This is a genomic window from Salinispirillum marinum, assembly GCF_042650105.1.
In the GTDB taxonomy this organism is placed as follows: Bacteria; Pseudomonadota; Gammaproteobacteria; order Pseudomonadales; family Natronospirillaceae; genus Salinispirillum; species Salinispirillum marinum.
This window is the reverse complement of sequence record NZ_JBHSAL010000001.1, coordinates 1,144,398-1,201,595: the sequence shown is the minus strand read 5'-3', so window position 1 is coordinate 1,201,595 and position 57,198 is coordinate 1,144,398. Positions and strand designations below refer to the sequence as shown.

The 57,198-nt window shown below is 53.5% G+C and carries 57 protein-coding genes and 1 tRNA gene (2 of these 58 running past the window's edge); 15 read left to right on the top strand and 43 right to left on the bottom strand.

What is annotated here, in order from left to right; genetic code table 11:
* From ACFOSD_RS05615 to ACFOSD_RS05545, 15 genes are all read right to left on the bottom strand, one after another.
* Window positions 1-212 carry the start of a F0F1 ATP synthase subunit B gene (locus ACFOSD_RS05615; RefSeq protein ID WP_380692695.1) on the bottom strand. It extends 259 nt beyond the left edge of the window, so the window shows 212 of its 471 coding nt (coding positions 1-212); the start codon lies at window positions 210-212; its stop codon lies off the left edge, out of view.
* A 73-nt stretch (window positions 213-285) separates the two neighbouring features.
* The gene (gene atpE, locus ACFOSD_RS05610; RefSeq protein ID WP_380692697.1) at window positions 286-507 is read right to left on the bottom strand and encodes a F0F1 ATP synthase subunit C; all 222 of its coding nucleotides are present in this window, start codon (window positions 505-507) and stop codon (window positions 286-288) included.
* Window positions 508-600: 93 nt separating this feature from the next.
* Window positions 601-1,434 (bottom strand): F0F1 ATP synthase subunit A, encoded by an 834-nt coding sequence (gene atpB, locus ACFOSD_RS05605; RefSeq protein WP_380692699.1) that lies wholly within the window; start codon window positions 1,432-1,434, stop codon window positions 601-603.
* A 35-nt stretch (window positions 1,435-1,469) separates the two neighbouring features.
* On the bottom strand, window positions 1,470-1,877 hold the full coding sequence (locus tag ACFOSD_RS05600; RefSeq protein WP_380692700.1) for an ATP synthase subunit I: 408 nt from the start codon (window positions 1,875-1,877) through the stop codon (window positions 1,470-1,472).
* Window positions 1,878-2,019: 142 nt separating this feature from the next.
* On the bottom strand, window positions 2,020-2,934 hold the full coding sequence (locus ACFOSD_RS05595) for a ParB/RepB/Spo0J family partition protein (protein ID WP_380692701.1): 915 nt from the start codon (window positions 2,932-2,934) through the stop codon (window positions 2,020-2,022).
* 8 nt (window positions 2,935-2,942) lie between these two features.
* A complete protein-coding gene (locus ACFOSD_RS05590) occupies window positions 2,943-3,731 on the bottom strand; it encodes a ParA family protein (protein ID WP_380692702.1) in 789 nt (262 codons plus the stop codon).
* Window positions 3,732-3,808: 77 nt separating this feature from the next.
* Entirely contained in the window at window positions 3,809-4,441 is a 633-nt protein-coding gene (gene rsmG, locus ACFOSD_RS05585; RefSeq protein WP_380692703.1) for a 16S rRNA (guanine(527)-N(7))-methyltransferase RsmG, read from the bottom strand.
* A 2-nt stretch (window positions 4,442-4,443) separates the two neighbouring features.
* Window positions 4,444-6,330 (bottom strand): tRNA uridine-5-carboxymethylaminomethyl(34) synthesis enzyme MnmG, encoded by a 1,887-nt coding sequence (gene mnmG, locus ACFOSD_RS05580; protein ID WP_380692705.1) that lies wholly within the window; start codon window positions 6,328-6,330, stop codon window positions 4,444-4,446.
* Window positions 6,331-6,430: 100 nt separating this feature from the next.
* Window positions 6,431-7,009 (bottom strand): hypothetical protein, encoded by a 579-nt coding sequence (locus ACFOSD_RS05575; RefSeq protein ID WP_380692706.1) that lies wholly within the window; start codon window positions 7,007-7,009, stop codon window positions 6,431-6,433.
* A gap of 5 nt (window positions 7,010-7,014) precedes the next feature.
* Entirely contained in the window at window positions 7,015-8,112 is a 1,098-nt protein-coding gene (locus ACFOSD_RS05570) for a 5-(carboxyamino)imidazole ribonucleotide synthase (RefSeq protein ID WP_380692707.1), read from the bottom strand.
* 13 nt (window positions 8,113-8,125) lie between these two features.
* A complete protein-coding gene (purE, locus tag ACFOSD_RS05565) occupies window positions 8,126-8,617 on the bottom strand; it encodes a 5-(carboxyamino)imidazole ribonucleotide mutase (protein WP_380692708.1) in 492 nt (163 codons plus the stop codon).
* 29 nt (window positions 8,618-8,646) lie between these two features.
* Window positions 8,647-8,901, bottom strand: a complete 255-nt coding sequence (locus ACFOSD_RS05560) for a YheV family putative metal-binding protein (RefSeq protein ID WP_380692709.1) — start codon at window positions 8,899-8,901, stop codon at window positions 8,647-8,649.
* Between the two features lie 50 nt (window positions 8,902-8,951).
* Entirely contained in the window at window positions 8,952-9,803 is an 852-nt protein-coding gene (locus ACFOSD_RS05555) for a helix-turn-helix transcriptional regulator (protein ID WP_380692711.1), read from the bottom strand.
* 72 nt (window positions 9,804-9,875) lie between these two features.
* Entirely contained in the window at window positions 9,876-12,497 is a 2,622-nt protein-coding gene (gene ppc, locus ACFOSD_RS05550; protein WP_380692712.1) for a phosphoenolpyruvate carboxylase, read from the bottom strand.
* Between the two features lie 20 nt (window positions 12,498-12,517).
* Window positions 12,518-13,084: a YqgE/AlgH family protein gene (locus ACFOSD_RS05545; RefSeq protein ID WP_380692713.1), complete on the bottom strand. Its 567-nt coding sequence runs from the start codon at window positions 13,082-13,084 to the stop codon at window positions 12,518-12,520.
* Window positions 13,085-13,240: 156 nt separating this feature from the next.
* Between ACFOSD_RS05545 and ACFOSD_RS05540 the strand changes: the two genes are divergently transcribed.
* On the top strand, window positions 13,241-15,118 hold the full coding sequence (locus tag ACFOSD_RS05540) for a methyl-accepting chemotaxis protein (protein WP_380692715.1): 1,878 nt from the start codon (window positions 13,241-13,243) through the stop codon (window positions 15,116-15,118).
* On the opposite strand, the gene prlC is transcribed toward ACFOSD_RS05540, so the two are convergent.
* Window positions 15,115-17,184 (bottom strand): oligopeptidase A, encoded by a 2,070-nt coding sequence (gene prlC, locus ACFOSD_RS05535; protein WP_380692716.1) that lies wholly within the window; start codon window positions 17,182-17,184, stop codon window positions 15,115-15,117. The genes ACFOSD_RS05540 and prlC overlap by 4 nt on opposite strands.
* Window positions 17,185-17,477: 293 nt before the next feature.
* Here prlC and ACFOSD_RS05530 point away from each other — a divergent pair, with 293 nt between their 5' ends.
* Window positions 17,478-18,032 (top strand): gamma carbonic anhydrase family protein, encoded by a 555-nt coding sequence (locus ACFOSD_RS05530; protein ID WP_380692717.1) that lies wholly within the window; start codon window positions 17,478-17,480, stop codon window positions 18,030-18,032.
* A 29-nt stretch (window positions 18,033-18,061) separates the two neighbouring features.
* The gene (locus tag ACFOSD_RS05525; RefSeq protein ID WP_380692718.1) at window positions 18,062-18,859 is read left to right on the top strand and encodes a response regulator transcription factor; all 798 of its coding nucleotides are present in this window, start codon (window positions 18,062-18,064) and stop codon (window positions 18,857-18,859) included.
* 199 nt (window positions 18,860-19,058) lie between these two features.
* Here the strand turns inward: ACFOSD_RS05525 and ACFOSD_RS05520 are convergent, their stop codons facing one another.
* Window positions 19,059-19,814, bottom strand: coding sequence for a glucose 1-dehydrogenase (locus ACFOSD_RS05520; protein WP_380692719.1), 756 nt, complete (start codon window positions 19,812-19,814; stop codon window positions 19,059-19,061).
* A gap of 112 nt (window positions 19,815-19,926) precedes the next feature.
* Here ACFOSD_RS05520 and ACFOSD_RS05515 point away from each other — a divergent pair, with 112 nt between their 5' ends.
* The gene (locus ACFOSD_RS05515) at window positions 19,927-20,520 is read left to right on the top strand and encodes a TetR/AcrR family transcriptional regulator (protein WP_380692720.1); all 594 of its coding nucleotides are present in this window, start codon (window positions 19,927-19,929) and stop codon (window positions 20,518-20,520) included.
* A 101-nt stretch (window positions 20,521-20,621) separates the two neighbouring features.
* Window positions 20,622-21,221, top strand: coding sequence for a pentapeptide repeat-containing protein (locus tag ACFOSD_RS05510; protein WP_380692721.1), 600 nt, complete (start codon window positions 20,622-20,624; stop codon window positions 21,219-21,221).
* A 212-nt stretch (window positions 21,222-21,433) separates the two neighbouring features.
* Here ACFOSD_RS05510 and ppnN read toward each other — a convergent pair whose 3' ends face one another.
* The gene (ppnN, locus tag ACFOSD_RS05505) at window positions 21,434-22,807 is read right to left on the bottom strand and encodes a nucleotide 5'-monophosphate nucleosidase PpnN (RefSeq protein ID WP_380692722.1); all 1,374 of its coding nucleotides are present in this window, start codon (window positions 22,805-22,807) and stop codon (window positions 21,434-21,436) included.
* 132 nt (window positions 22,808-22,939) lie between these two features.
* Between ppnN and ACFOSD_RS05500 the strand changes: the two genes are divergently transcribed.
* Window positions 22,940-23,353: a response regulator gene (locus ACFOSD_RS05500; protein ID WP_380692723.1), complete on the top strand. Its 414-nt coding sequence runs from the start codon at window positions 22,940-22,942 to the stop codon at window positions 23,351-23,353.
* Here the strand turns inward: ACFOSD_RS05500 and ACFOSD_RS05495 are convergent.
* The gene (locus ACFOSD_RS05495) at window positions 23,333-24,886 is read right to left on the bottom strand and encodes a diguanylate cyclase (RefSeq protein ID WP_380692724.1); all 1,554 of its coding nucleotides are present in this window, start codon (window positions 24,884-24,886) and stop codon (window positions 23,333-23,335) included. The two genes, ACFOSD_RS05500 and ACFOSD_RS05495, sit on opposite strands and share 21 nt — an antisense overlap.
* A 9-nt stretch (window positions 24,887-24,895) precedes the next feature.
* A complete protein-coding gene (locus ACFOSD_RS05490; RefSeq protein WP_380692726.1) occupies window positions 24,896-25,813 on the bottom strand; it encodes a homoserine kinase in 918 nt (305 codons plus the stop codon).
* A 57-nt stretch (window positions 25,814-25,870) separates the two neighbouring features.
* Between ACFOSD_RS05490 and polA the strand changes: the two genes are divergently transcribed.
* The gene (polA, locus tag ACFOSD_RS05485; RefSeq protein WP_380692728.1) at window positions 25,871-28,723 is read left to right on the top strand and encodes a DNA polymerase I; all 2,853 of its coding nucleotides are present in this window, start codon (window positions 25,871-25,873) and stop codon (window positions 28,721-28,723) included.
* A gap of 13 nt (window positions 28,724-28,736) precedes the next feature.
* On the opposite strand, the gene ACFOSD_RS05480 is transcribed toward polA, so the two are convergent.
* The 5 genes from ACFOSD_RS05480 to ACFOSD_RS05460 all read right to left on the bottom strand — a co-directional run bounded on the left by ACFOSD_RS05480 (window position 28,737) and on the right by ACFOSD_RS05460 (window position 34,395).
* Window positions 28,737-29,927, bottom strand: a complete 1,191-nt coding sequence (locus ACFOSD_RS05480) for a hypothetical protein (RefSeq protein WP_380692729.1) — start codon at window positions 29,925-29,927, stop codon at window positions 28,737-28,739.
* On the bottom strand, window positions 29,908-31,293 hold the full coding sequence (locus ACFOSD_RS05475; protein ID WP_380692731.1) for an aminoacyl-tRNA deacylase and HDOD domain-containing protein: 1,386 nt from the start codon (window positions 31,291-31,293) through the stop codon (window positions 29,908-29,910). Before ACFOSD_RS05475 ends, ACFOSD_RS05480 begins: the two co-directional genes overlap by 20 nt.
* Before the next feature lie 177 nt (window positions 31,294-31,470).
* Window positions 31,471-33,561 carry an ATP-dependent DNA helicase RecG gene (gene recG / locus ACFOSD_RS05470; protein WP_380692733.1) on the bottom strand — a complete coding sequence of 697 codons (2,091 nt, stop codon included), beginning with the start codon at window positions 33,559-33,561 and terminating at the stop codon, window positions 31,471-31,473.
* A 1-nt stretch (window position 33,562) separates the two neighbouring features.
* Window positions 33,563-33,994, bottom strand: coding sequence for a hypothetical protein (locus tag ACFOSD_RS05465; RefSeq protein ID WP_380692735.1), 432 nt, complete (start codon window positions 33,992-33,994; stop codon window positions 33,563-33,565).
* A gap of 128 nt (window positions 33,995-34,122) precedes the next feature.
* The gene (locus ACFOSD_RS05460) at window positions 34,123-34,395 is read right to left on the bottom strand and encodes an HU family DNA-binding protein (RefSeq protein ID WP_380692736.1); all 273 of its coding nucleotides are present in this window, start codon (window positions 34,393-34,395) and stop codon (window positions 34,123-34,125) included.
* Between the two features lie 261 nt (window positions 34,396-34,656).
* Here ACFOSD_RS05460 and ACFOSD_RS05455 point away from each other — a divergent pair, with 261 nt between their 5' ends.
* The 4 genes from ACFOSD_RS05455 to phoR all read left to right on the top strand — a co-directional run bounded on the left by ACFOSD_RS05455 (window position 34,657) and on the right by phoR (window position 38,165).
* Window positions 34,657-35,169: a chorismate--pyruvate lyase family protein gene (locus ACFOSD_RS05455; protein WP_380692737.1), complete on the top strand. Its 513-nt coding sequence runs from the start codon at window positions 34,657-34,659 to the stop codon at window positions 35,167-35,169.
* Entirely contained in the window at window positions 35,166-36,044 is an 879-nt protein-coding gene (gene ubiA / locus ACFOSD_RS05450; protein ID WP_380692739.1) for a 4-hydroxybenzoate octaprenyltransferase, read from the top strand. The genes ACFOSD_RS05455 and ubiA overlap by 4 nt, the downstream gene beginning before the upstream one ends.
* A 109-nt stretch (window positions 36,045-36,153) precedes the next feature.
* Entirely contained in the window at window positions 36,154-36,855 is a 702-nt protein-coding gene (phoB, locus tag ACFOSD_RS05445; RefSeq protein ID WP_380692740.1) for a phosphate regulon transcriptional regulator PhoB, read from the top strand.
* The gene (gene phoR / locus ACFOSD_RS05440) at window positions 36,852-38,165 is read left to right on the top strand and encodes a phosphate regulon sensor histidine kinase PhoR (RefSeq protein ID WP_380692742.1); all 1,314 of its coding nucleotides are present in this window, start codon (window positions 36,852-36,854) and stop codon (window positions 38,163-38,165) included. The genes phoB and phoR overlap by 4 nt, the downstream gene beginning before the upstream one ends.
* Here phoR and ACFOSD_RS05435 read toward each other — a convergent pair.
* From ACFOSD_RS05435 to uvrD, 7 genes are all read right to left on the bottom strand, one after another.
* Window positions 38,162-39,097, bottom strand: a complete 936-nt coding sequence (locus ACFOSD_RS05435; protein WP_380692744.1) for a response regulator — start codon at window positions 39,095-39,097, stop codon at window positions 38,162-38,164. The genes phoR and ACFOSD_RS05435 overlap by 4 nt on opposite strands.
* Before the next feature lie 105 nt (window positions 39,098-39,202).
* Window positions 39,203-40,012, bottom strand: a complete 810-nt coding sequence (locus ACFOSD_RS05430) for a hypothetical protein (protein WP_380692745.1) — start codon at window positions 40,010-40,012, stop codon at window positions 39,203-39,205.
* Window positions 40,009-40,812: a S1/P1 nuclease gene (locus ACFOSD_RS05425; protein WP_380692746.1), complete on the bottom strand. Its 804-nt coding sequence runs from the start codon at window positions 40,810-40,812 to the stop codon at window positions 40,009-40,011. The genes ACFOSD_RS05430 and ACFOSD_RS05425 overlap by 4 nt, the downstream gene beginning before the upstream one ends.
* Complete coding sequence (locus ACFOSD_RS05420; protein ID WP_380692747.1) at window positions 40,809-41,132, bottom strand: DUF3392 family protein; 324 nt, start codon at window positions 41,130-41,132, stop codon at window positions 40,809-40,811. Before ACFOSD_RS05420 ends, ACFOSD_RS05425 begins: the two co-directional genes overlap by 4 nt.
* A gap of 151 nt (window positions 41,133-41,283) precedes the next feature.
* Window positions 41,284-41,359: transfer RNA gene (locus ACFOSD_RS05415), tRNA-Thr, on the bottom strand.
* A gap of 104 nt (window positions 41,360-41,463) precedes the next feature.
* On the bottom strand, window positions 41,464-41,871 hold the full coding sequence (locus tag ACFOSD_RS05410) for an acyl-CoA thioesterase (protein WP_380692748.1): 408 nt from the start codon (window positions 41,869-41,871) through the stop codon (window positions 41,464-41,466).
* A gap of 68 nt (window positions 41,872-41,939) precedes the next feature.
* Window positions 41,940-44,093 carry a DNA helicase II gene (gene uvrD, locus ACFOSD_RS05405; RefSeq protein WP_380692749.1) on the bottom strand — a complete coding sequence of 718 codons (2,154 nt, stop codon included), beginning with the start codon at window positions 44,091-44,093 and terminating at the stop codon, window positions 41,940-41,942.
* A 176-nt stretch (window positions 44,094-44,269) separates the two neighbouring features.
* On the opposite strand from uvrD, the gene ACFOSD_RS05400 reads away from it, so the two are divergent.
* Window positions 44,270-46,702: a diguanylate cyclase domain-containing protein gene (locus tag ACFOSD_RS05400; protein WP_380692751.1), complete on the top strand. Its 2,433-nt coding sequence runs from the start codon at window positions 44,270-44,272 to the stop codon at window positions 46,700-46,702.
* A 276-nt stretch (window positions 46,703-46,978) separates the two neighbouring features.
* Window positions 46,979-47,173, top strand: coding sequence for a PA3496 family putative envelope integrity protein (locus tag ACFOSD_RS05395; protein WP_380692752.1), 195 nt, complete (start codon window positions 46,979-46,981; stop codon window positions 47,171-47,173).
* Between the two features lie 59 nt (window positions 47,174-47,232).
* Here the strand turns inward: ACFOSD_RS05395 and ACFOSD_RS05390 are convergent, their stop codons facing one another.
* From ACFOSD_RS05390 to ACFOSD_RS05380, 3 genes are all read right to left on the bottom strand, one after another.
* Window positions 47,233-47,877: a thiol:disulfide interchange protein DsbA/DsbL gene (locus ACFOSD_RS05390; RefSeq protein ID WP_380692753.1), complete on the bottom strand. Its 645-nt coding sequence runs from the start codon at window positions 47,875-47,877 to the stop codon at window positions 47,233-47,235.
* Between the two features lie 102 nt (window positions 47,878-47,979).
* On the bottom strand, window positions 47,980-48,612 hold the full coding sequence (locus ACFOSD_RS05385) for a c-type cytochrome (protein WP_380692754.1): 633 nt from the start codon (window positions 48,610-48,612) through the stop codon (window positions 47,980-47,982).
* A 59-nt stretch (window positions 48,613-48,671) separates the two neighbouring features.
* The gene (locus ACFOSD_RS05380) at window positions 48,672-49,001 is read right to left on the bottom strand and encodes a c-type cytochrome (protein WP_380694942.1); all 330 of its coding nucleotides are present in this window, start codon (window positions 48,999-49,001) and stop codon (window positions 48,672-48,674) included.
* Between the two features lie 60 nt (window positions 49,002-49,061).
* Between ACFOSD_RS05380 and yihA the strand changes: the two genes are divergently transcribed.
* Window positions 49,062-49,808 carry a ribosome biogenesis GTP-binding protein YihA/YsxC gene (yihA, locus tag ACFOSD_RS05375; RefSeq protein WP_380692755.1) on the top strand — a complete coding sequence of 249 codons (747 nt, stop codon included), beginning with the start codon at window positions 49,062-49,064 and terminating at the stop codon, window positions 49,806-49,808.
* A 7-nt stretch (window positions 49,809-49,815) separates the two neighbouring features.
* Here the strand turns inward: yihA and cyoE are convergent, their stop codons facing one another.
* The 4 genes from cyoE to ACFOSD_RS05355 are packed head-to-tail and all read right to left on the bottom strand — an operon-like array spanning window position 49,816 to window position 52,969.
* Window positions 49,816-50,715, bottom strand: coding sequence for a heme o synthase (cyoE, locus tag ACFOSD_RS05370; RefSeq protein ID WP_380692756.1), 900 nt, complete (start codon window positions 50,713-50,715; stop codon window positions 49,816-49,818).
* Complete coding sequence (locus ACFOSD_RS05365; RefSeq protein ID WP_380692757.1) at window positions 50,705-51,718, bottom strand: COX15/CtaA family protein; 1,014 nt, start codon at window positions 51,716-51,718, stop codon at window positions 50,705-50,707. Before ACFOSD_RS05365 ends, cyoE begins: the two co-directional genes overlap by 11 nt.
* Before the next feature lie 5 nt (window positions 51,719-51,723).
* Window positions 51,724-52,269 carry a hypothetical protein gene (locus ACFOSD_RS05360; RefSeq protein WP_380692758.1) on the bottom strand — a complete coding sequence of 182 codons (546 nt, stop codon included), beginning with the start codon at window positions 52,267-52,269 and terminating at the stop codon, window positions 51,724-51,726.
* Complete coding sequence (locus ACFOSD_RS05355; protein WP_380692759.1) at window positions 52,247-52,969, bottom strand: SURF1 family protein; 723 nt, start codon at window positions 52,967-52,969, stop codon at window positions 52,247-52,249. Before ACFOSD_RS05355 ends, ACFOSD_RS05360 begins: the two co-directional genes overlap by 23 nt.
* Before the next feature lie 14 nt (window positions 52,970-52,983).
* Between ACFOSD_RS05355 and ACFOSD_RS05350 the strand changes: the two genes are divergently transcribed.
* Window positions 52,984-53,196 (top strand): DUF2909 family protein, encoded by a 213-nt coding sequence (locus ACFOSD_RS05350; protein WP_380692761.1) that lies wholly within the window; start codon window positions 52,984-52,986, stop codon window positions 53,194-53,196.
* Window positions 53,197-53,279: 83 nt separating this feature from the next.
* Here the strand turns inward: ACFOSD_RS05350 and ACFOSD_RS05345 are convergent, their stop codons facing one another.
* The 4 genes in view from ACFOSD_RS05345 to coxB are tightly spaced (at most 17 nt apart) and all read right to left on the bottom strand, a layout consistent with a single transcriptional unit that may run on beyond the window.
* Window positions 53,280-54,176, bottom strand: a complete 897-nt coding sequence (locus tag ACFOSD_RS05345) for a cytochrome c oxidase subunit 3 (RefSeq protein WP_380692762.1) — start codon at window positions 54,174-54,176, stop codon at window positions 53,280-53,282.
* Window positions 54,176-54,742, bottom strand: a complete 567-nt coding sequence (locus tag ACFOSD_RS05340; RefSeq protein ID WP_380692763.1) for a cytochrome c oxidase assembly protein — start codon at window positions 54,740-54,742, stop codon at window positions 54,176-54,178. Before ACFOSD_RS05340 ends, ACFOSD_RS05345 begins: the two co-directional genes overlap by 1 nt.
* A gap of 17 nt (window positions 54,743-54,759) precedes the next feature.
* Window positions 54,760-56,355, bottom strand: a complete 1,596-nt coding sequence (ctaD, locus tag ACFOSD_RS05335) for a cytochrome c oxidase subunit I (RefSeq protein WP_380692764.1) — start codon at window positions 56,353-56,355, stop codon at window positions 54,760-54,762.
* Window positions 56,356-56,366: 11 nt separating this feature from the next.
* A protein-coding gene (gene coxB, locus ACFOSD_RS05330) for a cytochrome c oxidase subunit II (protein WP_380692765.1) crosses the window boundary here: on the bottom strand, window positions 56,367-57,198 show its 3' portion. 323 nt of this gene lie beyond the right edge of the window; 832 of the gene's 1,155 nt are visible here — the last part of the coding sequence; the start codon falls outside the window, past its right edge — the gene reads right to left on this strand; the stop codon is at window positions 56,367-56,369.

Here is a 57,198-nt window from a genome sequence, read left to right as displayed (position 1 = left end):
TGCTCTTTAGCTTCCCGCAGTTTTGCGGCAGCACTGTCTTGCGCCAGTTCCAGATCTTTCGCTGCGCGATCAGCGGCGTTTAAGCCATCAGCGATTTTTTTCTGGCGTTCTTCGATGGCCGCAATCAGCGGCGGCCATACGAACTTGGCACAAAACCAAACGAACAGAGCAAAGGTGATGATTTGACCAACAAACGTGTAATTAAAGTTCACGTCTTCACCTCTTCTGTTGATTAGTGACGAATTGCAAAACGCCCGCAGGCGTTTTGTGAATTAGCATTCGAAATTAAGCAACAACGAAGATCAGGTACATAGAAATACCAACACCGATGATAGGAATCGCTTCTACCAGACCGGCGATGATGAAGAATTTAGTTTGCAGAGCAGGTGCCAGTTCAGGCTGACGTGCTGAAGTTTCCAGCAGTTTGCCACCCAGCAAGCTGATTGCCAAAGATGCGCCCAAAGCGCCAGCAGCCAAAACGATTGCAACAGCAATATATATAAGCATGGTTTTCTCCTAAGTTTCAGTAGTTTCAAGTTTTAAAGCGTCAAACAGTAAACAGGTATGGAATGACCCTTTAGGTCATTCCCGTCACAGCGTCTAGTGGTCTTCTTGCGCCATCGCCAGATACACGATGGTCAGCACCATAAAGATGAATGCTTGCAGCGTGATGACCAGGATGTGGAAGACGGCCCAGATAAATTGCAGACCGCCCGCCAATGGCCAGAACAATAAGCCGGCACTGAACATCAAGGCGATCAACAAGAAAATCATCTCTCCGGCGTACATGTTGCCGAACAAACGCAGACCCAAGCTGATGGGTTTGGCGATCAAACCAACGATTTCCATGAACAAGTTCACGGGGATAAACAACCAGTGGTTGAACGGGGTAAACGAAAGTTCTTTCAAGAAGCCCCAACCTTTGACCTTGATCGACAGTGCAACCACCATGATCAGTACAAAAGCGGCCATACCCAAGGTCACGTTAGGATCTGTCGTTGCGGCAACCTTCTGGTAGCCGATACCAAACACAACTTCCAGTGTGTAAGGGATAAGATCCACCGGCATTAACTTCATGAGGTTCATCAGGAACACCCACACAAAGATCGTCAATGCCATAGGCGCGATGCTGGCCGTACGGCCGTGGAAAACTTCTTTAACGGTCTTATCGATGAACTCGATGACCATCTCGATGGCGCATTGCAGCTTGCTCGGTACCCCTGAGGTAGCACGCCTAGCCGCTCGACCAAAGATAAAGCAAAACAACAAACCCAAACTGGTCGCCCAAAACATGGAATCGACGTGGATGGCGTTGAAACCCATTGCAGGGACTTCAGAAGATGTTGCGATTTTCCAACCCAGTTCAGGGTGTTTACCAAACGTCAGGTTCGACAGGTGGTGCTGGATGTATTCCGCCGGATTCTCGTATGCCATAGTCGTTTAAGCCTCTTTTACCGCCGCAGCGGCAATTAAATTAGAATACTGCGCACTACCAGACCATATACATAAAAAAAGAACAGAGTGGTCATCAACCAACCTGCCGCAACGTCTGGGTATTGCGAAAAGATCACCGCACAACCAAATGCAGTGAACACTAATTTTCCGGTGAAACCAATCATGGTGGATAAGAAAACCCCAATCGAATGGGGCGCGCCGAGGTGGCGTAGCGTTAACAGCGTGAAGAACCACTGTGGTACCAGATAAAGAATACCACCCAACAAGACCGCTATAGCCACCGAGCGCGACACCAGCACAGTGACAAAAACGAGCAAGATCAGTGTTGCGAGTTCATACCAGCCAGACGTTCGGATGTGCCGCTTTACGTCTGCCACATGCTGTTGCTGTGCCTGCGGTGTGCTTACCTGCTGCTTGGTCACCGGGCCTCTGTTTCTTATCAGCTATGATCTCAAAATCGCGGCAAAGTATAGGTGTTCAAAGCCGCCCCTTCAATAGTTGATTTGCTTTTCGCTGGCGCAGTTCCACCTTGCGGCGCTGAGATGGATGATCTGTCGCAATTTCTTATTTTATGTGGTCTAGAATTCCATCCAACTCATCGAGACTGTTGTAACTGATCACCAAAGAGCCCTTACCTTTATTGCCGTGCTTGATGACCACAGGCGCCCCGATGCGAGCGGCCAAGGTGTCTTCCAGTTTACGGATGTTCGCATCCACCACAGGCTTACCGGGCAAGGATTTATTACCCCGGTCTTGATGGGCTTTTACCAAGGCTTCCGTTTGCCGCACATTCAAGGCCTTGGCGACCACTTCTTGGGCCAATTTGACTTGATCGGGGCCGTCTACCGCTAACAGGGCACGGGCATGACCCATCTCCAAGTCGCCATGTTCCAACATTCGGCGCACTTCGGAGCTCAAATTCAAAAGACGCAGTAAATTTGCCACCGTCGCCCGTTTTTTACCGACGATATCGGCAACTTCTTGCTGCGTCAGTTCAAATTCCTTCTGCAGACGCTGCAAGGCGGAGGCTTCTTCGACCGGATTCAGGTCTTCACGCTGAATGTTTTCGATCAACGCCATGGCAATGGCGTCTTCGTCGCTGACCTCACGAATCACCACTGGAATGCTGTCCAGCCCGGCCATCTTAGCGGCACGCCAGCGCCGTTCACCGGCGATGATTTCATAGTGGCCCGTGGTGATGGAGCGCACGACGATGGGTTCGATCACCCCTTGCGAGCGAATCGACGCCGCCAATTCTTCCAGCCCTTCGGGTGTCATATCGCGGCGCGGTTGGTATTGCCCGCGCTGCAAGCTGTCTAACGCCAGATAGGTCAATTCGCCGCGCGGATCGGCCAGCGGCACCGGAGCAGCCGCTACGTCTGCATTAGCAACGGGTTGCACGGGCACTTCACGGGGTGCGGTGGATGGTCCGATCAGGCTACTGAGGCCTTTCCCTAATCCTCTTTTCTTTACCGACATAGCAACATTTACTCAACTGCGGTGGACGGGGTGTCTTCTTGTCGACGAATAAATTCACCCGCCAAGGCCAAATAGGATAACGCGCCGCGCGACGACTGGTCGTATTGCATGACCGGTAAACCGTGTGAAGGCGCTTCGGCCACGCGAATATTACGCGGGATAACCGTACGGTACAAACGGCTACCAAAATGGTTTTGCAGTTCCTTGGATACATCGGTGGTCAAGCTGGTGCGGCCGTCGTACATGGTACGCAGTACACCTTCAACCACCAGTCTCGGATTGGTGGATTCTTTAATTTGTTCGATGGTATCCAGCAATGCCGCAATGCCTTCAAGGGCAAAATATTCACACTGCACAGGAATGAGCACAGCGTCGGCCGCACTGAGGGCATTGACGGTCAGCATGTTCAGTGACGGTGGACAATCGAGAATGATCATGTCGTATTGCGCGGCAATCGGTTCCAGTGCGCGTGCCAGTCGATACTCACGACCTTCTACTGACAACAATTCCACTTCAGCAGCGGTCACATCGCCGTTCGCGGGAATCATATCATAGCCCGCTGGTGCCGCATGGACGATGACGTTCTGTGCGGGCATCTGGTCAATCAAGACATGGTATAGGTGATGCTCTAACGCATTTTTATCGATGCCGCTGCCCATGGTGGCGTTGCCTTGCGGGTCCATATCCACCAGCAGCACTTTACGCTTGGTGGCTACTAAGGAAGCCGCCAGATTGATGGCGGTGGTGGTTTTACCCACGCCCCCTTTCTGGTTCGTGACGGCGATGATCTTCTTCATGCAACACTCCGCAAGCACAACCCGAGACGATGTTCGGGTCATTGAATTCTGCTTTGACTTCTATGAACCACCGCGAGTTACGCAGCGTTTAGTCCTAGAAGCACGAGATGACGCTGCCCGTCGGCACCGGGTACCTGCAACTGACGGACCGCTTGAACCACGATATCCGCTGGCAGTTCGGCCAGTTCTGCATCCGGGTATTGGCCTTTCATGGCCACAAAAACCCCCTCCGGGGCTAATAGATGACGCGACCAATGCACCATGTCGGCTAGGGTAGCAAACGCCCGACTGGTGATCACGTCATAGGGTTTCGCGCTGTAGGATTCCACACGAGTCTGTATGGTTGCAACCGATTTTAAACCTAACTCCATGGTCATCTGCCGCAAAAAGCGAATTTTCTTTCCATTGCTGTCCAGCAAGGTGACCTCAACATCCGGCCGAACCAACGCAATGACCATGCCGGGTAAGCCACCGCCAGTGCCTACATCCAGTAAACGACCGGCCGGTATAAAGGGTACGATGCTCAAGCTATCGATTAAATGGCGATGCACCATATCCATCGGATCACGCACAGCCGTTAAATTGTACGCCTTGTTCCATTTGATCAACCCGGCGTGGTAGGCCAATAATTGGTCAACCTGCTCGTCCGTCACCTGCACTGCCAGTTGGGCAATGGCGTTTTGCAGCACCGCGCGATAGCTCTCTGTCATGCTCAGGCACTCTTACGCGCGACAGATTGTTTTTTCAGGTGCACCAATAATAAGGAAACGGCGGCCGGTGTCACCCCGGAAATCCGCCCGGCCTGCGCCAGGGTAGAAGGCCTAACTTGTTGCAGTTTTTGTCGCACTTCGTTCGACAACCCGGAAATAACGCTGTAATCAAGGTCGGTCGGCAACGCGGTGTTTTCATGCTTACGCAGGGCGTCGATCTCTTCTTGTTGGCGCTTGATATAGCCTTCGTATTTCACTGCGATTTCAACTTGCTCGGTAACCTCGGCGGGCAATTCCGGGTGCGTATCGGACAATTCGATCAAATTGGCGTAACTGATTTCCGGGCGCTTCAATAAGTCACGCAGAGAATACTCGTGCCGTAAGGGTTGTTGCAGCAAGGTCGCAACTTTTTCGCCATGCGGTGTATTTGGGCGTACCCAACTCGTAGCAATACGCGCCGTTTCCGCTTGAATGGCGTCTTGTTTGCGCGCAAAGGCTGCCCAACGTTCATCTTCCACCAAGCCCAGCTCGCGACCTTTTTCGGTTAAGCGCTGGTCGGCATTGTCTTCGCGCAACAACAAGCGATACTCCGCCCGGCTGGTGAACATGCGGTAAGGCTCTTTAGTACCCATGGTGATCAGGTCGTCCATCAACACGCCGACATAGGCTTGATCGCGCAGGGGATACCACGGCTCGGCATCACGCGCCCGAAGGGCTGCATTCAAGCCCGCCAACAAGCCTTGCGCACCGGCTTCTTCATAACCTGTGGTGCCGTTGATTTGTCCGGCGAAGAACAGGTTCTGCACGTACCGTGTTTCCATCCAGTGCGAAAGGTCTTGCGGGTCGAAGAAATCGTACTCAATGGCGTAACCGGGACGCGTCATGTGAGCGTTTTCAAAGCCTTTCATAGTGCGGATAAACTGCACCTGCACATCAAAAGGCAAGCTGGTCGAAATGCCGTTCGGGTAGAGTTCGTAGGAGGTCAACCCTTCCGGTTCAACAAAAATTTGGTGCGAAGATTTATCCGCAAAGCGCACCACCTTATCTTCTATCGACGGACAATAACGCGGGCCTATGCCATCAATCACCCCGGCGTACATGGGCGACTTATCCAAGTTGCTGCGAATGATATCGTGTGTGGCTTCCGTGGTGTGCGTGATGTAGCAACTGACCTGACGCGGGTGCTCTTCAACCGAGCCCAGATACGACATCACGGGCAGCGGGGTATCGCCCGCTTGCTCTTCCATCACACTGAAATCGACCGTACGGGCGTCGATCCGTGCCGGGGTGCCGGTTTTTAACCGACCGACTTTAAACGGCAGCGCCCGCAAGCGTTCCGCCAGCTTGTTAGCGGGTGCATCGCCCATGCGCCCACCTTGATAGTTATCCATACCCACATGAATGCGGCCACCCAAGAAGGTACCGGCGGTTAACACCACCGTTTTACTGTGGATGCGAATGCCAGTTTGCGTGACCACGCCGCACACGCGGTCTTGCTCGATGATCAAGTCATCAGCGGCTTGCTGAAACACGAAAAGATTGGGCTGGTTTTCAACAATCTCACGAATGGCCGCTCGGTACAGTTGGCGATCGGCTTGCGCACGGGTAGCACGCACGGCAGGGCCTTTGCGGCTGTTCAACACCCGAAACTGGATGCCCGCGCGGTCAGTCGCGCGCGCCATGGCACCGCCCAAGGCATCAATTTCTTTAACCAAATGGCTTTTGCCAATGCCGCCAATCGCCGGGTTACAGGACATAACGCCGACGGTTTCGATGTTGTGCGTTAGCAGCAGGGTTTGCGCGCCCATGCGAGCCGCCGCCAATGCGGCTTCTGTGCCAGCGTGTCCGCCGCCGATAACAATGACATCAAACTGCGTTGGGAAATTCACAACAACCTCGGGTCGAGAAGAAAACGGGGGATGTATTATACGGATAAAAATTAGCCAATACAGTGTTAGTGTCCCTTAACAGAAATTCATTGGATTTCTGTTAAGGGACACTGGGAATTCCGTTCAGCTTTTCAATCATGGCCTGCACGCGTGGCAAACGTTCGGCGTCACTGAACACCCAACCCATTTTGACCAATGCGGGCGGGCGGGCCAGAAGCACACCGACATATTGGCGGCCGCTGGCCTCATCGCGCAGGGTATAGTCCACGCGCTGTCGGCTTGAAGCGCCAGCAGACGAAAGCACGGTCAGCTCGCCACCAAAGCCGCTTAGGTCAGCCTGCATAGCGTCGGCAAAAATAGCTTCGGCACGGCTTTCCAACACGCCAGCGGGATAAACCAATTCCTGTACCAGCATATTGATGCCGCTGCGATTGGCTTGCCAGTTGGTGGCTTGCACCGGGCCACTGAGTCCACCAGGCGCCAGAAGCTCGGCCTGATCCGGGGTGCGCTCAAACCATACCGTGAGGTCGGCCACTGGCAAATGCACGGCTACTTCCGGCGTGGGCAGGGGGCGCACGCGGGTAGGCCATTGCAGGTAGTAAAACAAGCCCATCAGCAGTAAGAGCACCACTAAGGTGATGGTTTGGCTGCGTTTACGCGGCGTGATTAGCGTCTTCAATCCCGTTAGCCTCGAACATTGCGCAAACAAGCCGCCGCTGCCGTTTCGCGTTCCGCCAGTTCATCCGTCGTCGTCGCGGTTATGGTCACATGGCCCAGTTTTCGGCCAGGGCGGTCGGTTTTGTCATAGTCATGCCAATGCACGCCGGGCAACCGCCACAACGCCGTCACATCGGGGTGGGCACCAAATACGTTCAGCATCACCACATGTCCCCGCGTTTGGGTGTCGCCCAATGGCAGGCCACAGACCGCACGCACATGGTTTTCAAATTGACTGGTGGTGGCACCCTCGATGGTCCAGTGCCCGGAATTGTGTACGCGCGGGGCAATTTCGTTGGCCATCAACTGTTCACCCTTACGGAAGAACTCGAAGGCCATCACACCCACATAGTCCAGCTCGGCCATTACCCGCTGCACATAATCTTGTGCCTGAGCTTGCAGTAGGTGGGCCGCCAGCGGCTGTGAGCGATACAAAATACCGCTTTGGTGTTCATTCAAAACCAGATCGTAGTAGCGCATGTCGCCGTCGACGGCCCGCACGGCCACGCAAGAGACTTCTTCATCGAAATCGACAAAGCCTTCCATGATTAAGGGCACACTGCCCAGCTCGGCAAAAGTGCCGGCCGTGTCCGCTGGGGTACGCAACACTTTCTGGCCTTTACCGTCGTACCCCATGGTACGGGTTTTCACCACCGCAGGCAGGCCAATATTGACAACCGCTTGATCAAGATCGGCTTGTGAATCAATCTTTGCGATGGCTGGAATCGGAATGTTCAAGCGCTGGAACAGAGACTTTTCTACCCACCGATCCCGCGAGGTCGCCAAGGCCGCTGCCGTAGGGTACGCCGGAATTTCAGCGGCAATGGCCGCTAAGGTGGTGGGCGGTACATTTTCAAACTCGAAGGTTGCCGCATCCGCTTGCGCCGCTAAGGTGAGCGCCGCCTCAACGTCGTCGTAGGGGGCCACAATATGTTCACCGTAAGCGCTGGCGCAGGCATCAGAGGCCGGGTCCAAGAACAAACAGCGGATGTTCAAAGGTGCCGCCGCCAACGCCATCATACGGCCTAATTGGCCTGCGCCCACAATTCCAAGTGTTCTTTTCATGCGTTACCTGTGTTTATTCCTGACCGGGATTGGGTTGTGCCAACACGCGCTCGGTTTGCGCGGCCCGATATGCCAATAAAGCTTGGCGGATCTCGGCATCCTGATTGCTCAGCATGGAAGCGGCTAACAATGCGGCATTGATCGCCCCGGCACGTCCTATAGCCAGAGTGCCCGTGGGTATACCCGCCGGCATTTGCACAATGCTGAGCAAGGAGTCCATGCCGTTCAAGGCTTTTGATTGCACCGGCACACCGAGCACTGGCAAATGTGTTTTTGCGGCACACATGCCCGGTAAATGTGCTGCGCCACCGGCCCCAGCAATGATGATCTGCAAGCCTCGATCGAACGCCGTGGCGGCGTAGTCAAACAGTAAATCCGGTGTGCGATGCGCCGAAACCACCTTGGCTTCAAAAGCAATACCCAAGGACTCCAACGTGGAGCAACAGTGTTCCATTGTTTCCCAATCCGATTGGGAACCCATGATGACGCCGACCAGTGGCTGCATGCGTTTTCTCCTAATGGGTTAGTTTTTGCCTAAGCTTTGGGGTGAGTAAGGGGCATGATACGAACGACCTGTCGGTCATCATCACGGTGCGTGGGTTCAATGCGTGTGCCCGGTACAGCAGAGGTCATCGGCTGGTCCGCTGCAAGGGTATCGGTGAACCCGCAGTCTACACAGTCGCGTGCCATCTGCGCCACGCCTGCATCGTCGGTATAATGCTCAACCCTTAACGCATCGGCTGCGCCGCACGACGGACACAAAGCGCCTGCGATGAATCGTTTGACCATAATGTCTCTACCGGTAAAAAAGGAGCCAGAGTATAACAAAGTCTGCCCTGTTACCGCGAGCGTCCACTTTCCACGCGGAATGCGGTCAGGGCATCGATAGCACGGATCAACAACGGTAGCATCGGCACCGGTGAGGCGTGAAGGAGCTGGCACAGGTATTCCATCCGCCGGTGTTGCAAGCGGCGCATATTGAAAAAATGGCTGCCATAGGTCAACCAAACCGGATTAACACCCGTCGCGGCCCACAACCTTAGGGCCATGATGACGTTGAAGTGCGGTTCATTCTTGGCTTTCTCGTAAGAGCCTAGGGTACTGGGCGCGATACACAACAGCTCGGCGAGGTCTTCTTGCGACAGCGCCAACACCTCACGAAAATGGCGTAAGCCGTTCGACACCATGAGGTAATAGCCGGGCAATTCTGCCGCCACTTCGTCCTGCGAAGGCCAATACAAACCGTCTTCACTCGGTGGCGGTGGCAGCGCAATGTCCATCAGCTCACTGAGCAGAGTGATCAACGCGGTAAAGACCCGATCATTCTGTTGACCGACAAACATTTGCACCCGCAGTAAATCCAAGCGAATGGTTAACGACGAAAACAGATAGTCGTACGGGCCACCCAAAAAGAAGTACTGGAAAGGAATGCCGGTATGCATCATGTAGCGGGCGGTGGTGCCCATGCGCATATAATCTCGGCCGCTTTCGTAGCGCCGGTATTGAGATAAGGAAATACCCAGGTCTCGCGCCAACACATCCTGACCCACGCCAATCGCTAACCGGCATTGCCTCAGATTCGCGGCATATAAGGCATCCAAACCCACTTCGAAGGCCGTAAAATTCATCGCTTTCGGACGAAACTCCGCTCTTATCTGCGCACTGACCGGTGTAAGCGTGTTCTCAGGCATACGGCTGTTTCTACCTCTAAAGAACAAATTTAAAGGTGTTAGGGAAACCCATCCTAACACCTCAACCAACGATTAACCCGTATTGCGCATCCCCGCTGCAATGCCGCCAATGGTGACCATTAAGGCTTGCTCCACAGTACTGTTTTGCTCGGCCTTTCTTAACCGGTCGAGCAATTCAATTTGCAACCAGTGCAAGGGTTCCAAATAAGGATCGCGCAGTAAGATGCTGTCGCGGTTCCATTGATCACTCACCATCAGTTGGTCTTCGGCTAACAACTTCCGTAAGGTGTTGGCATCGCTGGCCATGCGTTGTTGTAACTCGGTATTCATGTACAACAGTTCAGGCGGCGATAAACGCTCAGCGTAGGCGCTAGAAATCGCCGCATCCGTTTTCAGGAAAACCATTTCCAGCATCGCTAGCCGGGTCGAGAAAAACGGCCAACGGTCTTTCATCTGCTCGATGGTTGACGTCTTGCCGGAACCCAGTTGTGCCTCGATGGCTTCCACCGCCCCCAACCAGCTTGGCAACAACAGCCGGTTTTGCGACCAGGCAAAAATCCATGGAATGGCCCGCAACGATTCAACGCCGCCCCCGGGCTTCCGTTTGGTCGGCCGACTGCCCAGCGGCAGCTTGCCCAGCTCCTGCTCGGGCGTTACCGCACGGAAGAAGGGCACGAAATCGGGGTGATCACGCACCACCGATCGATAGGCATCGCAGGATTGCGCCGCCATCTGGTTCATCAATTCGCGCCACGCAGTTTCCGGCTCGGGTGGTGGTAACAACAGCGCTTCCAGCACCGCGCTGGCGTACAGATTCAAGCTGCGTACCGCCAGTTCGGGCAAGCCAAACTTGAAGCGAATGGTTTCCCCTTGTTCCGTTACCCGGAAGCCGCCATCCACCGAGCCGGGTGGCTGCGACAGAATAGCCGCATGGGCCGGGCCGCCCCCTCGCCCAATGGTGCCGCCCCGACCATGGAACAGCGTCAGGCTGATATGAAATTCTTGCGCCAACTGCCCCAACGTTTCTTGCGCCCGGTATTGCGCCCAAGAAGCCGCCAGCACACCAGCATCTTTGGCGGAATCGGAATAACCGATCATCACATGCTGCTGGCCGTGAATGTACCCGCGATACCACTCGATCGACAACAAGCTGCGCATGGTTTCCGGCGCGACTTCAAGGTCGTCGAGCGTTTCAAACAACGGGGCCACCGGCATAGCCCAGCGCACACCACATTCACGCAACAATAATTGCACGGCGAGCACATCGGACGGATGACGCGCCATGGAAATAATGTAGATACCGAAAGAATCGGCACTGAATTGGCTGACCACACGGCAGGTATCCAGCACTTCCTGCACGTCCGGCGATGGTTCCCAATCACGCGGGATCAGCGGGCGTTTGTTCGCCAGCTCGCGCAACAAGAAGGCTTGTTTTTCCTCTTCGCTCCAATGATCGTAGTCACCCAGCCCCAGCGCCAAGGTCAGCTCCGACAGCGCGGCACGATGGCGTTCACTGTGTTGACGTACATCCAAGCGTAGCAGCGCGGTGCCAAATACATGGGCGCGGCGTATGGTGTCTTTTAATGCCCCGTCGGCGATGACTTTCATGCCGCAAGCGACCAGCGAGTCATAACACGCCATCAGCGGCGTTAATAAGGCCTCGTCGGTGAGCAAACAATCGGCGAGATCCACCCGTGCACTGTTGTCCAGCCGCGCCTGAATAGCATCTTTCACTTGGTACAACCGGCTGCGTAGCGATTTCATGACCGCTCGATACGGTTCACGCGCCTCACCTGCCAACACGCGCAATTCGTCTGTGCAGTCCAACATCGACAACTCGGACGCCAAACGATCGACCGCTTGGCCGAACAACTCCGCTGCTTTCCAGCGCGACAACAGCAGCACCTGTTCAGTGACTTTTGCCGTAACAAAAGGGTTGCCGTCCCGGTCGCCGCCCATCCAAGAACAGAAACTCAACGTGTGGGCATCCAGCGCTAGGTGCAGGTCATGTTCTGCCAGGTCTTCTTCCAAATCGCGCATAAAACGTGGCACGGCATCCCACAACGAGTTTTCAATGACGGCAAAGCCCCAGCGCGCTTCATCCACGGGTGTGGGACGGACGCTGCGAATCTCAGCCGTGTGCCAAGCCTGCGCCACCAGTTCTTTGATGCGCTGCGTAGCTTGCCGACGCTGACGGGGCTCGGCCGCATCGTTTAAATGCGCTAACTCACCGGCCAGCTCACCGTATTTGGTGATGATGGTGCGTCGCGTGACTTCGGTAGGGTGTGCGGTGAGCACCAATTCCAAATGCAACTTTTCGACCGCCGCCTGTTTTTCGGCCAAGGTTTGCCCAGTGTCCTGTAAGCGGTGCAGAAAGTCCTGCATGGGGTTGGGGTATTGCTGATGGGCCAACCCTTGCGGGGTCACGGTGTGCTGTTGCTCAGCGATGTTGACCAGGTTGAGAAACTGCGTAAACGAACGGGACAGCAACAGTAAATCGTCATCGGATGCGGTGCGGAAAAAATCGGCCATGGCCGTACGAGCACCGGGGTCACCATCGCGCGCGGCTTTGCCCCAGCCACGAATCTCTTCAATGCGTTCTAACCAGTCATCACCACTGGCTTGGGCAATGGTTTCACCCAGCAAGCGACCCAGGGTTTTGACCTGTTTCCGTAACACCTTATGTGCTGTCATTCATGATTCTCCTCGAAAACTTAAGCGTGCCCACCGGCACCCAACTGGGTGACATCAATACCGAGCCGATCCAACGCGGTTTGATAACGCTCATACGGGGGTGTAGCGAACACCAGATCGGTGTCCGCTGGAACCACCAACCACGCATTCTCAGCCAGTTCTTGCTCAAGCTGACCGGCTTCCCAACCCGCATAACCCAAACAGATTTGATAATGCGCGGGCCCGTTGGCTTGCGCAATGGCACTCAAAATATCTTTTGACGTGGTAACACCCCAATGCTCATTGTTTAAGGTGGACGCCCAATGCGCTTGTGTATCGTGCAACACAAACCCGCGCTCGCGCATCACCGGGCCGCCAAACACCAATTCAGGCTCGGCACTGACATCGCCATGCGGGATATCGGCTGATTCAAACAATTGTGCCAGCGTCATCGCTACCGGCTTATTAATGATGACACCCATGGCCCCGTCGGCATCGTGGCGCAGCAAATAGACGACGGACTGCGCAAAATAGGCATCGGTTAACTGTGGCATGGCAATTAATACATGGTGCGACAAATACGATTGCACAGTGTTCCTCGGTAACATGACGAATGACTCCCCCAAAGTATAGGGGTCTACGCACCGTAATACGACCACTGTGCGGTCATAAACTGGCGCATTCTCTCACCGTCGATAATACTTCGCAGGAACCTATACCTCGATGATCTGTCTAACCGCCACTCTAGACTGAGGAAACCCGTCATGCGTCTGCAAGCCACCTTAAAAACCAAGCTACTCCTGGCCGTCCTGATCATGGCGTTTGTTGCCATTGCCGTGCGGGCTGCCACGTCATTTTTTGATTTGCGCCAACAAGCCCGCACCAGCGTGCTGAATGAAATTGCCCTAGCGGGTAATTTGTTGTCCAGCAATGTGGCTGGCTGGGTGAGCGATAACCGCCGCTTGATGGAAACGGCTGCCCGCCGCCTCCAAGCGGGTGAGGCATTGGAATCTGTCTTACCCTTTAGCCAGCAAGCCGGGGGATACCTCTACACCTACTTGGGGACGACGCAAGGTGAGATGATCATGTTTCCCGACGAACCACTGCCCGCCGATTTTGATCCCCGCACACGCCCGTGGTATCAACAAGCGAACAATGCAGGCCGCAGCGTGTTTACACCGCCTTATATTGATGCATCATCCGGTGGTTATGTGGTCACCTTTGCAACCCCGGTACCCGGTCGAGGTGTTTTAGGTTCTGATGTACCGCTACAGGCGGTGGTGGATACTGTCGTGGCGGCCAATTTGGGTACAGGTGGCTACAGTTTATTGGTCGATGGCGATGGACTCATTCTAGCGCATCCCGATGAAGCCTTTGCCGAGCAAAACATTCGGGCTTTAAATGACACCCTCACGCCACAACGACTGAACCAACTGCGCCAGAATACAGCCTTGGTTTCTATGCCGATGGGTGGCCAGAACAGCTTGGTGGCCTTTACCGCCATTCCCGATAGCAACTGGAGCCTAGGCTTTGTATTAGACGAAGCCGCAGTCAACGCGCCTATTCGACGGATGTTGATCGGCACGCTGCTCAACACCATCATCATACTGGCGATTTACTTTGCCGTAGCGCTTGCCTTACTGCGTTGGCTATTGGCGCCACTCGATACCATCCGGGATGCCATGCACGACATCGGACAAGGTGAGGGTGACCTAACCCTGCGCCTGAGTTACAACAAAGCGGATGAACTCGGCCAACTCAGCCAGTCGTTTAACCAATTTATGGGCACCATCCAAAGCCTGGTCAGTCGCGCACGGGCTACCTCGGCAGAGCTGGATGGCGAAGCCGCGGCCATGCAAGACGACAGCCGCGAAAACAACCAGCAAATTCTGTTACAACAGGACGAAATCGGGCAAGTGGCTGCCGCCATTCATGAAATGTCGATGACCGCCAACGAAGTGGCCCAAAGCGCCAGTGAAACCGCCGAAGCGGCACGCCGGTCGGCGGAATCGACAGCGGCAGGACTGAGCTTAGCCAAAGAAAATCGCGCCAATATGGAAAAACTCACCCAAGGCATCCATGAAACTACCGCGGTGATCCAAAGCCTCAATGAGCACGCTCTGAAAATTAACTCGATTCTCGCCACCATCCAGGGTATCGCGGAACAGACCAATTTACTGGCTCTGAACGCGGCCATTGAAGCGGCACGTGCCGGAGAGCAAGGTCGCGGTTTTGCGGTGGTAGCCGATGAAGTGCGCGCCCTGTCACAGCGCACGCATGACGCGACGGGTGAAATTCAAACCATGATTGAAGGCTTACAAACACAGACCGGTAATGCCGTCACCATGATGGATAAGTCGGTTTCCGTCACACAGGACACGGCGGAAAACGCGCGGGGCGTGGCCGAAAGCTTGAGCGCCATCAATGAAGCCATTGGTTTGATCAACAACATGTCTGACCGCATCGCCAATGCATCGGGTGAACAACACAAAGCGACCGATGAAATCAGCCGAATCACCAGCACCATTAAAGATGCGGCTGATCACCTTGCCACCAACGCCCATGAGGCGGATCAACGCGCGCAAAGCCTGGCCAAACTGGCCACGGACTTGAGCGCGAACCTGAACCGGTTTGTGGTTTAAGCCGCGGCCGCGATCCCGGAATGCCGCAGCAAGGCATCCACATTTGGTTCACGGCCACGGAAGGCCTTGAACAATTCCGCCGCTGGACGCGACCCGCCGCGCGCCAGAATCTGCTCACGGAAATCGCGCGCCGGTTCCGGGGCGAATAAGCCTTCTTCTTCAAAGCGACTGAACGCATCGGCACTCAGCACTTCAGCCCATTTGTAGCTGTAATAGCCCGCCGCATAACCACCGGCGAAAATGTGCGAAAAGCTGTTTTCAAAGCGCGCATAATCGGCCGTTGGCACCACAGCAACCTGCGCCCGCACCGCACGCAGAATATCGCACACCATCGCCAACTGGCCACTTTGGTAACGGGCGTGCAAGGTGAAATCAAACAACGAAAACTCCAACTGTCGTACCATCTGCATGGCAGACTGGAAATTACGTGCCGCCAGCATTTTGTCCAACAGGTCTTGCGGTAACGGCTCTCCCGTATCCACATGCCCGGAAATAAAGGCCAAGGCTTCAGGCTCCCAGCAAAAGTTTTCCATAAACTGCGACGGCAGCTCGACGGCATCCCACGCCACACCATTGATGCCACTGACCGCCGCGACATTCACCCGCGTCAACATGTGATGCAAACCATGACCAAATTCATGGAACAGGGTGGTGACATCGTCGTGCGTTAACAGGCTGGGCTTGCCGTCCACCGGGGCGGTGAAATTACAGGTGAGATAGGCCACCGGCAGTTGTTGTGCTTCACCTTCTTGCCAGCGTACCCGACAATCGTCCATCCAGGCGCCACCACGCTTACCTTTGCGGGCATAGAGATCGAGATAAAAGCGCGCGATCAGGGTGTCACCTTCGTACAGGTTATAAAGCTGCGCGTCGGGGTGATAACGGTCGAACTCGTCAACCGGCTCAATTCGCACCTGATAGAGCCGCTGAAGGGTTTCAAACAGCCCGGACAACACACGAGGCACCGGGAAATAGGGTCGCAGTTGCTCGTCGGACACCGCATAACGCGCTTCCTTCAGCTTTTCGGCGGCATAGGTGAGGTCCCAGGGCGCAAGTTCGTTGAGGCCTAATTCACGCGCCGCAAAGTCTTGCAACTCAGCGTATTCACGTTTTGCCTGCGGCACGCTGCGCTCCGCCAGTTCGGTTAAAAAGTCCACCACTTGTGCGGGTGTTTCAGCCATTTTAGTCGCCAACGACCACTCCGCATACGACGTAAATCCCAGCAATTGCGCCGCGGCCAAACGCTTGTCCAAAATTTCGCCCATTAACGTCGTGTTGTCCCATTGACCGGCATTGGGGCCTTGGTCGGACGCCCGCGTGGTAAAGGCTTGGTGCACTTCGTGGCGCAATTCGCGGTCATCCGCGTAAGTCATAATGGGCAAATACGATGGAAACTCTAGGGTGATCAACCAGCCCTCAAGCTCCGCTTGGCGTGCATTGTCGGCCAAGGTATCCAGCGCACTGGCGGGCAGCCCGGCAAGGCGGCTTTCATCGGTGATGTGCTTGGTCCAGCCTTGCGTCGCATCTAAGACGTTTTCGGAGAATTTGTTTTGTAAGGTCGACAAATCTTGCATCAATTGTTTGAACTCCGCCTGCTGTTCCGAAGGCAAGGCAATGCCCGACAGCCGAAAGTCGCGCAACGCATGCTCAACGGCTGCTTGCTGTTCTTCATTCAACTGCGCAAATTCGGCGCTGGCCTTAATCGCTTCATAGCGCGCATAAAGCCCGGCGTGTTGGCCCATATCGGTGCCGTAGCTGCTCAACATGGTTAAGGCTTCACGGTAGGCATCGCGCAACGCCGGGGAATCTTGCACGTTGGCTAAGTGGCTGACCGGCGAGAATGCACTGTTCAATTCATCGTCGGCCTGCGCTAAAGGCGCTACGGTATTAGCCCAGGTAGGCGACGCTGGGTTGGCGCAAACGTCTTCCACCAAGGCCCGATTACGGGCAATCAAATAGTCCACTGCCGGTACGATGTGTTCCGCTTTAATCGCCGAAAAGGGCGGTAGCTCGTCGCCCGCCAATAAGGGATTCAGCACAGGTTTTGCGGGCAATTGAGCAGACATACAGACTCCAGAGACATACAATCGGTGAATAAACACAAAACACGACTTTGGGAACCTTTAAAAACGCCAGAGGCGAAAATCTGGCTAGGCAAAAATGGCCGAGAACGCGCAGTTTACTTGAAGCAAATGAGCATTTGAGGGCATTTTTAACCCAGCCAGATTGAGAAAAGGGGGTTTTTAGAGGCTCCCATTACCCTAAAAAGGCGCATCGTGTTATTACTATGGTGGCTGTGAGCCATTTTACAAGCTCAACCCGGCCGCGCGTTTCTAACCTTAGAGGAGTGCATACGTTCATGTCCATCATCAGTTTTCGCGGTTACACCCCACAACTGGGTGACGCCGTTATGGTAGATCCGCAAGCCTTCGTTTTAGGCGATGTGCGCTTGGGTGACGATGTCTCCGTTTGGCCGGGCGCCATCATTCGCGGTGACATGCACCGCATTCGGGTCGGTGATCGTACCTCAGTACAGGATGGTGCGGTGCTGCACATTACACACGCCAGTGACTACAACCCCGATGGCTACCCGCTGTTAATCGGGCAGGACGTCACCATCGGACACCAAGCCTGTTTACATGGCTGCACCATTGGTAACGAAGTGTTGATTGGCATTGGCGTGACCGTCTTGGATGGCGCCGTGGTGCCTGATCGGGTTATCTTGGGAGCCGGCACGCTGGTGCCACCCGGCAAGGTTTTGGAAAGCGGTTATTTGTACGTGGGCAGCCCGGCCAAAAAAGCGCGCCCACTGACCGAAAAGGAAATGTCGTTCTTCAAATACAGCGCCCAAAACTACATGAAACTCAAGAATGACTATTTGGCCGCGGAAATTGACCAACGCCACGTTAAATAACCGTTTCATCGACAACAAGGAGACACCGTATGGTTTCGCATTTGGGGATTGCCGATTTATCACTCTTGCTGATTGAACCGTCTGACGTGCAGCAAAAGATCATTATGCGCAGCTTTCAAGAGCTGGGTATTCGCAAAATTGAAACTGCCACCACCTTCAAGCAAGCCAAAGCGATGATTCTGGACATGGAACCCGATTTGGTGGTGAGCGCCATGTACCTGGAAGACGGCACCGCCGAAGAATTCCTGATTGCGCTGCGGAAAGACCCGGCCACCGAAAGCCAGCCCTTTATGCTGGTGTCGAGTGAACGCAACAAAGCCTATTTAGAAGCCATGCGGCAATCGGGCGTATTGGCCATTTTGCCCAAGCCATTCGACGCCGACGCTCTGCAGCGCGCCATTCGTGCCACGCTGGATAGCATAGCCGATGTAGAACTGGAGCTGGATATTTTCGACATCCACGAGTTGCGTATCCTGGTCGTCGACGACAGCTTCATGGCGCGCAAACACATACGCCGCACCTTGGAAAAAATGGGGGCCAGCAACTTCACCGAGGCCGAAAACGGCAAGCAGGCCGTGCAGCGCCTGATGGAAGATACCTTCGATGTGATCTTCACCGACTACAACATGCCGGAAATGGACGGCCGCGAACTGACCGAATTTGTGCGCCAACAACCTGGCATGGCCCACCTGCCGGTCTTGATGGTGAGTTCCGAGGCCAACGAAACCCACCTGAGCAACATCGCGCAGTCGGGCGTCGATGCGATCTGTGAAAAGCCGTTTGAGCCATCGATTATTCGCGGGCTGTTGCAGCGGCTGTTGGGGTAGCATGAGGGATGTAGATCTATGGGCGAAACTGGCGATTAATAGCCAATTTAGCCCATTAAACAAGTCAGACTTATTCGTCGCATGGTTTTTAAAATGTAAGCAACAAAAACGGCTTAAATGTCTCCGTTAAAAACATACATCGATAAACTCTGTTACTAGAAAGAACTACACAACACTGCCACCACCAAACCGCCTAAACCTATTGAAGTAACGGGTTTATATTTATACCACCATCGATGTTATATTCAGCACCAGTAATAAAACTGGCTTCATCGGATGCAAGGAAAGCAACAAGATTTGCTATATCTAAAGGCTCACCGAATCGTTTCAATGGAATTCTATTCTGCATCGCCATGGCAAATTCATTTATCGCCTGTTCTGGCATGCCAAGCTTACCAAAAATAGCTGTATTTACAGGCCCAGGATTAACAGAGTTCACTCTTATACGCCTAGGTGCTAGCTCGTAAGCGGCCGTTCGGGTTAGGGAGTTTAAAGCTGCTTTACTAGCCGCATAAATCGCTGTGTTTGGCATTCCGGTATAAGCATTAATTGATGAAAGATTGATTACAGACGAACCATCGTTCAATACAGGCAAGAATTTTTGTAAAGTGAAGAACGCCCCTTTGAAGTTAATATTCATTACATCATCAAATTGATCTTCACTCATGTGTTCAACCGGAGCAAATGCGGCCACCCCAGCGTTAATGAAAAGAGCATCAACTCTGCCGAATTTCTCTTTCACTTGGCTAACCATCTGATCCAAATCTTTTAAATTGGCTTGGTCAGCTAGCAATGCATGTACACCCAGTTCCGTCGCTGCCTGATCCAGAGCTGAAGCGTTCCGGCCTGTTATAACTACGGTGGCTCCCAACTCTTTAAACTTGCTTGCAGTAGCATAGCCTATACCACTGTTTCCACCCGTAATTACAGCTATTTTGCCTTTTAAATCAATCATTTGTAAGGTTCCTATGTTTTGCCTTAATTACGTACCGATCGGTACACAATTGCATTCTGTACTGGTCGGTATATAATGTCAACCCTTCAAAGCAGCGTTCCGTGAGGTTTATATGGGTGCAGGTCGACAACGAACATTTGATAAGGAAGATGCGCTGATTAAAGCTATGGAAATTTTCTGGGAAAAAGGTTTCAGTGGCACCTCATTAAGCGATTTAACGGAAGGGATGGGAATCAATAAACCCAGCCTCTACAGTGCTTTTGGTAACAAGGAAGAGTTGTTTGTTAGCGCTATAAATCAGTACGCCAATGTTTACGGGGGGCCTCATGTCGATAAACTCTTAGACACTAAGTCCAGCTTGCAAAAAAGGGTACAAGCTTATCTGAAGTCCATTGCCAAAATGGTAACGAATGCCAGTTTGCCCGGCGGCTGTTTTGTAACAGCCAGTACCAGTGAAGCAGGTAGTGGCTGCTTGCCCGATAACGCTGTACAAGCCATCCTTAGAATTAATGCAGACTCAACCAGTTCGCTCGTTCACTTTTTTACAGAAGAACAAGCTAAAGGTAATTTAGCAGCCAATACTTCACCTGAGGTACTGTCTGATTATCTGCTAACTATACAATTTGGGCTTGCAGTGATGGCTAGAAACGGAACTGAACAAAGCAGGTTGGAACAAGTCATTGATTACTGTGTATCGAACTTCTGAAAGTAGTTGGGTGTGGTGTGCTTCTCACGAAACATCAAACCCACCGCTTAACGGAGCCTTTGACACGATGATAGTGTGCAATAAACAACACAAAGGAACCCATGAGAAACCTTACCAGCGGTGAGCAGTATTTCGAGGCTGCCTTCAAGAAGCTTGAGCTGCCCGAAGAGAGCTACAGCGGCATCGAATTTGAAGAGTGTCAGTTTTTAGACTGTGACTTTTCCGGTGCCTCCTTGCAGAACTGCAAATTCGTTAATTGCGCGTTCGAGCGCTGCAATCTCAGTTTGGTGAATCTTTCTGCGTCGAGCTTTTTTGGCGTTGCGTTCCAAGACAGCAAGTTGGTGGGCGTTGACTGGACAAAAGCCACTTGGGCCACTTACCGCGTAGACTTTGAAATGACGTTTCAGCGCTGCCTATTGAACGATTCCTCCTTCTTCGGGCTCACCCTAAACGAGCTGGTTTTGAATGAGTGCAAATTGCAGGATGTTGATTTTCGTGAAGGCAATTTCGCCCAGTCTTCAATGACCTACTGCGACTTCACGCACAGCGTATTTATGCGGACAAACCTGCAAGGCGTCGATTTCAGTGAGTCCACCGGCTATGCCATCAATGTCTTAGAAAACCCCGTGCAAGGGGCTAAGTTTTCACGCTATGAAGCGCTCAGCTTGCTGGAGTGCTTGGACATTGAGTTGGTTGATTAACGACTCATCCGATACCGTAAAACCAGCACTACCACATTTGTTCGCGCTATCGTTCGGCTGAACAACCGTCAGACACTAAACGTAAACTTTCTTCCCAATCGGAAACCTGATCATAAGTCTTTGCCTTTACTGCACTCCACACGCGCCAAGCAGCAGAAGCAGTACGGCAGGAATAAGCAGCACCGCTTCTAAGCGCCACCAAAAGAGGGTGTTTACGCTACCACACGATAACAAGGCTCATACGCCGTGCCGCCGGGCAGCTTCATCCGATGCTGGGCGACAAAGGCTTGCAGCAGAAGATCCAGAGGCTTCATGATTTCTTGATCCCCCCTGATCTCATACGGTCCATGCGCTTCAATCAGGCGTACACCTTGGTCTTTTACGTTACCGGCGACGATGCCCGAAAAGGCCCGCCGCAACTGGGCGGCCAGTTCATGTACAGGTTGGTTGCGGTGCAGGTTCAGGCTGGCCATGTTCTCGTGCGTGGGGTCAAATGGATGCTGAAAATCATCGGCTATTTTCAATAGCCAGTTAAAGTGAAATGCATCGTTATGGGCTTTGCGATAACGCGTAACCTCTTCGATACCCAACGCCATTTCCCGCGCGGCACGGGCCGGATCGTCGATGATGATCTTGTAGTGTTGCTGCGCTTCGTAACCTAGAGTTGCGCCCACAAATTCATGCAATTGCTGGAAGTAATTGGCTGCACTTTCAGGGCCACTGAGAATCAATGGGAACGGCAGCCCCTTGTTGTCGGGGTGCATTAAGATGCCCAAAATGTACAACAACTCTTCAGCGGTACCGGCGCCACCGGGGAAGATAATGATGCCATGCCCTACGCGCACGAAGGCTTCCAAGCGTTTTTCAATATCAGGGAGGATCACCAATTCGTTCACAATCGGGTTTGGCGCTTCGGCGGCGATGATGCCCGGCTCAGTCAACCCCAAATAGCGGCCGCCAAGAATACGCTGTTTGGCGTGCGCAATGGTGGCGCCTTTCATGGGCCCCTTCATGGCGCCGGGGCCACAACCCGTGCAGATATCCAACCCACGCAAACCTAACTCATGACCAACTCGCTTGGTGTATTTGTACTCTTCGCGGTTGATGGAGTGTCCACCCCAACACACCACCATTTTGGGCTCCAGACCGGGCCGCAACGTACGTGCATTGCGCAACAAATGGAACACATAGTCGGTAATGCCTTGCGACGAGTCGAAATCGACCCGCTTACTTTCCAGCTCACTCTGCGTGTATACGATATCGCGCAGCGCGCTGAACAGCATTTCCCGTGTACTGGCTATCATCTCTCCGTCCACAAAAGCGTCCGCCGGGGCGTTCAGCAACTCCAAGCGGATACCTCGATCTTGCTGATGAATACGAATCTCGAAATCCGGGTAAGCCTCTAAAATGGCTTTAGCGTTATCGGTATCGGAACCGGTGTTCAAAATCGCCAAAGCACACTGGCGGAACAGCGCGTAGATACTGCCAGAGCCGGTTTCCTTCAGTTGTTGTACTTCACGTTGCGACAAGGTTTCCAGGCTGCCCTTAGGGGAAAGGGATGCGTTAATTTTTGCTTTTTCGGTCAAGGTTTGACCCTCCATGAATAAATTCTGTTTTCAATGATGGTCGGCCACCTTGCCGCCGTCATGCATTTGCCACTGAATATGCGTATATTGCACAGGATGATGGCTTCATATTGTTCCTGAGGATACGCGCTTATGCCACAGGTTTCAGCTCCCCAAATTACCCTGCATGTTTTGATTGCCGAGGATAACCCGGTCAATCAAGCCGTGGTGCAAGGCCTTGTTCGGGCATTGGGTCATACCGCAAAAGTTGTCCCTCATGGTCAAGCAGCGGTGGATGAACGCTGTGCCGAGGGCGCGCGTTTCGATGTCATTTTGATGGATATTGATATGCCCGTACTGGACGGATTGGGCGCGCTCAAAGCCATTCGGGCTTGGGAAAATGACCAACAACAACCGACCATGCCCATAGTAGCGCTATCCGGGTTCAGTTTGGACGAATTTCTCGACGACCATCCAAGCAACCCGTTTACGGATTATCTGACCAAGCCGCTCAGCAAAGATTCGTTTAAAGAATGTCTCGACGCGTTATTCCGACGCGTTGACTGAACCTACTTCCACCCGATTCCGCCCTAAATCTTTGGCACGGTACAAGGCCGCATCAGCGCGGTCGAACACGTCCACGATGCGGTCACTCTTCTGAAACTGTGCACAGCCAATGGATACGGTGATCGGGACCGGTTCCCCTTTGAAGTGGAACGGGCTTTTCTCGACCGCCAGACGGAGTTTTTGCATGCCGGCGACGGCTGCGCGCTCGTCGGTTCCGGGCATGAGGATAACAAATTCTTCACCCCCATAGCGTGCGATGAAGTCGTACTGCCGTAATTGCGCCTGTAATTGGCGGGCCAAAATCTTAAGTACTTTGTCACCCGCGGTATGACCCAACTTGTCATTAATGCGCTTGAAGTAGTCCACATCCAATACACAGAGCGCTAACGGTGCGCCTAGGCGTTGATAGCGCTCAAATTCTTCTTCTATTTTCTGCATATACGCCGTACGGTTGGGCAGCCCTGTGAGGCTGTCCGTCATGGCTTGTTGACGGGTTTTTTCAAAGGCATCGCGAATGCGTTTATTCTGTTGCTCTAAGTCTGCAATGACCTCTACCAGCTCGGCCATCATATTGTCCATATCGCGCTCTTTTTGCACGGCATCCTGCATAAAGGTGCCGATGCTCTGCACGATATCATCAAGCTCTTGCTGGATGCCGGTTTTCAACTGGTCCATGCTGGTGGCGTTGTGCATTTCGTTACGGATAGAGTCAACGTGTTGTTGGATACGGGCATCCAGTTGATTACCGTCGTTACGAAAGTCCTGTTGAATTTGTTTGGCGCGCTGTACCGAGGCACGAATGAAGGTTAAGCGTTCGTTGAGCTCTTCCAAATAGTGCTCAAGTTCGCGCTGCTCGTCGTTCAGTACCGAGACTATTAAGTCAATCAACTCATTCAACAGCCCTAACAGGTACGGCCATTCCAGGGTGCGGGTCAGTTGATGAATGATGGTCTGCAAGGCGTGTTGCTTATCGACCGGCAGGTGAATGCGGTTGGCCAGATCGGTAATGGAGTCATAGACATCGAGCTTGACCTGTTCAATATCGGTGGTGATGCCTTTCAGTTCCAGCTCATTGCGGTTTTTTGCTACGCGTTCAATGGTGCGCTCTGCGGCCGCCAGACTGGTGAGGTCTTTCAACAGGTCGCCCTGCGCTTTGCGGTATTCGTTGAGATACAGCTCCACTTCTTGCGGGTTACGCAAGCGGGCTTCAATGCCGTTGCTGAGGTGGTCGAAGAACGTGGGATCGGGGCTGTAGTGGCGCAATTGATCGTTCAGGCGCGCAAAGGATTTACCCAACCGGCGTGCATCTTCCGCCCGAGCAGCCACGTAGTGGTCGTACACCGTTTCGGCTTCCGCAAGGGCGGCTTCAAAGGTCTCATCGTCCACCTCGGGCTGACGCAAGATCTCTCGCAGATGGTCAAGCTCATCGTCCAAGGCGCGTTGCTGTCCGTCAGCAAACAAGCTGACCCGCACCACGGCGCGACGGAATTGACCGACCCGATCAAGGAGACGTTGTTTGGACTCTGTGGTCATAGCGTTCACTTATCCATGTAAGTGTTGTAAGTCTAGCAGCATATTTTCTTGTTCGTCCGGTGATTTTACGGTGATTTCCGAACTCTGCTGCGCGAGCGCCGCGGCATCCAAGCGGGACAACCAAAACCGCAACGCGGCGGCTTCACGCATGCGTGGGAAGGCGGCCTGTTCTGCTGCGGTTAAGGCCCGTTGTTGGCCATAGCCGGATAATACCGCCACGACCAGAGGGTCATGTTCAGCGCGCGCGCCGCACCAGGCATTCACCGCCACTGCCAGATCCCACAGACATGGTGCCCAACTGGCGAAATACCAGTCAATCACCGTGGAAAGCTGGCCATCGGCGTACAAGGCATTGTCCGGGAACAGATCGCCGTGCGTCCACGCCATCGGAAGCTCTTGCTGCCAAAGCGGTTGGATACGCGCCCAACTGATATCCAGATGCTGCGTTTTTTCGCTGGGCAAGCGCTGCCGCCAATGCGCCATCCGGTCGGCTTGCCACGCTGGACCAAAATTCATCGGAATAGGCGCAATGTCTAAGCACTGTTGATGTAATTGCCCTAAAAAAGCCCCCATTTGGGCACAACTGTCCTGGTCAATGTCCGGCTGTCGACCCGGCAAAGCCGTTACCAGCGTGGCAGGTTTGTTGGCCAACTCTGTGACTACGTCGCCGTTCAACGAGCGCTGCACCCCAGGTACCTTCAAACCCGCATCAGCCAGCGCCGCCATCAACTCCATCACCGGCGTCACGGCAGCTGCAGGGCGGTCCTCCACTAACGTTAAAATCCATTCTCCGACATTGGTGGTCAGCCAGTAATTGGTGTTAACGGTACCGGCGGCTATGCCGCGCATGTTGATGAGTTCGGTAATACCCTGTGCCTTGAGCCAGGGTTGAATTTGCGCCGGAGTCAGTGGCGTGAATACGGACATTAAAGAGACTTCAGGTTACACTTTGCGCACATTGTAATGTAAACCGAACATTTTCCTATGGCTGAATCCACATCTTCCGCACAACCCTCCTCTTCGCCAGCACCTGTGGTGTTAGTGGATGGCTCCTCCTATTTGTTTCGTGCCTTTCACGCGATGCCACCGTTGACCAACAAGGCGGGCATGCCCACGGGCGCGATCAAGGGTGTCATCAATATGGTGCGCGCTCTGTTAGACCAATACCCCGGCAGCGATGTAGCCGTGGTGTTTGACACAAAGGGGCCTACCTTCCGTAATGAGTTATATTCGGAATACAAAGCCAATCGACCGCCAATGCCGGATGAATTGCGCCCTCAAATTGAGCCCATTCACCGAATTATTCGCGCCATGGGTTTGCCGTTGCTGACCGTTGAAGGTGTGGAAGCCGATGACGTCATCGGCACCTTAGCTCGCCAAGCGACCGAACGCGGTTTGGATTGCATCATCTCCACCGGCGACAAAGACATGGCGCAGTTGGTGACCCCACACGTCAGCCTGATTAATACAATGAGCAATGAATTTCTCACCGTGGATGGCGTGCGCGAGAAATACGGGTTTGGTCCGGAACTGATGATCGATTACCTTGCACTGATGGGCGATAAGTCCGACAACATTCCCGGAGTACCCGGTGTCGGAGAGAAAACGGCCAAGGCGTTGTTGGCCGGTCTGGGCAGCATCGACACCATTTACAGCAACCTTGAGCGGGTACCCGAACTGGATTTTCGCGGCGCGAAGACCATGCCGAAGAAACTGCAAGAACACGAAGAACTGGCACGGTTGTCCTATACCCTGGCCACCATCAAATGCGATGTGGAATTGCCGGTGCACATCGAGCAATTGGCGCGCAGCGCACCCGACAATACCGAGCTGGCGAGCCTCTACCGCGAATGTGAGTTTACCGGCTGGCTAAAGGCCCTGACGGATGACGACACGGTTGCGCCGGAGACCAAAGGCGCCCCCAGAGCTGAGCGCTCCGGAGCGGCCGCACAGTCTAACCGTGAAACCAAGGTGCAAGAAACAACGGACGCCCCTGCACCCGAACAAACCACCGAACAGGACTACCAGACCCTGACCGAACCCGATGAATGGTATCGCTGGTTATTGAGCCAAGCCGACGCGCAGCACTTTGCGGTGTGGCCCGTGTTCTCCAGTGGACATTACCGGCAGAGCCACTGGCTGGGATTGGCGGTAAGCACGCGGGCTGGCGCGGCGGTCTTTATTGACATGCGCAGCAGCGGATGGCCTGAAGACGTGCTACAACCGGTGCAGAAGTTCTTCACCACACACAGTTATGCCAAGCTCACCCATGATTTAAAGCGGCTATTGCATGGCTTGGCCGGACATATTGAACAACCGGCGCATTTAAGCGAAGACACTTTACTATTGGCTTATGTACGCAATACCGCCGTGACCCGTGACGGGCGCTTGGACCGCCATTTCGATGCCTTGAGTTTGGACAATCTGGTGCGCGTGTATTTGGATGCCACACCCTCCACCATTATTAATATTGCGGGCAACTTTGGCACCAAACAACTGGGCTTGGCCGACATTGACGCGGATAAGCTGGCGCATTACGCCTGTGAACGGGCCGATTACATTGGCCGCCTATTTCGCTATTTAAACCCCGTCGTGGCGCAACAATACCCGGCGCAGTATGGTGTATATCGCCACATCGAAATGCCTTTGGTGCCTGTACTGCAACAGGTTGAATGGAACGGCACCCACATTGATACGGCCTTCTTGGACCATTTGAGTGAGGATTTCCGCACCCGCTTAGCAGAGCTGGAGCAGCAGGCACACCAGTTAGCCGGTCGTGCCTTCAACCTCGACTCACCGAAGCAATTGGGCGAAATTCTGTTCACCGAACTAGGGCTGCCCGTAGTGGCCAAAACGCCCGGAGGACAGCCCAGCACCAATGAGGAGGTGCTGTCCGAATTGGCGCTGCAATACGAATTGCCATCATTGATCTTGCGCTACCGACATCTGCGCAAGCTGTTGAACACCTACACCGAACCGCTGCCCACCTTGATCAACCCGGAAACCGGTCGAGTCCACACCACCTACAACCAAATCGGTGCGGCGACCGGGCGGTTCTCGTCCACCGACCCGAACTTACAAAATATTCCAGTACGCTCGGAAGAAGGCCGTGCCATTCGCAAAGCCTTTGTTGCGGCACCCGGTTACCGTATGGTCGCGGCCGATTATTCGCAAATTGAATTGCGCATCATGACGCACCTGTCGCATGACCCGAATCTGATCAGCGCGTTCCGCGATGGCCGTGATATTCACCGCGCCACAGCGGCAGAGATCATGAGCATTGCCGAGTCGGACGTCACCCATGAGCAACGCCGTGCGGCCAAGGCGGTGAACTTTGGTTTGATCTACGGTATGTCGGCTTTTGGTTTGGCGAAAAACCTGGGTATTAGCCGAGGCGAGGCCCAAGCCTATGTCGATGCCTATTTCACTCGCTATCCCGGTGTAAAACAGTATATGGACCAAACCCGCGCCCAAGCCATGGAAGATGGCTTCGTCGAAACGGTGTTTGGTCGGCGCTTGTATTTGCCTGATTTGAAGTCGCCGCGCCAGCATCAGCGCCGTGCCGCTGAACGCACCGCGATTAACGCCCCGATGCAAGGCACCGCCGCCGACATCATTAAGCAAGCCATGGTGGATGTGCAGGTGTGGCTGCGCAGCAGCGGTTTGGACGCCCGCATGGTGATGCAGGTACACGATGAATTGGTGTTTGAAGTGAAGGAAGAAGACACCGACGCACTCATTGCCGGGGTGCGCTTCCGCATGCAGCACGCCGCGTCGCTTTCTGTGCCCTTAGTCGTCGATGTCGGGATGGGTCAGAACTGGGAGGAGGCGCACTAACAACGCGGCCTCGTTAGTTGCGCGCATCCCATGGATAGGCATGTGCAGTCACCTGTTCTTGCCACCATGCCGACCACGCGGTTAACGCGGGCAGCCATTGCCCGACCGCACTTAAATCGGACGTCCAAGGCGTGCTCGTGGCCCACGCAATCTCTGCACCCCGTTGTTGTTGCGTTTGCAATGACTTTTCAGTTTCGTTCGCCGTAACATCGGGGGTCACGAACCAGAACTGCGGTGTGGCTAAGTAGGAGAAGGGTACACGCGGGTCGTGGATCCAATCCCGTTGTTTTGCCCAGTTTGCCCAACTGAATTCGTAGGTCTCCAAACGATGGGTGAAGTCGTACGTAGCCCAAGCGCCGGTCAGGCTGTGTGGGGCTGACGGTACGGTTTCTGCGGTGTCTTTAATCGACTGCGGCGGACGCCGACACTCGCTGGTGTCGGGCGCGCTGAGGCAACGAGCCCAAAAGGGTTGCCAGCGTTCAACGTCCACGCCATCTGTTTCAGCGCGCAGCATTTCGGCCTGTACCGGCGGCATCAAGGGTGTTCCCACGACACTCACCATGTGCCACTGGGGCGAACGTGCTGCCGCCTCTAAAGCTATATTGCCGTACGGTTCATGCGCAATTAAACCCAGGGCGCGCACCCGTTCCGGGTCCGTTCGGGAAATGACGTCAAGCCAACCATTGAGTTGCACCGCCGCGGTCGCAGGCCTAACGGAGAGCTCTCCCAACAAAGGTGAAGCATCCATGACATGCACACCTTGTTGGTTCAACCACACCGGCAGCCAAGGCAGATCGTCCAGCGGTTCGCCCGCCAGCCACAACACCAGTGGGCCCGGCTGATCGGCCCAATAGATGTTCATGCTGCCGATGCTTTCAAAGCGCCAGAGTTCAGGCGCGGGGAAGATGGCACGTGCCGGTTGACCGGCAATTGTAGGGGCAGCGTCGCGACGCCGTTGCACCGGCTGAACGCTACCGTTCGCCCAATCAATCTGCTGCCAGGTTCTACTGTCCATCGCGTGATAACTGAGCAACTGATCGTTAACTGTTCGGTAGTGTTCCACGCCACCGCGTTGCGCACACCCCATCATGAAGACTGCCACTAAACACACCACGAACCAAAGCGGCATGGCCATATGAAGGTTCTGAGCGGGTTTCTGCGTCATGCCACCGTCGGTCAAGTCGTCAATTGTTGAGCAAGCCATTGGCCAAATGATCCAATTCATCTTTGGCATCGCGCACTTGTTGAATGGCTTGTTTGGCGTCTTCCGGGTTGATGTGCAGTTCATTAAACACCACAGGGTCAATCCGGCTTTGCGGGCCTTTTAACAGACCGGCACGACGCAGCATGTGCACCGCCAAATGGACCAGTTGCGTGTAGTCGGCGTGCGGCCCCATGTAGTCATCAACCGAATTGTGCCGAATAGCTACCACGACTTCGTTCGGTAGATTCCAGCTTTGCAACAAGTTGGCGGCAATTTGATCGCGGTTAATGCCGAGTACATGGTCCTCAATCACCTGTGGTTCAAGGTGTGGATTGGCCTCCCACAACCGACAGCACGATGAGAACTGCGGCTTGAACACATGCGCGAGAATCAAATAACCGAAGTTGTGCAGCAAACCACCCAAGTAGGCCAAGCCAAAGCTCGGGCGAAATTCGCGTGGAATACAGTTTTGCAACGCCCCAACGGCGGTGGCTGTATAAATGGCAGCTTGCCAGTACGGCGTATAACCTTCCGGTGCATCCTTCGGCATTTCCAAGGCCCGGCCCAAGGCTAAACCTAAAGACAGATTCATCACGAGGTCATAACCCAAAACGCGCACGATGGCATCCTGTACCGAGCGCACACTGCCAGGCGCAGCATAATAGGAAGATGACGCCCAACTGATGACTTGTGCCGACAGTGATGGGTCACGCGCAACGATTTTAGAGAGCTTTTCGATGTCGGCGTTCGGGTCAACACGCAAACGGATGATAGCCTGTGCGGTATCCGGCAAAGGGGGTACTTCCAAGGTTTCTTCCAGGCGCTGTTGAATGCGCTTGGTGGTAAAACGTGAAACTGAAGCGTGAATGGCTTCACGATCCAAGTCGAACAAGCTCAGTTCGTAATCCAAGTCGGTATTAGGCACCTCTTCCGAGAGCGCTAAACGTAAGGTACGCGGATTCTTTTGCAAATCCTGGTGGCTATCCAGCTCCAGCAAGGTGTGCCGTTGGCCGCTGTAGATGTAGCACCTTGGCAGGTGCTCCACGCTCTGGTCGATCAGGGTTTCGATACCCATCAACCCATCTAACGCGGGCAAGGTCTGTAAACCGTGCTCGCGCATCAATCGGGTTTGTTCTAATGGAGATAACGCCTGCAAATCACGCCCGGTTTCCGCGCGCACACGGCTAAGGCTGAGCAAACGGTTCGCCGGTAGAAATACCTGCACTTTGCCTAGCTGATCGGCCAATAAAATGCATTCCACGGGCATTTTATCGCGCGCGGCTCGCTTGGTGTGGACCTGTACTTGAATTTGCTTTTGCAGCAAATATTCACGCACGGCAATGGGAATATGGTCGATATCTGTCATAGTTTCGGCTGCTGAACTCATTCGCTTGTTCCGTTGCTGTCTTTAGTCTAGTCGCAAATTGGCACGTGCACACAAAAAGAATACACCACCTAATGAAGACAGCCTGAGATCACTTCATTAGGCATCAAGCAGGAGCTAAACCGTTCCGATCCGCCTGATCTGCCCTTATCAACTGGTTTAGACTTTACCATAATTCATATCACTTGCATGCCAGCGCGCTAACAATAAAGTGACGGCGTCCGGATACTGCTGCTCCATTGTCTCGGCTACGTCTTTCACCATGGGCAGCCATCGCTGGTCACGCTGCAAATCTGCAATTCGAAAACTGGCCTCACCCGTTTGCCGCGTTCCCAGCACCTCACCCGGCCCCCGCAGCAATAAATCCTGCTCGGCTATTTGAAACCCGTCATTGGTCGCGCGCAAGGTATTCAGACGAGCTTTTCCGGCTTGCGACAACGGGGGTTGATACAACAACAAACAAAAGCTGGCGGTAGCTCCGCGCCCCACCCGCCCACGTAACTGGTGCAATTGTGACAAGCCAAGACGTTCGGCGTTTTCAATGATCATCACTGAAGCATTGGGGACGTCGACACCGACTTCAATGACGGTGGTCGCTACCAGCACATGCACATGGCCCGCTTGAAAATCCGCCATGACAGAGGCTTTTTCTTGCGCCTTCATCCGGCCATGAATTAAGCCGACCCGATAAGGCTGCAACGCCGCCGCGAGCTGCTCATAGAGTTCGGTTGCCGCTTGCGCTTCTAATTCTTCGCTGTCTTCAATCAGCGTACACACCCAATAAACCTGACGCGCTTGCGCACAAGCAGCGTGTACCCGTTCAACCACATCGGTGCGCTGGGCATTACTGACCACGGTGGTCACCACCGGCGTGCGTCCGGGGGGCAGTTCATCAATGACCGACACATCCAAGTCCGCATACATGGACATAGCCAGGGTACGCGGAATAGGGGTAGCGGTCATGATCAATTGATGCGGCACACGGCCTGCTAACCGACCTTTTTCCCGCAAGCTTAAGCGTTGATCCACACCGAACCGGTGCTGTTCGTCCACCACGACTAAACCCAGTCGCGCATAGTCGACGTCATCCTGAAACAGGGCATGGGTGCCGACGACGCACAGCGCTGTGCCCTCAGCAATGGCCGCCAAAATAGGAGCACGTTGCTTTTTGGTTAACTTACCCAGCAACACCACCACCGATACCCCTAAGGGCTCTAACCATTGCGCCAGGGTGCGGCCATGTTGTTCGGCCAACAATTCCGTGGGGGCCAATAAGGCCGTCTGCCAGCCTTGAGCCATCACACGGGCCATGGCCATCATGGCAACCAGTGTTTTGCCGGAACCGACGTCACCTTGAACCAAACGCAACATCGGCACGGGACGGGCGAGGTCACGATCGATTTCTTGCAGCACACGTCGTTGCGCGCCGGTCAAAGGAAAGGGCAGGCGCTGCAAGAGGTCTTTGACGAGAGTACCCTGCGGGTGAAAATCCGGTGCTTGTTCCGAGCGCAAACGGGCCCGAATTTGTCGTAGCCCCAAATGGTGGGCCAACAACTCTTCCACCACCAAGCGCGCAACACAGGGGTGCTCACCGCTTTTTAAGGCGTCGGGGTCTGTCCCCACCGGCGGGTGATGCAAAAAACTCAACGCGGCACCTAAATCCGGCAACTGCCAGCGCTGGCGCAACGGCTCTGGTACCAAATCCGGTAATTGCCCGCGCCGGGCAAGCCATTGCAACGCCTGATCGATCAATTTTCGCCAGGTGCGCTGGGTTAAACCATCCGTCGTCGGGTAGACCGGCGTGAGTTGCCCATCTGGCGCGGGCAACGCATTGAGTTCCGCCGCAACAACATACTCCGGGTGATACAACTCCAAGCCTGTCGCGCCGCGCCGCGCTTCGCCAAACACCTGTATCGCAACGCCCGGCTGCAAGGCGGCTTGCTGTGCTTTATTGAAATAAAATAGACGCAGGCCCACTTCTCCGGCGTCGTCTCGTACCTTAACCAAGAGTGAACGACGACGGCCAAATTGCACACTCGCCCGGCTGACGGTGCCGCGAATCAGGGCGCGTTGGCCGGGGCGCAGCTCACCCAAAGGGCAAAGGCGGGTACGGTCTTCGTAACGCAGGGGAAGGTGAAACAGTAAGGCAGGCAGGTCCGGAATCCCTAGGCGATGCAATTTTTCCTGCACACTGGGACCAACACCCGAAAGTTGTGTCAGGGCAAGTGCCGCATCACCGGCGCCGGCCATGTTAGAATTTCCATCTCAATTGTAGATTGTAGCGCGCCCGTTCGGGACCAAAATAGCTGTTTTCCACTACACCTTCAACGTAGGTAGGCCCTAAAATGCGCACCCCAAGGCCACCTTTGATCACGGCCACATCCGGGGTCAGACGGGCCCAAAAGCCATCACCTTCCTCCCAAAAATTGACCGCACCGAAACCCAGTAACGCATGCACATAATCGCGCCATAAGGGAATATCGTATTTACCGTAGAAGGCCAGTTGCTCTTGCCCGCGATTGGTGCCCCACTCTAATTCGTTGTATAGCTCAGGGCCGCCCCAACCGAAACCGTAATAGATGTCCTCGGTAAAGGCCGCATCATTGATGCCAACGTAAACATAGTTATCAGCCAGCGTGTGCAGGGCACTGAACCAAAGCAAGCAGGCAAACACATAACGCATCCGTGGGGTAACTCCAAAAGCGCACATCGAATTCTGAGGGATTGGTGTTGCGTCGTCGACAGGAGCTGTCGCGTCAAGCTGACGCCCCTGTCGACCCTACCGCAAAGGCGGGATTACAGCTCGTTGAATCAGTTAACCGAATCTTTCAACGCTTTACCAGGCTTGAAGCCCACGGTGCTGCTGGCAGGAATTTGAATCGCGGCACCTGTTTGTGGGTTTTTACCCGTACGAGCACTGCGGTCTTTCTTCTGGAATGTGCCAAAGCCCACCAGAGTTACCGCATCGCCTTTCGCTACCGCGTTGGTAATTTCATCCAGAATCACATTCAGGACATCGTTTGCTTTGTCTTTGGTCAGCTCAGCGCGCTCCGCGATGGCAGCAGACAGTTCCGGTTTACGCATACAGGACATTCCTCTGATTATTGTCTTTTTAAATGGTGTTCCAGATCGCACGATCCGGTTCGGTGTCCATTCTTGACGCCTCAGTGGCGCGCCGTCAAGGGGGAAAGCGTGCATTCCTGCGGAATTTGCTCATTTTGCGACGCTTTAGACGAAAAATGTGCAGGCTGAGCGCTCTGAGCCGCGCACCAGCAGGCATGGCCTTTTCCCTGTCACACCAGTAAACTGCGGCGCCAACGGAGCCACAGTTTTTGTTAGGACGCCATGCCCAGCCATTCTTTACACGCATCCATTTCCCAACAACGCTGGTCTAAACGGCTGCCCATGGCGGCGGAAGAACGTGCCTGGTTAACCGATGCCGGGTCACTCACCGAAAAACTGGTGGCACACAGCCAAGGTCATTTTGCGGTTGAACTTCTGGCGCAACAACGGCGATGGACGCACCCCGGGCAGCCTAACCCCACCCATCATGCGCAAGGGCTTTATTGGTGCCGGGATGTGGTGCTGCATGGACGAGGCAAGCCTTGGGTACAAGCCACCACACTGGTACCCGTGCACCAAAGGGCGCTGATCCGACGGTTACAGCGCTTGGGGCGTCGACCCCTAGGTGCATTTCTGTTCCAACAACCTAACCTTAGACGCTTGCGCATGGACTACGCGCGTTTGACGCATGGCTTGGCGCGGCGCAGTTGGTTTACTATGGGCCCGCATGAGATCATCTTAATTGAGGTGTTCTTACCCGATTTTTTTGCGTTGCCGGAAAACCACGAATCATGATGAATGACTTGCGCGAACGTCTATCGCTCTACATCACCCTCAGTCGTCTGAATCGACCGATTGGTATCTATTTGCTGCTATGGCAAACCCTTTGGGCGCTCTGGTTCGCCGCCGATGGCGTACCGCCGCTGCACGTGTTGGTGGTGTTCATCTTGGGTGTGGTGTTGATGCGGAGCGCCGGATGCATCATTAACGACTACGCTGACCGCAACTTGGATGGTCACGTTGAGCGCACCCAGCACCGCCCGTTGGCGACCGGGCAAATCAGCAGCCGGGAAGCGCTTGGCGTGGCGGCAGGACTCACCTTCTTAGCCTTTTTGCTGGTGTTGACCACCAACGGGACGACCGTACTCTGGTCCTTCGGTGCCGTGGGTTTGGCAGCGTTATACCCTTTTATGAAGCGCTACACGCATTTGCCGCAAGTGTTTCTCGGCATGGCCTTTTCCTGGTCGGTTCCGATGGCCTTTACGGCGCAAGGTGAGGCTGTCAGTGCACTGGCCTGGCTGATCTTCGCCAGCAACGTACTGTGGATCGTAGCGTATGACACCCTGTACGCCATGGTGGACCGTGAAGATGATCTGAAAATTGGTATTCGATCGACCGCCATTCTTTTTGGCGATGCAGACCGCTTAATGGTCGGCGTATTACAAGCCTTGTTCTTGTTCGGCATGATACTGGTGGGTCGCCTGAGCGACAGTGGCGCACTGTATTACTTAGGTCTAGCTGCCGCAGCCGCCTTGTTTGCGTGGCAACACCTACGCATTCGTGACCGTGATCGGGCGGCCTGTTTCTGGGCATTTTTGCACAATCACTGGGTGGGCTTGGTGATCTTCGTTGGCCTTGTTTTGGACCGCGCGCTCAAGCATTTATGGTGATAAAACCACCCTTTTGTTGACACTCTCATGAAAACGGTCATATTTCTGACATAATTCCGCAGTGTAATGGTCATCTACGAATGAACCAGCTACATAGGCGAGGTCAAGAATGTCAGGTAGAACCATTTTGGTGGTGGATGATGAAGCCCCCATCCGTGAGATGATCGCGGCAGCGCTCGAAATGGCGGGGTATCATTGCCTTGAAGCGGAAGATGCATTGAGTGCACATTCCATGGTGGTCGACCAGAAGCCGGATTTAATCCTGCTGGACTGGATGCTGCCTAACACCAGCGGCATTGAACTAGCCCGTCGCCTCAAGAAAGACGCACTCACCGGTGAGATTCCCATCATCATGCTCACCGCAAAAGGTGAGGAAGATCATAAAATTCAAGGCTTGGAAGCGGGTGCGGACGACTACATCACCAAACCCTTCTCACCACGCGAGTTGGTGGCCCGCTTAAAGGCGGTGTTGCGTCGGACCACCCCGATAGGCGTCGACAGCCCGATCGAATTGCGCGGCCTGCGGCTGGACCCCGGTAGCCACCGGGTGACCTCACATGGTCACAACCTCGACATGGGGCCTACAGAGTTTCGTCTTTTGCAATTCTTCATGACCCACGCCGAACGCGCTTATACGCGTTCGCAATTGCTTGATCAGGTGTGGGGCGGTAACGTGTATGTGGATGAACGCACGGTGGATGTGCACATTCGCCGATTGCGAAAAGCACTGGGCGAAGAGCATAGCCAAATGGTGCAAACCGTGCGTGGTACTGGCTATCGCTTCTCGGAAAAGGTTGAGCAGTCTGAATGATGAATATGCCACGCAGTGCAGGGCTCCGCAAAGCGTTGTTGTTTTATGGCCTGATCGGCCTTCTCGGCTGGCTACTGGGCTGGACACCATGGCTTTTGGCACTCGCCTTAGCCTTGCAGTTGATCTGGTCGCACTACCAAATGCAACGCACCCTGACGTGGCTACAATCGTTTGACGACAGTGAACCACCGCGCGCTAAAGGCGAGTGGGGGAAGCTACTGGACTCCCTGTGGCATTTTCGTCGCAACCACCGCAGTGAATTACGAAAATTACAAAACAGCTTACAGCGCGTACAGCGCACGGTGGAAAGCCTGTCCGACGGCTTAGTGATTATTAAGCCCAATGGAGAAATGCAGTGGTGGAACGAGGCAGCGGCCGTCATGCTGAATCTGCGGCCCGGTGATGAAGGACAAATGCTCACAAACTTGGTGCGGGACCCCGCCTTTGTCGAATTTTTTGACCGCAATCGAGATTATGTCGAGTTTGTCTGGACCAACCCCCGCACCGGCAGTTTCCTGCAGTTCACCAACAACCGACATGCGGCGGGCAACCGCTTGTTGATGGTGCGAGACATTTCCCGCTTACGGCAGCTGGAACAAATGCGGCAGGATTTCGTGGCCAATGCATCACATGAACTGCGGACGCCTTTGACCGTACTGCAAGGCTATTTAGAAACCTTTGCCGACCTCAGTGATGCCCTGCCGGAACGGTTACGCAAAGGGGTTGATTTGATGCTGGCACAAACCAAACGCATGGCGAATTTGGTCAACGACCTTTTACTGCTCACCCGTTTGGATTCCATTGATAAGCCGGTCGATGCTAAACCGGTCGATATGAACGTATTACTCAACAGCATTTTGACGGACGCACGTGCCCTAGCCAGCGAAAAAGGGCATCGGTTCGAACTGCATTTGGATAGCCCGGTAGCGCTACTCGGCGTTGAAAATGAATTGCGCTCGGCCTTCTCAAACCTGATTTACAATGCGGTGAACTATACCCCGGCCGATGGTGAAATTGTGGTGCGCTGGCGTCACGATGCGCAAGGTGGTTATCTATCCGTTACTGACAACGGTGTGGGCATCGACCAAAAGCACTTACCGCGTTTAACCGAACGCTTTTACCGGGTCGACATTAGCCGGTCGTCTTCCACCGGCGGCACCGGTTTGGGCTTGGCGATTGTGAAGCATGTATTGATGCACCATGGCGCGCGCTTGGACATTGACAGTCAATTGCGACGGGGCAGCACCTTTACCTGTTGCTTTCCCGCCAACCTGTTACAGACAGACGCCAGCGAGTCGGCCGACGACTAACGAATTCGTGCAATCAATTTCGATAAATCAGCAAATTTTTCCGGGTCTTCATCGGTTAGCTTGAAGTTCAGCAAAAACTCGTCGCAATCAAAGTGTGCGTTGGCAGCTTGCAAGGAATAAACAAAGCCGTTGAGCCTTGCCACTGCGCCATCACTGTTCAAGGCGATATCGAATACTGCCTGTTCAAACAGTTTCGGCAGGCGTGGCGTACGCGGTAATCGTACCAGTGCATTGTTTAAATTAATGTCTTCCAGGTGACCGCTGAGCGTGGTGTCCGCCAAGCGGATGTCGGCCGTGATGTTCACTTTTAAGCGGCTGGCTTGCACCTTTTCTACTTTCGGCCCTGTTGGTGCTGATGCAGCGGCCGCTTGTGCCACCAATGGGTCTTGCACTTTGGTCGGTGCTGTTGCGCTAGCGGCCGCCGGTTTGGCGGTAGCTCCCGTGCCCGCACCGGCCAATAACGCCTCTGCCCCCGAGCGGTGCATGCCTGCGGCTTTATCCGGCCCGGCATTGCGGTTACCCAGCATGCGCTGCAATTCTTCTTTGTGCTCACGGCTCAAGGCTTTCAATACTTTCCGCAGCAGCTGTTCACTGGTGAAGGGCTTACCCACATAATCCGTCACCCCGGCTTCAACCGCTTTTACGACATGGCTTTTGTCCCCTCGGCTGGTCACCATGATAAAGGGCGCCGGTGCCACCCCTTCATCGCGCTCGTTAGAGCGTAACCATTGCAACAACTGCAAGCCGTTGATTTCGGGCATTTCCCAGTCGCACAGGATTAAATCGAAACGGCCCTTATTTAACAGGGTTTGCGCCCGCTTACCGTTGATGGCCTCTTCCACTTCGACTTCCGGTAACTGGTTGCGCACCGTACGGCGAATGAGATCCCTGATAAAGCTCGCATCGTCAACAACCAAAATCTTAATCGCCATACCTTTCTTCCTGTATCGATATCGATTGTGGCAGCACCGTATCGGCTGGACGGCGGGCCATCGGAGTATTCATCATGTCTTGGCATTCTACCTTGGCTTTTGCCATTACGTCATGCCATGTAAGCTAAATTGCTGTTGATCCGGCGTCAGTTGAGAAACCTTCAGGCCACGATAGCGCTGATCCAATTTGATCAATTTATCGATGTCTTTTCGAACAGCCGCGGTGGCCAAACAACCCAAATGAAACCCTGTGATCATGCCCCGCTGGAGTGGGAAAACCGGCCCTAATGGTTCTTTTTTAGCTTGCGTTAAGGGTAGCACCAATCGCCATTCACGCAATGCAGACATCTCGCCGGGCGCTTCAAACCAACCCGGAAAGGGTTTTTGCTCCGTGCTCTTTAAGGTACGCCGTTGCACATAGTGCACATGACGCAACAAGCGTGGTAGCCCAGGTGAACTTTGGAAACCCGCATGTTGCGGGTTCACTTCGAGGGCAATGCCAGCATGATGATCGCCCCAACTGTACCACGCCAAGGGGTTTTGTACCGCTTCGGTGAAGGTGAGGGCGACCAAGGCTTGATGGCGCGCCAGATCAAGCCGTTCTGCATTGTCACGCTGACCACCTTGGGCATGAAACTCGGCTTCCAATGCCGGTCGTTTGGCTTCCATTTGCTGCGCAAAGTACGCAAAGTCCACCGCGCCCCGTAAATGCTCAGGAATGGCTTGATACCGTTGTTGTAACAGCCCCAACCACTGGTCTTGGCTTAGCGCGTTTTGTTTGTGTGCTGTGGGCTCTTGCACCAACCAGGGATTACCCAGCTGGTGTGCCGTCTGCAACGGCAAGGTTCCACGTTTTACATGGCCTAATAGGGTAGCTGGGCCGATCAGATACAGCTTGGTGCTGCCAGTGGTCACAGCGCACCTTGTGCTGCCAACTCGGCCGATACCGCATTCAAGCGCTGCGCCAAACGCACGGCGGCGCGCTGTATTTGCTCTTCAAAAGTGGGTAGCACCGCCACCCGATACACGGCATTCCAGCCGTCGGCCGCCCCCACAGTAGCATAGGCGGTATTCCGGGCCACCTCATGCGTCTCCCAGATCCACGCCTGCGGATTGCCCTGTGACCATTCGTTCACTTGCTGTTCGGTCAATTCGCGTCCCCACGCGTTGGCAATTTCAAACGGTCGACCGCGCAAATAATCAAATAAAAGAGATTGCCAAATGGCGTAGAGAGAAACCCTACGCAGGTCCGGCCCCATCAGCATGATGTCTCGACCGCTGCTGTCTGTCCGGTAACCCGCGTTCATCGGGTCGTGTAGGTCACCCATATAGTGCATCAGAGCACGTAAGGCTTCCATGCGCTGGGCGCGTGGTAAACTGGGGGTGATCAAGGCGCGTTCGGCGGCTAACACCGCACCGACACTGCACATAGCTTGAGGACAGTGTTTCGCGGGGTCGAATTGTGTGTCGTCGTCATCGAACCAGGTGTAATGCAGCGCTAATCGAGCCGTATTTTCCGGTAACTGATTGGTGATCGCTACCGCATTGGCATCGTTAATTAAGGCTAAACGGTAATTGCTACCATAGTAATTGCGCAGCAATGCCTCGGTATCGGCACTGAAGAACCGGCTGGCAAGTTGCACCACCACTTCATGTCCGCGTGCATCAAAAGCCTGTACCGATGCACCTGCACTCAACAGCAGGCCAATAATCAATAAGCGGCACGCCGCTCCGCCAACACGCCTAATACGACGAAGATCAAAACGATACCCACCCCGAGAAACAGGTGATCGACGCGCCGAAGTATCTGTGCCAACCATAGGCCCCCTTGAACTGTTAAATACCCGTAGCCCACCGCACATAACAGAATAAAAACTGTGGTGCGAACCAAAAAATGGGCTCGTTTTACCAAGCTTAATGCCGCACGATTCACATCCTGCCCAAAAATCACCAAAACCGTTGCCACGATGGCTGAACTGATGAGCCGTAAATGCCCGGCAAATAGATTCGAAAAGTCTATCAATAAAGACTGCACTCGGGACTCCAGTATAGACGTAAACAAGGGGAAAAAGTGTCGCTGTTAAGGCAAGGCAGTGCAAGCCATAATCATTGGACGAAAAAAAACCGCTAAACAGCGGTTTTTTTGGTACAGCTAAACGGCGATTTGCGTTTAGACCGAATAATAATGGTGCCGACACCCGGATTCGAACTGGGGACCTACTGATTACAAGTCAGTTGCTCTACCAACTGAGCTATGTCGGCAACGGGGCGTACTATACTCGCGGCTCTGAAAGCCGTCAATAACTTCCTACGGGTAATCAACGACTTAGCGCTAAAATTTCTTTAAGGTCAAAAAGCGTTGCCGGTTAACTGGACTTGGCCTGTGCCGGAATGGGTCGAATACGGCGTTGTTCGTCAATCGCCACATAGGTAAATTCGGCTTCTGTGACCTTTTGCCGTTGTTCTTCTTCCGGCATACGGCACCACACTTCTACTGTCACCCGCAATGAGCTTCGACCAACCTGCTTCAATAGCGCATAGCAACATACCACTGAGCCAACTTTGACCGGTCGCACAAAAGACATATCACCAATGGCCATGGTCGTTACTCGACCCCGGGCAATTTTACTGGCCATCAATGAGGCTGCGGTATCCATTTGGGTCACCAACCAGCCACCCGAAATATCACCATTAGGGTTGGCATCACCCACCATGGGCACCACCCGGAGCATCAGCTCGCCTTGCGGGTTAGGGGAGAAACTGTCGTCGTACATGGAAACCTGCAAGTATTATTTTTGGTTCGCGTCAGTATAACGGCAGGGCTCGTTGGACAACAGTGCGATTACCCGATCACTTCCAATTTTGCGAATTGATACACCAATTGCTTTACGCCACCGTCTGCAAAGTTCACCGCTACGGTAGCGTTTGGACCCGTACCGGAAAAGTCCAGCACCACACCTTCACCAAAAAACGGGTGCTTAACCAAGGCCCCCAATTGAATGGGTGAGGGTTGTTGTTGGAGGCTGTCGTTAGAAGACCAGCTCACCGGTCGGCTAACCTGCATATTAAGTCGCACTTCAGCCAGTAAATCGGGGGGAATTTCCCGCACAAAACGTGAAATCCGGTTGAAGCTGTCCTGACCATAAAGTCGTCGGCTTTCGGCATGGGTTAAATACAGTTGTTGCTCGGCTCGTGTAATACCGACGTAGCAAAGCCGACGCTCTTCCTCCAATTGTTCAGGGTCGTCCAGACAGCGCTTGTGGGGAAATAACCCTTCTTCCAGGCCGACCAGAAAAACCACAGGAAACTCCAGACCTTTGGCCGAATGCAAGGTCATTAAGGTGACCGCGGCTTCATGCTCATCGGCCTGTGCATCTCCCGCATCCAAGCTCGCTTGGGCTAGAAACTCGGCCAGCGGGTCTTGTGTTTCGTCCACCTCAAAGCTGCGCAAGGCGCCCACCAGCTCTTGTAAGTTTTCGACTCGGGCTTGCCCGCGCTCGCCTTTTTCCTGCTTGTGGTAGTCCACCAGCCCGGTCATATCGAGTACGGTGGTCAGTAAATCCGCTAGGGCCAAGCGCTGGCGGTTTTGCTGTAACTCATCCATTAAGGCAAAAAACGCCTGTAGGGCCGTGAAGGCCTTGCCACTGACCAATTTCAGGGTGGTACTGCGCTGCGCCGCTTCCCACAACGAACAGCCTTCTTCGCGGGCCAGTTGACGAATTTTTTCGAGCGATTTTTCCCCTACGCCGCGTGGCGGTACGTTGATGACCCGTTCTAGCGCGGTGTCGTCCAACGGATTATTTACCAAACGCAAATAGGCCAGTGCATTGCGAATTTCCAAGCGCTCATAAAAGCGCATGCCGCCATAAATGCGATACGGGATACGAGCGCGTAACAAAGCTTCTTCCAGCACCCGGGATTGCGCGTTGGAACGATAGAGAATGGCAATATCATCCACCGAATGACCGGATTCCGCCCAATCTTCGATTTGCTCGGCGACGAAACGGGCTTCATCTTGTTCATTGAAGGCGGCATACAGTTGAATCGGCTCGCCTTCTTCCCCGGACGACCACAGCTCTTTACCCAATCGCCCCTGATTTTTTTCAATCACCGCATTGGCCGCGGCCAGAATGGTTTTTGTGGAACGATAATTCTGCTCGAGGCGAATCAGTCGGGCGGCCGGGTAGTCCTGTTGAAACAACTGCAAGGTTTCCGCCTTGGCACCACGCCAGCCATAAATTGACTGATCATCATCGCCCACCACGGTGAGCTGCCCGGTCGTGCCCAACAACACGCGTATCCACGCGTATTGAATGGTATTGATGTCTTGAAACTCATCGACCAAGACATGCCGAAACCGGGTTTGATAGTGTTGCAACAAGGCCGGGTTGTGACGCCAGAGTTCATGCGCGCGCAACAGCAATTCAGCAAAATCGACCACACCCGCTCGGTCACAGGCCGTCTGATATGCACCATAAATAGCATGACATTGGCGGGCGAAGGCGTCCTGCGGGGGGGCCAAATGCGCTACCCGTTTGCCTTCATCTTTTTGTTCATTAATAAACCACTGGGCTTGTTTGGGTTCGATGGTGCTGTCTTGCAGGCCCAGTTCATTCATTATGCGTTTGATCAGCCGCAGTTGGTCGTCGCTGTCCAGAATCTGAAATTCACGGGGTAAATTGGCTTCTAGGTGGTGTTGTCGCAACAACCGATGCGCCAAGCCATGAAAGGTCCCTATCCACATATCCTGCACCGGTTGGGCCAATAAGTCCTCCAACCGTAGGCGCATTTCACGCGCGGCTTTGTTGGTAAAGGTAACTGCCAACACACCGGTGGGTGCGGCTAATCCTGTTTCTAACAGCCACGCAATACGGTGCGTCAGAACACGGGTTTTTCCGCTGCCTGCGCCCGCGAGCACCAACAGGTATTGATCGTCTGCTTGCACTGCATCACGCTGGGGAGCGTTCAAGTGTTGCAGCCGTTCAAGAATGGACATGTTTTTCTCCGACGAAGTGGCACAAATGCAGGGCAGCGACTACTGTTAGACCATGGAAAGTAGACAGTACATGGCGTCCGATGGTGATGTACTGAGCGCGAGCGACTGCTAACGGGTCTTCCTGACGCAGACGGATTGCATCGGCATTTTAACTTAGCTGTATATATATACAAGTCATGTCCAAATTACTCCATGCTTATCTGCACCGTACCATGACACGCCGATGGCGCTATATGATGCTGCGCATTCGGCGTGCGCCGATGGCTAGCCTTTTAGTGCTGTTTGTCTTTGTTATGGTCGGCGCGGTGTCCATCCTTTGGTGGTGGGGCCCCATTGCGCCGGGCTGGGCCATGTCCACCATCATGTCTGCGCTGGCGTTAAGTGCCGTATTGGTCACCGTTTATCAGTTTTATTGGGCACGCAACCAAGCGAGAAAACAACGGATGTTGCGTCGCTCGCTGCAGGAACAACGCGAATTTATGGCGTTACGGGTAGCCGAGCGCACGCGCGAACTGGCTGATGCTAACCGACAGCTCAGTACAGAAATTCGCTTGACCGGCGAATACACGGACGCGCTGCGCGAGAGTGAACAGAAATTGCAATTGGCCATGCAAGCTAGCCAGTTGGCGGTCTGGGATTGGCATGTCGCAGCACGTACGTTTTCCATCGAAGGGCCGGATGGCGGGTTTGGGCAATCGCAGCATGGGCAGATGCTCGATTTGCGTGATTTCGTTTACGCCGAAGACTTCCCTCAAGTGCGCACGGCCATTCAAAACCATTTGAAGGGCCGCACAGCCTATCTGATCATGCGTTATCGCACCCAACAAGACCCAAGCCTTTGGGTGGAAGATCGGGGTCGTACCATTGCCTATGACGCACAGCGACGGCCCGCACGAATTCTCGGCACCCGCCGCAACATCACCACAGAAGTAAACCGGGAGCGTGAACTGACCTTGGCCGCCAGTTTGTTCAGTGGCAACCGGGACCCTTTGCTGGTATTGGATCGCCAATTTAATATCACGGCGATGAATCCGGCGTTCGCTGATATGCTGCGTCGTCCAGCCACGGATTGGGTAAACCGGCCTTGGACTTCCTGTAGTCACAGTGAATTAATTCCACAAATTACCAACGGTCTGGAACGCCAAGGCCATTGGGAAGGGGAGATTCTAGAAGCTCGTGCGGACGGCTCGGCCTTCCCCTTATTCATGAACATACGCTCGGTGTTTATTGGCGATCATGTGGCGCATTACCTGTGCTTTTGCCGTGACCTCAGCCAGCAGCCCGCCATGATACCTAGCTCGGAAGCCCATTATGACCCGCTAACGGGCTTAGCTAACCGCCATTATTTTCATCAGCATCTGGACTACTATCGACGCATGGATCATTTGCCAGCACATCAACTGGCGTTGGGTATTCTTAATGTCGATGGTTTTCGCCAACTCAATGAGCAATATGGGCACTCGGCGGGTGACCAGATTCTGCAACATCTGGCGGCGCGCTTGAATCACTACGGTGCACCCCTGATTATGGCGGCACGCTTGGGTGCAGATGAGTTCGCCTTACTCTTTTCCCATTACGAAACGACGCAACGCTTGAAGCAACTGTGCTTACAAATTGTGCAGGACATGCATCGACCCATGATGCTGGACCAGGCCGATGTATTAATGGGCGTGTCCATCGGTTTGATCGAACTCACCGAGCATAATGTACATCATGGCTTTAATGATGCGCGCAATGCGCTGCAAGAAGCCAAAGCCAATGGCGGTAATCAGGTGTTATTAGGCGGTGAAGCCTTAACCTATTCCGCGCTCGAGCGCGCCACCATTGTGCAGTATTTGCAGGATATTCTGACGAACTTGAATTCTCCACTGCGCTACGTGCCAATGTATGCGGCGCCGCATGATGAAATAGCCATTGGCTTGCGCGCGTACACAACGCTAACAAATGAACGCGCGCATGCTTTCATGGATGAACCACTGTTTCAAATGGCGCGGGAACGCCATCTGGAGGAACGTTTATTTCGCCAACTGTTGGCGGAAGCCATTCGTACGGCGCAAGCGGTGCCGTCCTACAGTTCCGAACCCGTCATGCTGTCTTATCCACTGAATGGTACGACCGCCGCCAATGACCAATTGGCGACCTTAGTGATGTCAGTGGCTGACGAATTGCAGTTCCCGCTCCACCAGTTAGAAATATCGTTAGCGGCTCACCATTTAGACACCAGCCGTTTTGAACACATCGTGCGGCAAATTGCGGTGTTACACAGTCGTGGCGTGTTAGTCAGTTTAGACTGCTTAGGCACTTTGAACCTCACTATGGACCAACTCAGTCGTCTCCCGCTTTCCACCTTACGGTTAAGCCATGCGATGCTGCAAGCATCGCCTTTAAGCCCTCAGATCCAGCTTTTACTGGCCACTGCACGTGAGCTGGGATGGCGGCTCGCCGTCACTGGAGTGGTTAACGAACCAAGCCTGCGTCAGTTGCATCGTTTGGGGGTCGATTCTGTTGAAGGCCCATATTTTGCTGCGCCACTGGATAGTTCAGCGCTATTGACGTTATTGAACCAAGTGGCATTACACGACCGGGGGGACAACATTCATGTGCACTAAGGAATCATCGCCCCACCTAACCAACCGCTGACAAAAACTGGACAATATGCTGCACCCCATCCTTGGCATTTACCTTGCTTATGTTCATCTGAAACTCTGTTAAAACGCAGAAATTGGCCTTAATTGTCATCAATTGGTCAGATATTGAGCATAAAATTTGTGCCGTCTCGGTCAATGTCATAAAATGGTGCAGCCGCTTTAAGGCATTGGCAGTAAAAAAATAACAACAGGCAGGTCCTTAGGATCTCGCCGCTGCTTAATCAAGGAGTTACACGCATGTCGGTGAACTTGTTTGAAATCGAGTTAGCGAATATTGAAGATGACAGCCTTCATAGGGCATCCGATAGCAACGAAAACAAACGTCACAATAACCATCGAAAGTTGGCCGCGCGCCGCGCTGTTGAAGACCACCTCGAACGTCAGCGCTTGCGTCAGGAGCTGGGTGACTGGGACTTAGAACTCTTATCTTGATGCCATAAAAAAGGGACATGATGTCCCTTTTTTATTGTCGCAACTTGAAAGAACCGCCGTTATTGCGCGGCGGTCTGCTGCGCCAATTGCTGGGCAATACGCAACATATCTTCATTTGTACGTACGCCGGGCAAACCGCTCTCAATCAAATACCGGCCGTTAACCACCACTGACGGCGTGCCCCGAACTTGTGCCTGTGCCGTCATGTTTTGGGCGACCCGCGTTTTCGTGCGCACGGAAAAAGAATTAAACATTTGTTCAAAGCGGTCTTCGGATACACCTTGGCGTGCAAAAAAGGCCGCTAAGTCTCGCTCTGTCCGCAAGTTATTCCGATTCACAAAAATCTCGTTGTAAATCGCCATGTGGGTATCGGCAGGAAGGTCAAGAAACTGCCAAGTATAAAAGGCTCTACCGTGCAGTTCGTGTACGGCGCTGAAGGTGGCTGGCACCTCTTCAAAGACCAGATTTTCAGGTAACTGGGCCTTGAAACGTTGTACCGCCGTTTCGAGGTTGAAACAGTGGATACAACCGTACCAGAAGAACTCCTGTATCAAGCCGTCTTTTCCTGCCGGAATAGCGACATTGAGTGGTCGCGCCAACTCGCGATAATGAACACCTTCTTCTAACGTTTGTGCTTGCGCTGAAGTCAGTAATAGAGCACTGACCAGTAAAGCACCGAGCATGGTAATACTGCGATTCAACATGAATACATCCTGCTTGAATTGGGTTGCTGTCTTGTGACTCTATTAGACACAAAAAAGACGGCCGAAACCGTCTTTTTACGTTTGCTTTAATCGTCTATTAAATCAATGCAAACCCTGAATATAGGCGGCTACTGCTTCAATTTCGAAATCTTTCAAATTAAAAGCGGTGCTGCGCATAACACGGGTGTCGCCATCGGTCATACGTGCATCAGCTGCTGGCTCGGCAGCGCGATAGCCGTTACGGTAGGCTTCGAGCTGCGCAATGGTGTATTGAGCGTGCTGTCCACCCAAGGCTGGAAAACCGGCCGGGGCGTTACCCTGTCCGTTGGCACCATGGCAAGCGATGCATCCCGGCACACCGCTGTCGATCACACCACCGCGATAAATGCGCTCGCCCAAAGCGACCAAATCTGCATCGGCTTCACCAATCGTGCTCTCTTGCGCGGCATAGAAGGCAGCCAGATCCATCATGTCTTGCTCACTCAATGAGCCGACCATACCGGTCATGATGGCATTCACACGCTCGCCGGTTTGGAAGGCCAGCAATTGCTCAAACAGGTATATTTCATTTTGCCCGGCGATTTTAGGGTTTGCGGGATCTGCACTGTTTCCGTCCGCTCCGTGACACGCAGCACAGGTGGCCGATAGTGTTTCACCGCGCGCGGCGTCACCCTCTGCTTGTGCAAACGTAGCCAGCCCGAACACTGCAAGCATAGCCGTGATGGTCTTTTTCATTATGCCTTCCAATTGTAAGTAGTGAATTCTGTAATGGGCGATAGTTTAACCATCGAAGGCTATGGGAGCAATTGCTCTGGTAACATCTCTTGCACCGCAGCCGCGAAATCTTCCTCTGTACAGCGCGTACAATAGCCTTTTGGCGGCATTCGACGATTTCCTGCCCAGCCACGAGCGATAATTTCTTCCAGCGACGACATTTCCAGACGGCTCTGCCAGTCACTTACCTGGTCGATTCTTGGTGCATTGGCGATACCTCGTTCATGGCAGGCTGCGCAAAACCGCTCAACCACCTCGCCGGGTGCAAACTCTGTAGCTCCCGCGCCAAGACTGAGCATCGCTACCGCCAATATTTTGCTACACTGCGCTGCATAACCCTTTAATACCATTGTCACTGTACCTGTTTTGCCTGTTCGGCATTGCGTATAGGACGCTTACCGAGTGTTGTCATGTCGGAATTGATCAATTTTCATCAAGCACAATTTATGTTGAGCGCGCCTTCCCTCAAAAGCTGTCCTGCGGATACCGGGGCGGAGGTGGCTTTTGCGGGTCGTTCAAACGCCGGTAAATCCAGTGCTTTGAATACCCTGACGCAAAGCCGCAAACTTGCCCGCACCAGTAAAACACCGGGTCGCACGCAACAGATCAATTACTTTCATTTCGGCCATGCGGATCTGCGTCTGGTCGATTTACCCGGCTATGGTTTTGCCCGAGTCGAAAAAGCGCTGAAAAAGGCCTGGGATGCGCACCTCGAAGAATACCTACAACAACGCGAATCGTTGATAGGCTTGGTACTCCTAATGGACATTCGGCACCCTTTTAAAGAGTTTGATCAGGCGATGCTGCAGTGGGCGGTCGACGCAGACATTCCCGTGCACATCCTGCTGACCAAGGCCGATAAACTTAAACGCGGTGCACAACAAAAAGCCTTGCTGGAAGCCCGTAAAAGTCTGGTAGAAGTGGCCGACAGCGTGAGCATTCAAACCTTTTCGTCCCTTAGCGGCGACGGGACAGAGGCACTGACGGCGAAACTCAGCGCATGGTATTCCCCGCATTTTGTGCCAGTGACTGATGGAGCTATTCAGCCTGAACAGTCCCGCCCGTCGCCAAAGGCATCGACTGCTAGACCAGCCAAACCGAAAACCGTTAAGACAAAGACGTCGACCGCCAAGCCATCAACGGCAAAGACGAGATAACCAAAAACTACATCGCCAAAAGCAAAGAGACGTAGTGGTCCACCAACAGCGCCGTAAACAACCACAGTAGATAGCTGATTGAAAATTTAAACGTGGGCATGGCGTGTACCACGTCTTCCCGCAGTTTAAAGGCCCAATACAAGAAGCGCAGGTTCAATAGAATAGCCGCCAGTAAATACAGCCGACCGGCTTCCATGATCAGAAAGGGCAACGCAGTGACCACTGCCAGTAAAAACGTATACAGCACCACAAACAATTGCGTATAAGCGACCCCGTGCGTTACCGGCAACATGGGGACTTCTGCACGGGCATAGTCGTCGCGTCGATGAATGGCCAGCGCCCAGAAATGTGGTGGCGTCCACGTAAATACAATCAATACTAACAACAACGCCATTGGGTCTATCTGTCCGGTCACCGCCACCCAACCCAATAAAGGGGGAGCAGCACCCGCCAGCCCACCAATAACGATGTTTTGCGGTGTGGCGCGTTTCAAAAACCCGGTGTAAATAAAGGCATAGCCGACCAAAGCTGCCAGCGTCAACCACATGGTCAGATAGTTGGTAAAGAGCGCCAGAATCACGCTACCCGTTACCGCCAGCACGGCGGCGAAAGCCACACCGACGGCGGGGGTCACACGGCCGGTCGCGATGGGCCGACGCTCTGTGCGCTGCATTTTTTGATCAATACGCTCGTCAACGATATGGTTAATGGCAGCGCCACTCGCCGCGACCAAAGCGATACCTAAGTTGCCAAAGAACATGACCCAAGGGTCCACCCAACCCGGTGTTGCCAAAGCCATGCCGACCACCGAAGTAATGATCATTAACATGACCACTTTGGGTTTGCACATTTCCCACAAATCGTGAGCCATGCTGCTCTTGGTTTGCTCTAAGGTGCTATTTACCATAAGAAAGTTCTCGGTATATCCGGTACAGCGTAGTGACCACGGACAATAAAAACAGTGCCGCCACGCCGTTGTGTGCGGTTGCGGCCCATAAAGGCAATGCTAAATAGACATTGATGATCCCCAAGGCTACCTGTGTGGTCAGTAGTGCCAACATCACCAACACCAAATTCTTTAGCCCGGCACGCCACGTTTTCCACGCGAACCACAGCGTTAATAACGTCAGAATCAATGCGCCTACGCGGTGCACATACTGAATGGCAGCACGGGCGGCGACATCCAGCTGGCCACCCAAGTAGTTCGGCCCGACATGCTGATTGAAGTCGAACGCCAAGTCATAGCCATCACGATAGACCCAATAGCCCTGACAGGTTGGAAAATCTGGGCAGGCTAGCGCGGCATAGTTCGAGGACGTCCAGCCACCCAAGGCAATTTGGATGATGGTCATCAATAGAACCATAAAGCCCAGCTTTAGCCCCAAACCATGCCGTTGAATCACCATACGTGGCTGCCAGCCTGAATAACGCAAGGTCAAAAGCCACAACAATGTGAATGTCGTAAATCCGCCCAACAGGTGCGCCGTTACGACTTGCGGCCAGAGCTTCAAGGTAACCGTCCAGGCACCAAAGGCGGCTTGCAACACGATAACCAAACCAATGAGGATAGGCAATTTGACTGGTTGGCCCGGCAGATGCCGATTACGAAAGGTGATCCACCATAACCCCAACACCATAAAGCCGAGCGCTGTCGCAAAGTAACGATGCACCATTTCCGGCCAGGTTATGCTGTGATCGACCGGGAATTCAGGCCACGCCTCATTGGCAGCTTGGATATCGGTTTCAGCTAACGGAGCCCATAAGTGACCATAACACAGCGGCCAGTCAGGGCAGCCCAGCCCGGCATCCACCAAGCGAGTGAACGCCCCAAGGCCGATGACCATCGAGCAAAAAACCACTGACGCTAAAGCCAAACGATAACCAGGACGAGCCAAATGACTGCTTAACATTGCGATTACCCTATTGAAGATCTTTTCAGAAGCGTTTTCATATCTTTGAGCACTTGTTCATAGCGATGATCCGCATTGAAGGTCATCACCACATTGCCCAATGGATCAATGATATATAACTGCACCGGCTCAACTTGGTTCAACGCTGCCGGATTGCCCACCGACTGAACTAACCCGGGGTATTCATCCACCAAGGTGACGGCTTGGTCAGTAAGTAAGTGGCGGCGTACCCGTGGACTTTCTTTACCCAGCGCGATATGTACTTGTTGTACCCAGAACAACTGCTCTTCGCAGGCCACAGAGCAACCATCAAGGCTACTGGTTACTAACCACCAACGCCGGTCGTCTTTTTCCAATGCCAAGGCACTGATGTCGATGGGTGGTTGAATCAATACCCCTTGGTTTACTGTGTCGTCACCTTTAACCCAGCCGGAAAAATAAAGCCCGGTTGACGCCAAGATCACCAAGATCGGCGTCAGCAACACGACATACAATTGCCAAGCTCTGTGCCCGGGTTTAACGTTAGACTCACTGGCCATGCTGTTCATCATTACCTCGTGTTAGTTCGGACGCTCGATGTACGCCCCAAATCAAAAACCCTATAGACAGAACCAGTGCCAACCCAAACCATTGAATGGCATACCCTAGGTGACGGTCGGGTGGCATCGTAACCGGTGACCATTGATCACTTAAGCGTAAAGCGGCGGGCTGAAGGACTTGCCCAATCAAGGTTGATGCGTCGAACCCATTATCCGACGGGAGTTGACGGAAACTTTGAATCCGCCAACGCTGACCTCCCATGTCTTCCGCCGCGGCCGTCAGCATGGGCTCCGGGGGCACGGGACGCACCTCCACAACCAAATCCCACTCACCTTCCGGTGAAGCCAATAATGGCAACTCCGTGCGTTGTGCCGGCGCCGCAACAAATCCTAAGCGCAAGATCACCGAGGCATTCGTCGCACAAAGGCGGGCAGGCGCAAAAACGTCGTAGCCGACTTGCCCGCCTTGTGTACGGTTGTCTAAAAACCACAGGCTACCGTCGAGCTGTGCACAAAATTCAAGTATAGTGCCTGCTGCATGGGAATCGTAACCCTGCCAGACAATAGGTGACCGCTGTTGCTCACGCTCATAGTCGGCCAGTTGTTGGGTTTTTTCGTTCGCCCTATTTAACTGCCAACCACCTAAACTGAGGGTGAGTGGTAGGAAAACGACCACCAGCAAGGTCATCGGCCAGCCCGGTTTAAACCGCATTAGGACACTCAACCATGATTAAAATCGTCATTCTCATACTCGCCGTGGCCATGATTTTTGCCTTGGTCACTGCCGCTAAACATATGTGGACCACATCAAACGGGGAAAAAACCCATTATTGGCTCATGTGGCGAGTCGGTATTGCCGTTGCCCTCATTGCTGTCATTATCTTCGGCATGGTGACGGGGCAATTAACACTACAAGCACCTTGGCACGGCCAGTACTAATGAAGCACCTATTCTTTCAGTAAAAAAAACGCCGCCTCAAGGGCGGCGCAGATTCTAGCAGAAACTTGGTCGGATTACAGCCGTTAGACCAAGTACACCAAGACAAACAAGATCAACCAAACCACATCAACAAAGTGCCAGTACCACGCGGTCGCTTCAAAGCCAAAATGATCTTTTGGCGTGAAGTGGCCTTTAAACACGCGTACGGCCATAACGGTCAGCATCGTCGTACCCAGTATTACGTGTGCGCCGTGGAACCCGGTGAGGATAAAGAAGGTTGAGCCATAGATGCCCGAATTCAGGGTTAAGCCCAAATGCGCATACGCTTCATAATACTCATAGGCTTGGAACCCTAAGAAGATAACAGCTAGCACGATGGTCGCAACCAACCAGGTTTTTAACTTCTGCCGATGGTTGTGCAATAAGCCATGATGGGCAAAGTGTAAAGTCACACTCGACGTTACCAGTAAAATGGTATTGATCAAGGGAATGGTCCAGTGCATGGCGTGCTCTGGGCCCTGGAACAACTCAGGAATAGGGTTGTTCAAGAGAGGCCATTCATACGTAAACCCGTCATACAACATGCCGGTGACAGCTTTGGCACCTTCACCCGCCATCCACGGTAACTCAAACAGGCGAATGTAAAACAAGCCACCAAAAAATGCCCCGAAGAACATGGCCTCTGAAACAATGAACCACTTCATCGAATAGACAAAGGATGCCTTCAATTGGTCACTGTTCATGCCTGCCATGTTTTCTTTGGCGACGATTACAAACCAGTTGTACATGGTAGCCGCGAGTACTAAGGCACCGGTCATAAAGACCCAGATACCCATACCACTGTCGGTCATACCGGCACCGCGTTGCAACATCAACGCCGTACCAATGATGGTCAAGAACAGCGCTATGGCCATCCAAATCGGTAACTTACTTTGTTCCGGCACATAGTAAGCCGGGGTTTTTCCGCTAACAGCTGACATTATAGGCTCTCCTTCACTGCGGCCTTGGCCATATCCGGTAAATTGAATAACGAATAGGACAACGCAATGCTTGTAATCTGTTCTGGTACTCGCGGGTCAACAAAGAACTGCATGGGCATTTCTAGCGACTCACCGGGTTCCAGCGTTTGTTGTTCAAAACAGAAACACTCAACCTTGTGAAAATACTCGGTGACGTAAAAAGGGCTCAAACTGGGTACAGCTTGTGCCGTCATCGTCTGCCGAGTGGTGTTTTTAACATAGAACATCACCATGGACGGTTCACCAGGGTGAACCGTTACGGTTGACGTCATGGCACGAAATTCCCACGGCATGTCCGCTTGATTACTGGCCAGAAAGTTGATTCGAATGTCACGACTTTCATCCACTTCCATCACATAGTCGGCACTGGTGGCAGAGGTTGTCCGCCCACCAATGCCGGTGATTTCACAGATCCAGTAATACATTGGCACCAACCCAATAAACACAAACGCCAACATTCCCACAGTGATCAACACCAACTGGGTAATGACTTTCGTATGTGACTTCTTTTTGGCTTCGGCCGTCATGCTTTCTCGTACCTCTATTATTTGATCACCGGAGGCGTTTCAAAGGTGTGATATGGCAGCGGGCTGGGTAAATCCCACTCCAAGCCTTCCGCACCTTCCCAAGGTTTCGATTCCGCTTTCTTGCCACTGAACACGCACTTCACCACGATGAAGAGGAACAACAGCTGACTCAAGCCGAACAAGAAGGCACCCATACTGGAGATCATGTTGAAGTTCGCAAACTGCAACGGATAGTCGGGAATACGGCGCGGCATACCGGCTAAGCCCACAAAGTGCTGCGGGAAGAAGGTGATATTCACTGCAATGAACGACAACCAGAAATGGGTTTTCGCCAAACCTTCATGAAACATGTTGCCCGTCCATTTTGGCAACCAGTAATAAACACCCGCCATGATGGAGAAGATCGCACCCGGCACCAGTACATAATGGAAGTGTGCCACCACGAAGTAGGTGTCGTGATATTGGAAGTCCGCCGGAGCAATCGCCAGCATCAAGCCAGAGAAGCCGCCAATGGTGAACAAGACCACGAAGGCAATCGAGAACAACATTGGCACTTCGAACGATATTGAGCCGCGGAACATGGTGGCGATCCAGTTGAACACCTTAACCCCAGTGGGTACTGCGATGATCATGGTCGCGATCATAAAGAACATTTCGCCTAAGAATGGGATGCCCACAGTGAACATGTGGTGCGCCCAAACGAAGAACGACAGGATCGCAATGGCAGCGGTGGCATAAACCATGGACGCATAACCGAACAATTGCTTGCGCGAGAAGGCGGGAATAATGGCGCTCACGATACCAAAAGCCGGCAGGATCATGATGTACACTTCAGGGTGACCGAAGAACCAGAACAAATGCTGGAACAATATCGGGCTACCACCACCGGCCGCGTTGAAGAATGACGTACCGGCTGTCACATCCAGCAGCATCATGGTGATCACACCGGCCAATACCGGCATAACCATGATCAACAAGAACGCGGTGATCAGCCAGGTCCACACGAACAAGGGCATTTTCATCCACGTCATGCCGGGAGCGCGCATGTTCCAGATGGTCACGATGATGTTGATGGCACCCGCAATGGATGAAATACCCATTATGTGCATCGACAGAATAAAGAACACTGTAGACGGAGGACCATAGGTTGTCGACAGTGGCGCATAGAACGTCCAGCCAAAGTTAGGGCCGCCGCCAGGCATGAACAGGGTGCTGACCAATACCAAGAAGGCGAAAGGCAGAATCCAGAAGCTCATGTTGTTCAAGCGTGGCAACGCCATGTCTGGCGCCCCAATCATTAAGGGCACCATATAGTTCGCCAAACCGACGAAGGCCGGCATAACCGCACCGAACACCATGATCAAACCATGCATGGTGGTCATCTGATTGAAGAATTCAGGCTGTACCAATTGCAAACCGGGCTGAAACAGCTCGGCGCGAATGATCATGGCGAAGAAGCCACCCAACAAAAACATCGCAAAACTGAACCACAGATACATGGCACCAATGTCTTTGTGATTCGTGGTGTACACCCAACGGGTCCAGCCTTTGGCCGGACCGTGGTGGTCGTGATCCGCGTGCGCGTGATCATCATGAGCAGAAACAGCAGTCATGTCTGGCCTCCTTATTGTCCGGCTTTATAATTGACGACATCGATTGGCGCCACAATGTCGCCCGTCGAATTTGACCAAGAGTTGCGAATGTACGTCGCGACAGAAGCCAGATCCACATCACTCAATTGGTTACCGAACGCTTGCATGGCACTGCCACGTACCCCGTTAACCAAGACTTCAATGGTATCTTCCGGCAAGCCAACGACCTTGGGTGAGCCAACCAAAGCAGGGAACACGCCCGGGATGCCTTGACCGTTGGTTTGGTGACACGCCACACAGAAGGAGTTATAGACCTGTTGACCACGGGTGGTCAGCTCATCCAGCGTCCAGTCTTTGGACGTCAACTCGGCCAACGCCAAGGCTTCTTCACGCTGCTCGTTCATCCAGTTATCAAAGGCTTCTGGACTGACGGCCTCAACCACGATGGGCATGAACGCGTGGTCGCGACCACACAGCTCAGCACACATACCACGGTAGGTGCCTTCTTCTAAAATAAAGGTGTTTGCCGTATTCACAATACCTGGCACGGCATCCTTCTTAACCGCAAACGCTGGCACCCACCAAGAGTGGATAACATCGTTGGCTGTGATCAGAAACCGAATCGAGCGATCGGTCGGCAGATAAAGCGGGTTATCGACCTCCAACAAATAATCTTCAGGCTTGTCGACGACGTTAGCCACGGCTTCACGCGGCGTCGCTAAGGATGAAAAGAAGCTGACCGGAGCATTGGCCTCTTCTTCAAGGTAGGTGTAACGCCAGCGCCATTGATACCCTTCGATCATCACTGTGACATCGGCCTGTGGATCATCTTGGTAGATTTTTGCGAGGGTAATGGTGGCCGGT

Coding starts and splice junctions, on each gene's coding strand:
- atpE (WP_380692697.1), bottom strand. CDS start 507: ATGCTTATATATATTGCTGTTGCAATCGTTTTGGCTGCTGGCGCTTTG.
- atpB (WP_380692699.1), bottom strand. CDS start 1,434: ATGGCATACGAGAATCCGGCGGAATACATCCAGCACCACCTGTCGAAC.
- ACFOSD_RS05595 (WP_380692701.1), bottom strand. CDS start 2,934: ATGTCGGTAAAGAAAAGAGGATTAGGGAAAGGCCTCAGTAGCCTGATC.
- ACFOSD_RS05590 (WP_380692702.1), bottom strand. CDS start 3,731: ATGAAGAAGATCATCGCCGTCACGAACCAGAAAGGGGGCGTGGGTAAA.
- rsmG (WP_380692703.1), bottom strand. CDS start 4,441: ATGACAGAGAGCTATCGCGCGGTGCTGCAAAACGCCATTGCCCAACTG.
- ACFOSD_RS05570 (WP_380692707.1), bottom strand. CDS start 8,112: ATGAAAAGAACACTTGGAATTGTGGGCGCAGGCCAATTAGGCCGTATG.
- purE (WP_380692708.1), bottom strand. CDS start 8,617: ATGCAGCCACTGGTCGGCGTCATCATGGGTTCCCAATCGGATTGGGAA.
- ACFOSD_RS05560 (WP_380692709.1), bottom strand. CDS start 8,901: ATGGTCAAACGATTCATCGCAGGCGCTTTGTGTCCGTCGTGCGGCGCA.
- ACFOSD_RS05555 (WP_380692711.1), bottom strand. CDS start 9,803: ATGCCTGAGAACACGCTTACACCGGTCAGTGCGCAGATAAGAGCGGAG.
- ppc (WP_380692712.1), bottom strand. CDS start 12,497: ATGACAGCACATAAGGTGTTACGGAAACAGGTCAAAACCCTGGGTCGC.
- ACFOSD_RS05545 (WP_380692713.1), bottom strand. CDS start 13,084: ATGTTACCGAGGAACACTGTGCAATCGTATTTGTCGCACCATGTATTA.
- ACFOSD_RS05540 (WP_380692715.1), top strand. CDS start 13,241: ATGCGTCTGCAAGCCACCTTAAAAACCAAGCTACTCCTGGCCGTCCTG.
- prlC (WP_380692716.1), bottom strand. CDS start 17,184: ATGTCTGCTCAATTGCCCGCAAAACCTGTGCTGAATCCCTTATTGGCG.
- ACFOSD_RS05530 (WP_380692717.1), top strand. CDS start 17,478: ATGTCCATCATCAGTTTTCGCGGTTACACCCCACAACTGGGTGACGCC.
- ACFOSD_RS05525 (WP_380692718.1), top strand. CDS start 18,062: ATGGTTTCGCATTTGGGGATTGCCGATTTATCACTCTTGCTGATTGAA.
- ACFOSD_RS05520 (WP_380692719.1), bottom strand. CDS start 19,814: ATGATTGATTTAAAAGGCAAAATAGCTGTAATTACGGGTGGAAACAGT.
- ACFOSD_RS05515 (WP_380692720.1), top strand. CDS start 19,927: ATGGGTGCAGGTCGACAACGAACATTTGATAAGGAAGATGCGCTGATT.
- ACFOSD_RS05510 (WP_380692721.1), top strand. CDS start 20,622: ATGAGAAACCTTACCAGCGGTGAGCAGTATTTCGAGGCTGCCTTCAAG.
- ACFOSD_RS05500 (WP_380692723.1), top strand. CDS start 22,940: ATGCCACAGGTTTCAGCTCCCCAAATTACCCTGCATGTTTTGATTGCC.
- ACFOSD_RS05495 (WP_380692724.1), bottom strand. CDS start 24,886: ATGACCACAGAGTCCAAACAACGTCTCCTTGATCGGGTCGGTCAATTC.
- ACFOSD_RS05490 (WP_380692726.1), bottom strand. CDS start 25,813: ATGTCCGTATTCACGCCACTGACTCCGGCGCAAATTCAACCCTGGCTC.
- polA (WP_380692728.1), top strand. CDS start 25,871: ATGGCTGAATCCACATCTTCCGCACAACCCTCCTCTTCGCCAGCACCT.
- ACFOSD_RS05480 (WP_380692729.1), bottom strand. CDS start 29,927: ATGGCTTGCTCAACAATTGACGACTTGACCGACGGTGGCATGACGCAG.
- ACFOSD_RS05475 (WP_380692731.1), bottom strand. CDS start 31,293: ATGACAGATATCGACCATATTCCCATTGCCGTGCGTGAATATTTGCTG.
- recG (WP_380692733.1), bottom strand. CDS start 33,561: ATGGCCGGCGCCGGTGATGCGGCACTTGCCCTGACACAACTTTCGGGT.
- ACFOSD_RS05465 (WP_380692735.1), bottom strand. CDS start 33,994: ATGCGTTATGTGTTTGCCTGCTTGCTTTGGTTCAGTGCCCTGCACACG.
- ACFOSD_RS05460 (WP_380692736.1), bottom strand. CDS start 34,395: ATGCGTAAACCGGAACTGTCTGCTGCCATCGCGGAGCGCGCTGAGCTG.
- ACFOSD_RS05455 (WP_380692737.1), top strand. CDS start 34,657: ATGCCCAGCCATTCTTTACACGCATCCATTTCCCAACAACGCTGGTCT.
- ubiA (WP_380692739.1), top strand. CDS start 35,166: ATGATGAATGACTTGCGCGAACGTCTATCGCTCTACATCACCCTCAGT.
- phoB (WP_380692740.1), top strand. CDS start 36,154: ATGTCAGGTAGAACCATTTTGGTGGTGGATGATGAAGCCCCCATCCGT.
- phoR (WP_380692742.1), top strand. CDS start 36,852: ATGATGAATATGCCACGCAGTGCAGGGCTCCGCAAAGCGTTGTTGTTT.
- ACFOSD_RS05435 (WP_380692744.1), bottom strand. CDS start 39,097: ATGGCGATTAAGATTTTGGTTGTTGACGATGCGAGCTTTATCAGGGAT.
- ACFOSD_RS05410 (WP_380692748.1), bottom strand. CDS start 41,871: ATGTACGACGACAGTTTCTCCCCTAACCCGCAAGGCGAGCTGATGCTC.
- uvrD (WP_380692749.1), bottom strand. CDS start 44,093: ATGTCCATTCTTGAACGGCTGCAACACTTGAACGCTCCCCAGCGTGAT.
- ACFOSD_RS05400 (WP_380692751.1), top strand. CDS start 44,270: ATGTCCAAATTACTCCATGCTTATCTGCACCGTACCATGACACGCCGA.
- ACFOSD_RS05395 (WP_380692752.1), top strand. CDS start 46,979: ATGTCGGTGAACTTGTTTGAAATCGAGTTAGCGAATATTGAAGATGAC.
- ACFOSD_RS05390 (WP_380692753.1), bottom strand. CDS start 47,877: ATGTTGAATCGCAGTATTACCATGCTCGGTGCTTTACTGGTCAGTGCT.
- ACFOSD_RS05385 (WP_380692754.1), bottom strand. CDS start 48,612: ATGAAAAAGACCATCACGGCTATGCTTGCAGTGTTCGGGCTGGCTACG.
- ACFOSD_RS05380 (WP_380694942.1), bottom strand. CDS start 49,001: ATGGTATTAAAGGGTTATGCAGCGCAGTGTAGCAAAATATTGGCGGTA.
- yihA (WP_380692755.1), top strand. CDS start 49,062: ATGTCGGAATTGATCAATTTTCATCAAGCACAATTTATGTTGAGCGCG.
- cyoE (WP_380692756.1), bottom strand. CDS start 50,715: ATGGTAAATAGCACCTTAGAGCAAACCAAGAGCAGCATGGCTCACGAT.
- ACFOSD_RS05365 (WP_380692757.1), bottom strand. CDS start 51,718: ATGTTAAGCAGTCATTTGGCTCGTCCTGGTTATCGTTTGGCTTTAGCG.
- ACFOSD_RS05360 (WP_380692758.1), bottom strand. CDS start 52,269: ATGATGAACAGCATGGCCAGTGAGTCTAACGTTAAACCCGGGCACAGA.
- ACFOSD_RS05355 (WP_380692759.1), bottom strand. CDS start 52,969: ATGCGGTTTAAACCGGGCTGGCCGATGACCTTGCTGGTGGTCGTTTTC.
- ACFOSD_RS05350 (WP_380692761.1), top strand. CDS start 52,984: ATGATTAAAATCGTCATTCTCATACTCGCCGTGGCCATGATTTTTGCC.
- ACFOSD_RS05345 (WP_380692762.1), bottom strand. CDS start 54,176: ATGTCAGCTGTTAGCGGAAAAACCCCGGCTTACTATGTGCCGGAACAA.
- ACFOSD_RS05340 (WP_380692763.1), bottom strand. CDS start 54,742: ATGACGGCCGAAGCCAAAAAGAAGTCACATACGAAAGTCATTACCCAG.
- ctaD (WP_380692764.1), bottom strand. CDS start 56,355: ATGACTGCTGTTTCTGCTCATGATGATCACGCGCACGCGGATCACGAC.